Source organism: Actinoplanes sp. G11-F43 (assembly GCF_050589265.1).
In the GTDB taxonomy this organism is placed as follows: Bacteria; Actinomycetota; Actinomycetes; order Mycobacteriales; family Micromonosporaceae; genus Actinoplanes.
The window spans coordinates 100,321-155,234 of the sequence record NZ_JBNZCE010000028.1 but is presented as its reverse complement, the minus strand read 5'-3'; the positions used below and the strand labels follow the sequence as shown (position 1 = coordinate 155,234).

Sequence of the window (54,914 nt, the reverse complement as noted above, 5' to 3'; positions counted from 1 at the left end):
GTCCAGATTGGTGACCACGCTCCCGTCCGTGAACCCCAACCCGATCCGCAGGAATTCCGGCCCCGGCGGCTCGTCGAACCGCTGGAACCCGTACTCGAACACCCGCCCTCGCCGATCCTCCTCCCGAAGCACGACGACGATCGTGAATTCGAACCCGTTCGGAAACGCCGCCACCCCGGTCAACCCCAGGGCGGCACTGCCGCTGCGGGCGACCAGGAGTTGAGTGGCCACCGCCCCGCCGATGCGGTCCTCGGGCCGCATCCAGCCGGGCCGCACCGGAACGCCGGGATCGGGCGCCGGATCAAACGACGGCACCCCATCGAAGAATCCCACCCGGTCAGCCTGCCATCTGATGCCGTTCCCTCGCGCCCCCCGTTTCCCCGGCTCTCAGCCGAACGTCCAACTCTGGTTCCTGCCCCCAGCACAGAGCGTGACCACAACGGCGTTGGCGGGACGGCTCCCCGAGTTCGGGTCGGTAAGGCACTGCCCGTTGGCCGTGTTGATCAGCACACCGTTGTCGAACAGTTGCCACCGTGTGGCGAAGCGCCCGTCACAGCTGGTCAGTTCAACGGACCCGTCGCGTGCCTGGGCGGCGCACATGTCCAGCACCTCCAGGGTCCGATCGGAGTTGAGCCGCCACCGCTGTGGGCTGGTGCCGTTGCAGTCGTCGACGTGCACGTCCCGGCCGTCCGAGGCCCGCCCTCCCCGCAGGTCCAGACACAACCCACTGCCGTTGATCAACAGTCCTTGCCCGGTGGGGATCGCACTCGGCAGCAGATCGATCGGCGGAGCCGGGGCCGCCGACGTGGGTCCACCACCGGTTGACGGCGAGGCTCCCGCGGACCGGCTGGCCGAACCGGAACCCCCAGGCGCCGGCGTACGTGTACCGCCCCGCGTCACGGTCCCACCACCCGGGTCGCCACCACTTTCAACAGTGCTGCCGTCACCGGTGAGCCCGTCGATGGTGCTCTTTTCCTCACCCGCGCTAGGTGTGAGGCTGGGCCCGATCACCGCGGGATGCGACAGACCCGGCTGGGAGGAGACCCACTCGGCTTCGGGGGCGGGCCGCATCAGCGCGTAGCCGGCCACCCCGGCCACCGCAGTGACCGCAGCCCCGATCAGGATCAGCGATCGTCGAGAGCTGGACGTCCCCGGCTCGGCCGGCTCAGCCGGCGCGGCCGGCGCAGCGGGCAACAGCTGTGTGGGTACTTCCCCGGCCCCCGCCTGGGCCGGCCAGGTGGACGTGGACGGCGCCGGCGCCTGCCGATCCCCGTCCGGCAGAACGAACGGCCGCACCAACAGCGGATCCCGCTCGTCGCCCAGTTGTTCACCCACTTGACGTACCCACCCCCAGCTCTGACATCGGTGCCTCAACTTACCGGCCCCCGCCCACCGATGTGGTGCCGCGGGCCACCGATAACTGTCACTTCACCACCCGGTAACCACCTTCTGCCCAGCCGCTCAGACCCACAGCTCCACCTCAATCACCCAACACTCCAAAGAACACCGCGAACGCTCTCCAAGAGGGCGTTCGACCCGAGAGAACCCCAGCCACGAATCCGCTCCCCACAACCCGCAAACCCGGCCCGTCGCCCGCCCCGCAAATCGGACCCGCCAGCCCGGCCCGCATCTGGCCGCAGGCCCGGCCCGCATCCGGCCGCAGACCCGACCCGTCGGGCAGGCCCGCATCCGGCCGCAATCCCGGCCTATAGGCAGGCCCGCGATCCGGCCCGCATCCGGCCGCAGACCCGGCCTGTCCGGTAGGCAGGCGATCCGGCCAGTCAGACAGGCGCCCACATTCGGGCCACAGCCCCCGGCCCCGAGTCCGGACTGTCAGCCCGGCCCGAAACCCCGGTGCCCGCAACCTCGGCGGGGCGCCCGGCGACTACGTGGCCCGTGGTGCGGGCCGGGGCCGCCGGATGTGCTGAGGCCGTCAGGCCCAGCAGCACTCATCCGGCGAGACCCGGGCGCGTGTGAATTTGTCAGGACTTCCAGAAGGGCCGCTTCTTGGCCGGCCTGGCAGCAGCGAACTCCTCCAGGACCCGGATCGCCGTTGCCCACCGGTCGTCGAGACCGGTGTCTCCACGAAGGATGCCGACCAGCTCGCGAACGGGATCGGCGGCACTGTCGGTGACCGGCTCCAGCAGTACAGCCAAACGGCTGGCGAGGTCGTCGAGCAGATCGCGGCGGTCCATCGCGGGCTGGTTCGTGGCCTCCCGCAGCCGGCTCACCTCAACAGCCGCCAGCTCCCGCAGCTCGTCGGTGACCTGCCCGCCGCCGTTCGGCGCGGAACCACGGGAACGACGCCCGCCCAGACCCCCCGCCGGCCGTCCCGCAATCCCTCGCAAAGCGGACATTGGTCCACTGCCCGCAGCCTCCGGCGCCGTCGGCCCACCGGGAACTCCGCTCGGCGCGGCCGAGCCGCCAGAACCTCCCGCGGGTGCCGCCGGGCTACCAGCGGTAACGCCTGGTGCCGCCGGGCTGACGGGCGCTCCAGCCGGTGCTCCGGGGGGACCTCCGGCCGGTGTAGCGCCCACCGAGTCGGGGGTGGTCGCCGGGCTGCTGTCCGCCACGCCCGAGTAGGACGGCGCCGGGGGAGCGGCTGAAGGGCCGGACTTCGCGGCGAACGAGGCGCCGGTGCGCGGGCCCGCGAAGCGTGGGCGTGCCGGGCCGGGCGCGCCCGGCGTCGGCGGCTGCGGCGGCAAGGCCATCGGAGCCCCCATCGGGGCGGATGGGCCGCCGGCGAACGGGGACGCTGCCGCGACCATGTGGAAGGCCGGTGCGGGCGGTGGCGGCATCTCCCAACCGGACGGCAGTTCCACCGGCTGGGTGACCCGGCGGGTCTGGCCGCCCTCGTTCACCACCCGCTCGTCCACCGCCACGAAAGCGGTGAACCGGCACAGCACACCGAACCGCAGCGACGTACCGACGATCTCCGTCTCCAGAGAATGATCGCCGGACGCGTACGCGTCCTCGAGGTCGCGCAGCCGGGCCCGCGCCCACAGTGAGGGGACCGCCGGCTCGGAGTGTCGCTGAACCACCACCTGGGTGCGGAACTCCTGGTCGTCACGGGTCCGCCCGGTCACGGTCAGGGAGCCGTCGACGGCGCCGGAATACCGTCCGGTGATCACGAGTGGCACGCCGGGGTAGAGGCCTGGCAGGCGGGCCGGGCTGCGGGTGCCGTCGATCGGGGTGAACCCGGCGCCGGTCACGGTGAGCCCGGTGACCACCGGTGCGCCGATCCGCCGGTGGATCTGGTCCATCGCCTCGTCCAGGCGGTCCTCGCTCTCGACCAGCTCGGCCCGGCCGGCGCCGATTGCGGCGAGGCGGCCGAGGAAGCCGGCGTTGACCGCCCGGTCGATGCCGACGGTGTGCACCCGGATCCCGCCGATCAGGGAACTGACCTGTTTGACGATCTGGTCCTCGTTGCCCACCTGCCCGTCGGTGACCAGGACCAGCACGCGGTCACGGCCGGGGCTGTCGGACAACATGCCGAGGGCGGTGGTGAGAGGGCTGAGCAGTTCGGTCCCGCCCCGGGCGTCGGCGCGTGCCAGATGCTCCACAGCTCGGTACCGGTTGCGGTCGGTGGCGTCGACGAGTCCGCTTCCGAGCCGCTCCGGCCACTCGACCTCGTGGTCGAAGGTGAGCACCGCGAACCGGTCGGCCGCGGTCAGGGTGTCGATGACCCGGGCGGCGGCCCGGCGTGCGGCCACCATCTTCCAGCCGCCCATGCTTCCCGACCGGTCCAGGAGCAGGATCACGTCTTTCGGGCGTGGTGCGGCGGTCGCCGCCGGCGGCAGCACCACGAGTTGGTACGTGCCCTGCTCGCCGTCCTCGTCGGGGACGGCCACCGCGGACTCGGATCCCGGCGCGAACTCCAGGCGGAGCACGAAGTCGCGGTCGGCGCGCTCACCGGGGGCGATGCGCAGGCTCCCGTCGTGCTCGGTGACCGTGTGCAGGCTGGAGCGGACGTCGCCGAGCTCCAGCCCGGCCGGGTCGATGTCGACGTTGATGGAGAGCCGCAGCGGGTTGGGGAACCCGGGCAGCAACACCGGTGGCGAGATGCGTGAGGCGTCCGGCACGGCGTCGGTGTCGGGCTGCTGGCCGTCTCCGGCCTGTGGGCCGCCGAGGGGCTCGCCGGGCACGTAACGTGGCGCGACGACCAGCGGGAAGCGGAAGGTGGCGGCGCCGTCCTCATACGCCAACGGGCCCACGAGCTGCAGGCGGACCACCACACGCTCGCCGGGCAGGATGTTGCCGACCCGCATGGTGAACACGTCGGGCCGCTCCTCTTCGGCGATGGAGGCCCGCTGACCGGCCGCGACCGCCTGGTCGTACTGCTCGCGGGCGGCGCCCCGCTCGCGCAGCTCCGCGGTGACCACCCGGTCGGCCGCGGTCATCGTCATGCCGGTGACGGCGGCCCGGTCGGGCAGCGGGAAGACGTAAGTGGCCTCCAGCGCGGTGTCGTGGCCGTTGACGAACTCGGTGGTCAACTCGGTCCGCACGAGCAGGCCGCTGATGGCGGCGCGGACGTCGAGACGGTCGAGGGGCAGGTTGCCGCGCTCGGTCAGCAGAGTGCCGAGCCCGGCGTCACTGACGGTCCGGTGGCGCTCCAGCTCGGCCGGCCCCATCGGGTTCACAGAAATGATCATGCGTCTCTCCCATCGGTGAGCCCGCGGGACGCGAGCAGGTCTAGCAGGGGCCGGGCTGCCGCGACGATGTCGTCGCGATCGATGTCGGGGACGTGCCATGGCAGCAGCAGGATCACACCGCTGCCGAGCGGAACGCCGGTGATCAGGCCGGGAACCGGTGTGGATGCGGGGCTCAGGTCGTCGAGCGCCGCCTCCAGTGCCCGCCGGGTGGCGCCGGGTGGGTGATGGTCGTCATCCGGCGCGGGTGGGGGAGTGCGGCCCGGTGCGGCGGGCGCGGTCTTCCAGAACTGCGGCCGGACGGTGTCGTCCGCCGGTGTGGTGTCACCGCCGAGCAGATCCGGCGGCACCCGGGCGACCTCTGCCAGCGTCTCCTCCGAAACGCCGGACAGCTCGCCCTGGATCTCGGCCAGGGTGAGCCCGGCCGCCTGCCGTCGCTTGATCGCGACGAGTTGCAGCAGGTGGCGTGGCCCGTAGAAGACCGTGCGCCCCCGCGTGCCGAGGGGCCGGTCGACCAGGCCGATCGTCGTATACCACCGGATCGACCTGCGGTCGGGGACCTCCCGGACGCGGCCGTTGGGGGCGCCCGGATACTCCGCGGCCAGTGCCGCGCTGACCCGCTCGACCAACTGCTCCATCGTCCACATGCCCCGAGAATGACACTGTCATCATGACAGTGTCAATGGCAGAATGGCGGCACGCGATCGACCGGCCGGGTTCGGCGGGCGTCCGCGTGCCTGGATCACGACGAACGGGGGCTGCCATGAACGGCGACGAGATGTTGAGGCGAGTGAGGCTGGTCAGCCTGTCGCACGTGAACGACCCAGCGCGGGTGAGCGTGTTCCCGGGCGATCCGCCACCACGCCTGGAGACCGTCGCGACACTCGACCGCGAGGGCTTCTATCTGCAGACGGTGTTCGCCGGCGAGCACACCGGCACGCACTGGGGAGCACCCGGCCACTTCACCCCGGGTGGCCTGCTGGCCGACGAGATGACCCCGGAGGACCTGTTCCGCCCGGCGGTCTGCGTCGACGTGCGGGCGGAGTGCGCGGCGGATTCCGGTCATGCGGTGACCGTTGCCGACCTGCGGCGATGGGAGGCCGAGCACGGCCGGATCCCCGACGAGTCGGTGGTGGTGATCCGGACCGGGTGGGAGGAGCGGTTCGGCACCGCCGGGTTCCTCCCGCATCCCGGGTTCGCGCCGGAGACCGTCCGGTGGCTGGTCGACAGCGGCCGGCTGGGGGAGCGCGGCGGCACCGGCACCGACGCGTTCAGCCCCGACGTCAGCGGCGACACCTGTTTCACCGTGTCCCGGCTCGTCTACCGGCAGCGGCGGATCAGCCTGGAGTGCCTGGCCAACCTGGCGGAGCTGCCCGCCACCGGGGCGTGGGTGCTCTGCGGCGGGCAGATCAACAAGGCCGGCTCCGGTTCGACCGCCCTGATCTACGGAGTGCTGCCACCAGGCTGACCCGGTCATGTCGCGCGGTGGGTGCGGGCCCCGTCCCGGCCACCCGCGTGCGAGCGGCCGGGACGGACTGACGGTGCTGCGGTTGATCGAGTGGTGGAGGTGTTGCGGTGATGCGACTACGACTTCGGGGCGGCGGCCGGGTAGGGCTTGCCGTCGACCTTCAGCGTGTACGGGGCGGACTGTGTGACGGCGCCGGTGGGCTCGTCATAGGCGATGATCGCTACGACTTTGGGGTAATGGCGGACGTCGGCGTAGTCCTCGAGCGGGACCACCTTGGCCTTTCTCCGCGCCAGCCCGACCAATGTCACGTTCCAGTTGTCGACAGCGACCGGGCGGATCTGGGTGGGCGACTTCCAGCCGTCCAGGCTGCCGCCGCCGATCGAGGTGGCGCCGACCTTCACATCGGAGAGGTGCCAGCCGCCGATGCTCACGGCGCCGTCACTGACATAACGGAAACCGATGAGGACACGCTTCTTGGCGTACGCCTTGAGGTCGAAACTCAGGGTGACGTCCGCTGCCTTACCGGTGATCGCCGGGCCGAGCGGGCCGTCGACGGTGCGATCACCCTTGAGGACCTGATAGGTCTTGCCACCGTCGCTGGAGACCGTCACGTATCCGTAGTCGAATTTCTCCTCCAGACCGTAGGTCGTCTTGAACCGCAGGACCGGGTCGGTGGCCGGCACGTCGACCTGGCGGACCACCGTCTCGTCGGTGCTCGGGGTGTTACCGGAGAAGAGCATCCCGGCGTCGATCGTCCAGGCCAGCGGCTTGGGCGGCAGGGTCCGCGCGCCGTCGAAACGGACGGTCCGCCAGTCGTCGGGCAGTTCGATGTAGTCGGCGCCGTTCGGGGTCACCCCCGCATTGCCGTACGAAGCGGGGTTGTCCAGGTTGACCGTGGTGTGCAGGCTGTCCGAGGTCACCCGCTTACGGGGTACGCCTTTGACGACGCCGCGCCGTTCGCCGACCACCTTGTCGACCAGGGTCATGATCTGGAAATCGTGCAGGACGTCGTGCAGCTTCTGGCCCTTGGGCAGAGCGGCGGCGACGGCGGCGAGGCCGTGGTTCTGCTTGTCCTGGTGCAGGGTGGTGAGGATCTTCGCGCCGAACCGGTCCCGCAGGTAGAGCATGAAGGCGTAGGCGATGCCGTAATCGGCGAGGATCTCGTCGGGTTCACCCTCGGACCAGATGTTGAGCGAGTTGGACGGGCCGCCGCAGTTGCGCGGGTTCGGGTTGTACGTGGTCTTCACACTGCCGAAGCCCTGGTAGCAGACGATGTGGTTGTCGAACCCGCGGTGGTAGACACCGAGCGACGCGTCCACATAGCCGGTGAGCGTCTGGGCGTAATCCGCCAGTCCCTCGCTGATCCACACCTCCTCGTCCGGGTCGGTGTAGTAGGCGAGCAGATGCTGCCATTCGTGGGCGAATGTCGACTCGTACATCCGCGGCCGGCTCGGCCGGCTCGCGCAGACGTCGTCGGCGGGCTCGTGCTGGGGATCGGCGCCGGTGCGGTGCACCCAGTCGAAAGCGTCGATCGTGATCACGTTGCGGTCGAAGAGCTCGTTGAGCTGTTCGGAGAAGAAGCCGGAGATGTATGTCTGCCGCTTCGGGAACTCGAAATAGTTCTCGTCGCGGATGTTGTCGACCAGGGTGACGGTCCGGTTGCCCGCCCCGGTGAAGTCCCCGGGCAGGCCGGCGTTCGCGCCACTGCGGTCCGGTGGCGTACTGAAAGCCGTGGTCTCCTTGGGGTAGATGTTCTCGTCGAACTCGCGGATCAAGGCGCTGACCTGGGTGTCGGTGACCTCGGTGGCGGCCTTGCCGCGGCAGTCGCCGTCCGGGAAGGCGATGTCCTTGGCGACCCACACCTCGATGTGCTCGCCGACTCCGCGCAGCGTGTAGTCCTTGCGGTAGACGTCGCCGTCGATCTCGTTGAGGCCGGCCCAACTGCGGACCGTGCCGATCTCCGGGGTCGGCGCCGCCTTCCGCCCGCTGGGCCTCGGAACATAACTGGCGAACGGGAGCGGCTCACCGTCGAGGGTGAGCCGGTCCAGGTTCGGTTCACGGGTGTCACTGATGTTCGGCGGCCATCCTCCGTCGAAGGACGCTCCGGGAGGCGTCGGGTTCGGGCGGGGGACGGTCGGTGGCGCGGCCGGCGCCGGGCCAGCGAACAATGGGATGGAAGCGGTGATTGCCGCGAAGCTGGCAAATAGGGTACGCGTCACGTCTCGGGACGCTACCTCTGATCGCCGGATCGTGACGCCAACACCGGCCGTTGTGGATCAGGAAACCTCCCGGCGGAGCACACGGACGGTGCCCACGAGCAGCGGAAGCACCACCCAGACCCCGACCGAGACCCCCAGCCGGGCCCACTCACCCGACGTCATGTCCGGCTGGCCCAGCGCCTGCGAGGTGACGTTCAGATCCAGCCAGGCGGCCACGTCCCGCAGGCCGGTGATGGTCTCACCGAGAATCGTCCAGACCGTGGGGAGCGCGAAGAAGATGACGATCGCCAACGGTGTGTTCAGCAGCAGGGCACCGAACGCGACACCCATCAGCACGAAGATCAGCTGGCTCAGCACGCTCTGCCAGACCAGCGACGAGTCCATGCTCCAGGTGCCGTCGGCGCCCAGCCCGATGGCCAGCAGGTTGGCCGCGGCGGCCCAGAGCGCTGTGGCGGCCGTGGCGGCGATCGCGATCAGCGTGGCCGCGGCGATCTTCGCCACCATCACCCGCCCACGAGCCGGCACCAGGGTGAAGGTTCCCAGAGCGGTCCGTTGCGACCACTCACTGGTCACCGACAGGATGCCGAGCACCGGCAGGAGGATGGCCGACGGGAGGAGGCCGAAACCGTACATGGCGCCGAAGGTCTGTTCGGACTCGGAGGCCCAGCCCAGCAGGATCGCCGAGGTCGCCGCGGTGGCCACACCGATCACGATCAGCAGCCACATGCCGGCCCGGGTGTCGGCGAGTTTGCGCAGCTCGACGACGGTCAGTCGGGTCAGCGGGACCGGATCGCGGACGACGGCGGGCAACTCGGCCGGACGGGCGGACACGGGTGCGGTCGTGGTCATCGGGAAACCCCCTGGAGGTCGGAGCCGGCGGTCAAACGCAGGAACATCTCTTCGAGCCCGCCGGAACCGGCCGGCCGCAACTCCAGCAGCACCACTCCGGCCGCGGCAGCCGCCTGGCCGATGGTCTGCGGATCGGCCGGCACCAGGACGCTGCCGTCGGTCGAGGGCGTCCCGGTGAGCCCCATGCGCCGCAACAACGCGTCCAGCGCCGCCGGATCGGTGGTCCGGACCATCGTGCCGGCCGCGCCCAGCAGCGTCTCCTTGTCACCCTGGGTCAGGATGCGCCCGCCACCGATCACCACCAGCCGGTCGGCGATCACCTCGACCTCCCGCAGCAGGTGGGAGGAGAGCAGGACCGTGCCACCCCGGTCGGCGAAATCGCGCAGCAGCCCGCGCATCCAGTGGATGCCCTCCGGGTCCAGCCCGTTCGCCGGTTCGTCCAGGACCAGAACGGCAGGATCACCGATCATTGCGTACGCGAGACCGAGGCGCTGCCGCATGCCCAGCGAGTACGCCCGCACCCGCCGTTTGGGCGCGGCGCCGGTCAGCCCCACCCGGGCCAGCCGGTCGGCGACCCGCCCGGTGTCCAGCCCCATCGTCATCGCGGCCAGGGCCAGCACCTCGCGCCCGGTCCGCCCGGCGTGCTGGGCCGACGCGTCGAGCAGCACACCGACGTGCCGGCCCGGGTTGCCGAGCCGCTGGTACGGCACGCCGCTCACCGTCGCCCGGCCGGACGTCGGCGGGGTGAGGCCGCAGATCATCCGCATCGTCGTGGACTTGCCGGCCCCGTTGGGGCCGAGGAAACCCGTGACCGTGCCCGGCTCACAGGTGAACGACACATCGTCGACAGCGCGCTGCGCACCGTACGTCTTGGTGAGGTTCTCGACCGTAATCATGCGATCCAGCGTGCGGGCCGGGAAAGGGCGCCCGCGTCGGCCATCGGTCGATGCCGGTAAACCTTCGTCTAGGGCGAGACCTCGACTTTGGTCGGTATCGGGCCGTGTGCCGCCGCCCGTAGAGTCACGACATGGGGACGTCGTTGCCGGAATACCGCTGGTTGTGGCCGTCCGCGCTGGCCGCGGACCCGGCCGGCCCGCTGCCCGCGCGACGCTCCACCCGGGACTGGGCCGTCGACACCGTCTGCTTCGGGCTGGCGATCATCTTCGCCGTCTGGATCACCAGGGACCTGCTGCACGGAGACCCACCGTCGATGGCGACGCAGTGGTCGGCCGGCCCGGACTGGCTGATCGTCGTCGACGGGATCGCCAGCGTGATCGCGTCGATCGGGCTGTGGTGGCGCCGGCGGTTCCTCACACCCCTCGCGCTGTACCTGGGGGTGCTGGCGTATTTCTCACTGGCCAGTGGGATGGCACTGCTGATCGTGGTGTTCACCGTCGCCGTGCACCGGCGGTTCGTGGTGCTTGCCGGTTACGTGGTCTTCGTCGCGGCCGGAAGCCTCGTCTTCGCCCTGCTGCGGCCGGAGTCGAACGCCACGATCTGGGAGACCTTCTGGTGGGGCACCGTCTCGGTGGTGATCTGCGCCCTGTGGGGGATGCTGGTGCGGTCCCGGCGGCAGCTCATCGTCTCCTGGCGCGATCGGGCCGAGCGCGCCGAGGCCGAGCAGCGCCTGCGCATCGCCCAGGCCCGGGTCCTGGAGCGCACCCGGATCGCCCGCGAGATGCACGACGTTCTCGCACACCGGATCTCCCTGCTCAGCCTGCACGCGGGCGCGCTGGAGTTCCGTCCCGGGGCGCCACCGGAGGAGATCGCCGGAGCGGCCTCCGTGGTCCGGGCCAGCGCACACCAGGCACTCCAGGACCTGCGTGCGGTGATCGGCGTGCTGCGTGCCGGCCAGCCGGAGGACGGCGACACCCCGGAGCGGCCACAACCGACGCTGAGTGCTCTGCCCGCGCTGGCCGACGAGTCGCGGCTGGCCGGGATGAAGGTGCGGCTGGAGATGGGTGCCGAGTTCGATGCCGTGCCGACGGCGGCCGGCCGGGCCGCGTACCGAATCGTGCAAGAGGGTTTGACCAATGCCCGCAAGCATGCGCCGGGCGCGGTGGTGCGAGTGGCCGTCGGTGGTGCGGCCGGGAGCGGGCTGACCATCGAGATCCGCAATCCGATGCCGGTGACCGTGCCCGCCGCGACGATTCCCGGCACCGGGCTGGGGCTGATCGGCCTGGCCGAGCGGGCGCTGCTGGCCGGCGGCTGGCTCAACCACGGGCGCGACGACGACGACTTCGTGCTCAGCGCGTGGCTGCCATGGCGGTCATGACACGGTGCCGGTGACGCTGGTGGGTGTCCGACGTGGGCGTCCGGCTGACGAGCGGCGGGTAGGGGAGGGCAGTTGGCGGCACGCGTGACCTGGCTTTGACAGGACGGCGAGTAGGGCGGAGCACGTGGCGGCACGCGTGGCCGGGCCAGGACGGGACGCTGATGGGGGAGAGCGCATGTCGGTGGGGAGGCGGACTGTGACGGGACGGCTGGTGGGGGCTAGTGCATGACGGCGTGGATTGCCGAAGTGTGGGAGTGGGGAGCGGCGTGAGTGCGGTTCGGGTACTGATCGTCGACGACGATCCGCTGGTTCGGGCCGGGCTGTCGATGATCCTGTCCGGTGACGACGAGGTCAGTGTGGTCGGGCAGGCCGCTGACGGGGCCGAGGTTCCGGACGCGGTGGCCCGGTGCGAGCCGGACGTCGTGCTGATGGACATCCGGATGCCCGGCGTCGACGGGCTCGCCGCCACCGAGACGCTGCGGCGACGGCCGGGGGCGCCCGAGGTGCTGGTGCTGACCACGTTCGACGCCGACGAGTTCGTGTTGCGGGCGCTTCGGGCCGGGGCCAGCGGATTCCTGCTCAAGGACACCCCACCGGGGCAGATCCGGGCCGCGGTGCTCAAAGTCGCCAAGGGCGAGGCGATGCTGTCACCCAGCGTCACCCGGCAGTTGATCGCTCACGTCGCGGGTGGGATGCCACCGGAGCGAGGGCGGTCGTCGGAACTGTTGGGGCTGCTCAGCACCCGCGAGCGGGAGGTGGCGCTGGCCGTCGCGCGGGGACGGTCCAACGCGGAGATCTCCACCGAACTACACATGTCGGTCGCGACGGTGAAAGCGCACGTGTCCCGGGTGCTCACCAAACTCGATCTGAACAACCGGGTCCAGGTGGCGTTACTGGTCCACGACGCGGGCCTGGCCTGAGAGGGGAGTCATTCGAAGAGGGAGTGGTCGCGGTCACCGGTGGTCCGCTTCCGTGCCCGGCGGCGGATCTGGATCACCACGATGTCGATCACGGCTGCCAACGCCCATGCCGCCAGGAGCCAGCCGGGGACGGTCCAGCCCGCGCGGAACAACAACACCGACAGGACGGTGCACACCACGAAGCCGAAGGCGGCCAGGACCAGCCGCAGATTGAGAGGACTGTACGGCTCCTCGATCGTGCCGCGGCGGCCTTGGGGCTGGGGTCCGAGTGGCATCCCGGAAAACTACCCCACCCCTGACCGGGTGAAACGTCGGGATTCGGCACCCGAGCGGCGCCGGGCCGTGGCGGGCCATTTGCGGGAAGGGCCGCGCAGGGCCGTGGTGTGCCGGGTGGGATCGGTCCGGGCCGCGCAGGGCCGTGGTGTGCCGGGCGGGATCGGTCCGGGCAGGAGCGGTCTGGGCGGGGCCGTGGTGTGCCGGGCGGGAGCGGTCCGGGGAGGGCCGTGGTGAGCCGGGCGGGGTTGGAGCGGACGCGGCTGCGGTGAGCCGGGTGGTGAGGGCCAGGCTGAGGGCTTGGTGAGCTGGGCGGAGGCGGGGCGGCAGCGTGAAGATCCGGATGCGGCGGGAATCAGCCCGAGCGAGGCCTCCGAGCGAGGCCCCGAGTGAAACGGCCGAGCGAGACGGCTCGAGGGTGGAAAGGAGCGGTTCGAGATGGCTGGACTAGGACTGATGATGATCGTTTGATGGAGGTATCGATGATCGAATTTGCGGATGGCCGGGAATGATGATCTCGGTTGGTGCGGTGCGGAGACTTAACGTTTAAGCAAGATCGGCGTTTCTCTATGTCGATCATTCGGTTCAAAGGTCATTATGGAGTCGGTCATCGATTCAGTTGTGATCTGACACTGGAGGCGCCATGTCCCAGCCGGAGCGGAAGCTCGGCACGTGGCCGATCTTCGTCATCGCGGTCTCAGCCATGACACCACTCACCGTTGTGGCCGGGGCTCTCCCGCTGGGGTATGGGCAGGTGGGTGAAAAGGGCATTCCGGTGGCGTACATGCTGGTCGCCGGGATTCTCGGGATCTTCGCGGTGGGGCTCGCCGCCATGGCCCGGCACGTGCCGAACAGTGGCGCCTTCTACTCGTACGCCTCAATCGGTCTGTCCCGTCCGCTCGGTGTGGGGACCGCTTTCGTCGCCCTGCTCGCCTACAACGCCATGCAGATCGGGCTCTACGGAGCTTTCGGGGTGGCCGCGCACAACGCATTCGCGATCTTCGGCCTCGAGGTCTCGTGGATCGTGTGGGCGCTGCTCGGATGGGCGGTGATCGCCGTTCTCGGGCAGCTCGACATCGATCTCAACGCGCGAATCCTGACCGCTCTGGTCGCCGCGGAACTGCTCATCGTGTTGATCTACGACGCCGTCATGATCGGTAATCCGGCCGGTGGAACCGTCACCTTCGACACCCTCGATCCCGGCCTGATCGCCAGCGCGGGAGGGGTGTCACTGCTGGTCGCCGCGATCGCCGGGATGGTCGGATTCGAGGCGCCACTGGTGTACGCCGCGGAGGCTCGCGATCCACGCCGGACCATCGCCCGGGCCATCGGATTCACCCTGCTCGTCGCCGCTGTGCTGTACGGCGGCAGCGCGTGGGCCATGTCGGTGGTCGCCGGCCCGGACGCTATCGTCGCCGTCGCCGGGGACCACCTCGACGACCTCTTCTTCTTCCTGCCCGAACCGTACCTGGCCACGGTCCTCCTCGACCTGGGCCGGATCTTCTTCGCCACCAGCCTGTTCGCGGCGATGCTGGCCTTCCACCACACCGTCGCCCGGTACGGACTGACCGTCGCCCGCGAGGGTGTGCTCCCGCCGGCACTCGCGCTCACCCATCGGGGCGTGCCGGTCGCCGCCTCGCTCGCCCAGTCCGCGCTGGCCGTGGTGGTGCTGGTGATCTTCGCGATCGGGGTGTGGAACCCGACCACCGACCTGTTCTTCTTCGGCACCGTCTCCGGCGGCCTGGGCGTCCTGATCCTGATGTCCATCGCGTCGGTCGCGGTGGTCCGGTTCTTCCGCCGTACGCGCAGCACCGAGATCCGCTGGCGGCGCTCGATCGCCCCGTGGATCTCGGCCGTCTTCCTCTGGCTGGTGCTGCTGCTGACCATCGCGTTCTTCGGCGACCTGATGGGCAGCGACAACCCGGCCAAGGTGTGGTCGCCGACGCTGTCCTTCCTGCTGGTTCTGATCATCGGCATCGTCTGGGGCAAAAAACTCAAAACAACCAAACCTGGTGTGTACGCCGTGATCGGCACCGGCAGGCCCCCACTCGAACCCGGCGAGTCAGCCCCACCCGTGGTCTTCGACACCGCCCCGTCGGCCACTGCCCCGGCCAGCGCCGCTCCGGCGACCGAATCGGCAGCGACCGGATCGGAAGCGACCGGATCGGCGGTCACCGGCATCCCGCCGGTCGCCGAACCGAAGGTGGACGGGTCGCCGGTGCCGCATGCCGGTTCGACCCGGCCCGTGACTGACCCGGAGGCGAAGGCGGACATCGCCACCGGCTCGACTACCGGCGCCGCTGACACCGAGTCGACGGCCGGTGACGCTGACCCGGCGGCTGCGAAGTCACCGGCTGCCGCAAAGCCGCCGGCCGCCCAGGATGCGAACCGAGGGGGAACCTCGGTCGTTGCGGAACCCGCTACTGAGAAGCCAGTCACGGAGACACCAGGCGCCGCGAAGACGGGTGCCGAGGAGCCGCCGACCGTTGGGGGAGCGGGCGTCGGGGACACAGCCGTCGGGGAGACAGCCGTTGGTGAGCCGGTCGCTGGGGAACCATCGGCCGCCGGGGATCCTGCTATCGGGGAGCCGGTCACTGAGGCGGCCGGCGATGAGCCGGTTACCGGAGCAGCGGCTGACGAGGAGTCTCTTGCCGGGAGGCCGGCCACCGAGGGGACTGCGGTCGTCGGTGGCGGTTCGCGGGATGCGAGCCGGGAAGTGACGTCTTCGGTGGTCGACAACCGGATCGAGAATCCGGGTGTCGAGGAAGTCGGGACGGTCCCCGAGGCACGGACTCCGCGGCCTCGGGCTTCGAGGGCGGGAACCGGCCCGGCGAAGACGACGGCCGGGACGGGGGCGTCCGGAACCGCTCGCCGAACGCCGTCGCCCAGGAAACGGCCCGCGCCGAAGCCGGCCGAGCGATCGGGGACGGCGTCAGAGAACGGCACACCGCGAGTACCCCGGTCGAGGCCCTCGATGGAGGACGGCAGCCCCTCGGGTACCGGCTCACCAGAAGCGGGCACAGGCGCAGAAACGGGAACAGGAACCGGTGCGGGAACAGGAACGGGAGCAGGCGCGGGGGCTGGCGCGGCAGGAGGAACGGGGACGGGCACACGTGGTGGCTCGCGCCGGACGCCTCGTCCGAGGTCACCGCGGGCGCCCGAGCAGGCCCCGGCCGCGGAGACCGAACACCCTGACGACTCCCGCTGACACTCGCGAAGGGCCAGACCGCGTGGTGATCAGTGGTGCGCTGCGGACCGCAAAGGGCCACGCGTTTGCGGGGTGGGCTGCGATTACGTCGAAAACGCAAGGCGCTGGATGCCGGGAAAGGCAGGCCGCCGGGAAGGCCGGGACTGCGGGGAAGGACCGGCGTCGACGGAAGGCGGGCTGTCGGGAAGGCCAGGCGTCTACGGAAGGCGAGCCGGGAAGGACAGGCGTCGCGGGGAAGGCGGGCCGGGCCCGCCGGGAAGGGCAGGCGTCGCGGGGAAGGCAAGCCGTCAGGATGGGCCAGGCCGCCGGGAAGGGCAAGGCCGGCGTCGGCGGACGGCGGGCGGTCAGGAAGGGCCGGGGCCGCCGGGAGGGGCAGGGCGGGCGTCGGCGGACGGCGGGCCGCTGGGAAAGGCAGGGGCCGCCGAGGGGCGGCCCCTGCTCGGGCTAGTTGCTGGCGTGTTCGTCCTTGGCGGCCCGGAGGCTGCCCGGGTGGGCCTTCGCGGACGGGTCGCGGCTGGATTTGATCAGGCTGGCGACCGTGGTGATGACCAGGATGCCGATGATGACGGCGAGGGAGACCGGTGTGGCCACCTCGGGCACCGACTCACTGATGTCCTTGTGGGCCCAGTGCAGAATCAGCTTCACGCCGATGAAGGCCAGGATGATCGACAGGCCGGTGGACAGGTAGACCAGGCGGTCCAGTAGACCCTTGACCAGGAAGAACAGGGCTCGCAGGCCGAGTAGGGCGAAGGCGTTGGCGACGAAGACGATATACGCCTCGGAGGTCACGCCGAACACCGCCGGAATGGAGTCCAGGGCGAACAGCAGGTCGGTGCCGCCGATGGCCAGCAGCACCAGGAACAGTGGTGTGACCATGCGCTTGCCGTCGACCCGCGTGATCATCTTGCCCTCGACGTAGTCGTCGGTGACGGGCAGGAACCGGCGGCCGGCCTTGACCAGCATGTTCTCTTCGACGCTGGGGTCCTCGTCGCGATGCCGGAACAGCTGCACCGCGGTGTAGAGCAGGATCAGGCCGAACACCAGGAACATGAACGAGAAGGCGTTGAGGAGGGCGGCACCGACAACAATGAAGATCACCCGCAGGATCAGCGCGATGATGATGCCGAAGGTGAGTACTTCCTGCTGGTATCGCTCGGGCACGGCGAAGGTCGTCATGATGATGACGAACACGAAGAGGTTGTCGACGGACAGACTCTTCTCGACGATGTACCCGGCGAAGTACTCGGTGCCGTAGTCCCAACCGGAGATGCTCGCGAAGACGACGCCGAAGATGATCGCTACGGCGATGTAGAAGATGGACCAGCCGGCGGCTTCACGGAAGCCGACGACGTGTGGACGGAGCACCCCGAGAGTCAAATCGAGGGCGAGCAGGGCGACGATGACCCCGATGGTCACGATCCACCCGAGCGCGGAGACCTCTAGCATGATTCACAGGATCCCCAAAGATTCTGCAAACATGCTGGGAAACGCGAATCATGCCGCGATGAATGATCTCTTCGCGAGTCCCATCCAAAAGCCGTCGATGGGCTGTTCGGGGGCGTTTGCCGGGTTCTCCGAGGCGCCCAGGGTGAGGAACATCGGGGCGAAGTGCTCGATGGTGGGGTGCGCGTAGGGCATGCCGGGCGCCCGGTCGCGGAAGTCGGCCAGCTCGTCGACGGCGCCGCGGGCGAGGGTCTCGGCGGCCCACGCGTCGAATTCCTTGGACCAGCCGGGTGCTTTCGCGTTGGGGCTCCAGTCGCGCAGGAACGGCAGCCCGTGGGTGGTGAAACCGGACCCGATGATCAGCACACCCTCGTCGCGCAGCGGGGCGAGCCGGCGGCCGAGGTCGAGCAGCTCGTCGGGTTCGAGGGTGGGCAGCGACATCTGCAGGACGGGGATGTCGGCGTCCGGGTACATGACCGTCAGCGGGACGTACGCCCCGTGGTCGAGCCCGCGGTCGGTCCGCGCCACGGTCTGGTGGTCGGGCATCAGCGCGGCGACCTGCTCGGCGAGAACCGGGGCACCGGGGGCGGCATACTGCACTTCGTAATACTTCTGGGCAAAACCACCAAAGTCATACACCAGAGGTACGGGGGACGTGGCCCCGAGCATCAGCGGCGCGGACTCCCAGTGCGCTGAGGCGACCAGGATCGCTTTCGGTCGCGGCAGGTCGGCGGCGAGGGTGCGGAGCTGGGCGGTCCAGGTCGGGTCGTCGGCCAGGGGCGGGGCGCCGTGGCTGAGGAAGAGGGCGGGCATCCGCATGATGGCCTCCGTTGAAGCTTCAACTATTTGACGTCGACAGTACGCCGGTTTAGTTGCGAGCGCAACTAAACCCGGTATTGACGGCGGTGCCAGCCGCGTAATTACCTTGAAACAGGCTGTTACCTCTGGGTGACGACGAAGGGACGCGGGTCCATGACCGACGCGCGGGTCAACCCTCTGGTGCCCCGGGGCAGTTCCGCCGAGCGACCGTTCGACGTCAACGTCACCCCGGAGAGCGCCGGCTGGGAGCACACCGGTCTGCGGGTGGTCCAGCTCCCGGTCGGCGGGCGGGTCCGGTTCCGCACCGGCGGCGACGAGATCGTGGTGCTGCCGCTGATCGGCGGCTGCGACGTGGCCTGCGACGACGAGCGGCTGACCCTGACCGGCCGCCGCTCGGTCTTCTCCCGGGTGACCGACTTCGCCTACCTGCCCCGGGGCAGCGCGGTCACCCTGCGCGCCCCGAACGGCGGCCGGTTCGCGCTGCCCGCCGCCCGGGCCCGCCGGGACCTGCCGTTCCGGTACGGCCCGGCCGAGGACGTGCCGGTCGAGCTGTGCGGCGCCGGCCCGGCCAGCCGCCAGGTCAACAACTTCTGTACGCCGGACTCCTTCGAGACCGACCGCCTGATCGCCTGTGAGGTGCTCACCCCGGGCGGCAACTGGTCGTGCTACCCGCCGCACAAGCACGACGAGCAGAGCGGCGAGGAGACCAGCCTGGAGGAGATCTGCTACTACGAGCTGGCCGACCTGCGCGGGCGCGGGTACCAGCGGGTCTACGGCCACCCGGACCGCCCGATCGACGTGTGCGCCGAGGTGCGCACCGGGGACGTGGTGCTCATCCCGTACGGCTGGCACGGCCCGTCGATGGCCGCGCCCGGCTACGACCTCTACCACCTGAACGTGCTGGCCGGCCCGGGGGAACGGCGCTGGCTGGCGCGCGACGACCCGGCACACGGCTGGGTGCGGGGCCGGTGGGCGGGTGAGGTCCTCGACCCGAGACTCCCGATGACATCGGCGCGCGAGAGACGGCGTCGGTGAGAGAGCAGACGCCGAGGAGACGATCGATGGCGTCGGCGCGAGAGAGAAGGCTGCTGTGAAGCAACGGCTCACCGTCGGCCAGGCCGTGGTGCGATTCCTGGCGAACCAGTGGACCGAGCGCGACGGTGTCCAGCAGCGGACGGTGGCCGGGTTCGTCGGCATCTTCGGCCACGGCAACGTGGCCGGAATCGGTCAGGCGCTGCTGCAGGCGCAGCGCACCGGAGCGCCCGACATGCCCTACCGGCTGGCCCGTAACGAGCAGGCGATGGTGCACACCGCCGTCGGCTACACCCGGATGCGCAACCGGCTGTCCGCGATGGCGTGCACCGCCTCGATCGGCCCCGGGTCCACCAACATGCTCACCGGCGCCGCGCTGGCCAGTGTCAACCGGCTGCCGGTGCTGCTGCTCCCGTCGGACGTGTTCGCCGGGCGGGTGGCCTCACCCGTACTCCAGGAATTGGAGGATCCGCGGGCCGGTGACGTGTCGGTCAACGACGCGTTCCGCCCTCTGTCGCGGTTCTTCGACCGGATCTGGCGGCCCGAGCAGTTGCCGCAGGCGCTGCTCGGCGCGATGCGGGTGCTGACCGATCCGGCGGAGACCGGCGCGGTCACCGTCTGCCTGCCGCAGGACGTGCAGGCCGAGGCGTACGAGTACCCGGACGAGTTGTTCGCCAAGCGGGTGTGGCATGTGCCCCGGCACGCTCCGGACCAGTTCGCGATCGAGCGGGCGGCGGGGGTGATCCGGGGCGCCCAGCGGCCGTTGATCATCGCGGGCGGGGGAGTGATCTACTCGGAGGCGAGTGCCGCGCTGGACCGGTTCGCCCGGGAGACCGGCATCCCGGTGGCCGACACCCAGGCCGGCAAGGGCGCGCTGAGCTGGGATCATCCGAACGCGGTCGGCGGTGTGGGCGCGACCGGCAGCCCGGTGGCGAACCGGCTGGCCCGCAACGCCGACGTGGTGATCGGTGTCGGCACCCGGTACAGCGACTTCACCACCGCCTCGCGCAGTGCCTTCCAGCGGCCGGACGTCCGGTTCGTCAACCTGAACGTGACCGGGTTCGACGCCGGGAAGCTGTCCGCGCTGCCGCTGGTCGGCGATGCCCGGACCGGGCTGAACGCGCTGCTGCCCGCCCTGCACGGGCGCCGTTTCGCCGGGGACTTCCGGGCCGAGGTGACGGCCTGGAACGCGACCGTGGATCACGCGTACCGCGGAAAGGGTGTGCTCGGGGTCAATGATCCGCCCACCCAGGCGGAGGTGATCGGGGTGGTCAACGAGGCCTGTGGCACCCGGGACGTGGTGGTGCAGGCGGCCGGCAGCCTGCCCGGTGACCTGCAGCGACTGTGGCGGGCGCGGGACCCCAAGCAATACCACGTGGAGTACGGCTACTCCTGCATGGGATTCGAGATCGCCGGCGCCCTGGGGATCAAGCTGGCGGAACCGGGCCGGGAGGTGTTCGCGCTGGTCGGCGACGGCTCCTACCTGATGATGGCGCAGGAGATCGCGACCGCGGTGGCGGAGGACGTCAAACTGATCGTGATCATCGTGCAGAACCACGGTTTCGCCTCCATCGGCGCGCTGTCCGAGCAGGTCGGATCGCAGCGGTTCGGCACCGGGTACCGGTTCCGTAATCCGCGCAGCGGCGACTACGACGGGGCCCGCCTGCCGATCGACCTGGCCGCCAACGCGGAGAGCCTGGGCGCCTCGGTGATCCGCTGCCGGACCATCGCCGACCTGGTCGAGGGGCTGAAGAACGCGCGCGAGGCGGACCGGCTGACCGTCCTGCACATCGAGACCGACCCGCAGCCGTCGGCGCCGTCGTCGGAGTCCTGGTGGGACGTGCCGGTGGCCGAGGTCGCCACGTTGCAGAGCACCCGGGACGCGCGCGCGGAGTATCTGGCCGGCAAACGCGACCAGCGCCACCACCTACGACCAGGAGGTACGGGATGAGGGTTCTCGCCGTCGGAGTCACGGCTCTGCTGCTGCTCGGCGCGTGTAGTGAGGGCGGGCGGCAGGAGAGTGCGGAGAGTGCCGCGTACACCATCGCGTTCGTCACGCACGAGACGCCCGGTGACACGTTCTGGAACATCGTGCGGGCCGGCGCCGACCAGGCCGCGAAGGACGTCGGTGTGGAGGTCCGGCACTCCAACGACCCGGACGCCGGCAAGCAGGCGACGCTGATCCAGCAGGCCGTCGACGCCGAGGTGCAGGGCATCGCGACCACGCTGGTCACCCCGGACGCGCTGGCCGGCTCGGTGAAGGCGGCCACCACCGCGGGCATCCCGGTGGTCGGGCTGAACGCCGGCATCGACAGGTACCGGGAGCTGGGCGCGCTGATGTACTTCGGCTCGGACGAGACGGTGGCCGGTACCAGCCTGGGCGAACGGATCAAGGCGGCCGGTGCGAAACACCCGCTGTGTGTGATCCACCAGACCGGCTCGGTGGCCCTGGAAGCCCGCTGCGCCGGGCTCAAGTCGGCGGTGCCCGGAACCGAGAACATCCAGGTCAACGGGGCCGACGACGTGGCCGTCACGTCGACGCTCCAGGCCAAGCTGGCGCAGGATCCGACGATCGACTACGTGGTGGCGCTCACCGCCCCGGTCGCTCTGGACGCGATCAAAGCGGGTGGTACGGCGAAGATCGTCACGTTCGACCTCAACCGGGAGACCGCGAAGGCCGTCCAGGACGGGACCGTCGAGTTCGCCGTCGACCAGCAGCCGTACCTCCAGGGCTATCTGGCCGTGTCGTCGCTCTACCTCTACCTGAAGAACGGCAACGACATCGGCGGCGGCAAACCGGTGCTGACCGGGCCGTCGTTCGTGGACAAGACCAACATCGACACCATCCTGCCGTTCACCGAGAAGAACACCCGTTGACCCGGCGGCCGGAGTTCGGCGCCCTGGTCGCGGCCGGCGTGATCTTCGTGTTCTTCCTGGTGGTGGCCCCGTCGTTCCGCTCCGCCGAGTCGTTGCTGACCGTTCTCTACCAGGCGTCGACCATCGGGATCGTCGCGGTCGGCGTCGGAATGCTGATGATCGGCGGCGAGTTCGACCTCTCCGCCGGGGTGCTGGTCACCACGGCGGGGCTGGTCAACTCGATGTTCTCCTGGTGGTTCGGGGTCGACCTGTGGGTGGGTGCGATCCTGTCGCTGCTGTTCTGCCTCGGCGTCGGGTTCCTCAACGGCTGGCTGGTGACCCGCACCGGGATCCCCAGCTTCCTGATCACACTGGGCGCGTTCTTCGTACTCCAAGGGGTCAATCTCGGCGTGACGAAGCTGGTCACCGGGGCGGTGGCCAGCCCGAGCGTGAGCGGGATCGACGGGTTCGACCCGCTCGGGCTGATCTTCGCGTCGAGTTTCGAGGTGGGGGCGGTGACCGTCTGGGGGACCGTACTCTGGTGGATCCTCTTCGTCCTGATCTCTGCCTGGGTCCTGCAGAGGACCCGCGCCGGAAACTGGATCCACGCGGTGGGTGGCGCGGCCCAGAGCGCGCGGGCCGCCGGAGTTCCGGTGGTACGCGTGAAGATAGCGCTGTTCATGACCGTGTCGGCGCTGGCGTGGTTCGCCGGGATGCACAACCTCTACCGGTTCAACACGCTGCAGGCAGGTGCCGGGGTGGGCAACGAGTTCCTCTACATCATCGCCGCGGTGGTCGGCGGCACGCTGCTGACCGGCGGTTTCGGCAACGCGGCGGGGGTGGCGATCGGGGCGTTCCTGTTCGGCATGACCAGCCTCGGCATCGTCTACGCCGGCTGGGACCCGAACTGGTTCCGTGCCTTCCTCGGCGTGATGTTGCTGCTCGCGGTCATGGTCAACCTGTACGTGCGGAGGGTGTTCCGATGATCGAACTGGTCGGGGTGGGCAAGAGCTACGGGCCGGTCCGGGCGCTGCGTGACATCGACCTGACGGTGAACGCCGGCGAGGTGACCTGTGTGCTCGGTGACAACGGGGCCGGCAAGTCCACCCTCATCAAGATCATGTCGGGCCTGCATCCGCAGGACACCGGGATCATCCGGGTGGACGGCCGCCCGGTGCTGCTCGGCTCGCCCCGGCAGGCCCTGGAGCTGGGCATCGCCACCGTCTACCAGGATCTGGCGGTGGTCCCGCTGATGCCGGTGTGGCGCAACTTCTTCCTCGGCTCGGAGCCGACCACCGGGCGGTTCCCGCTGCGCCGCCTGCGGATCCGGGAGATGCGCCGGATCGCCGACGAGTCGCTGCGGGCCATGGGCATCACGGTGGCCGACATCGACCAGCCGATCGGCACCCTCTCCGGCGGGCAGCGGCAGAGCGTGGCCATCGCCCGCGCGGTGCATCTCGGGGCGCGGGCGCTCATTCTCGACGAGCCGACCGCCGCGCTGGGAGTGCGGCAGTCGGCCGTCGTGCTGCGTTATGTCGCGGCTGCCCGGGAGCGGGGACTGGGTGTCGTATTCATCACCCATAATCCCCATCATGCGCATCTTGTGGGTGACCGTTTCGTCGTTCTGAAACTCGGCGAAACAGTTCTCGACCGGCGCCGGGGTGACGTCACCCTGGATGATCTGACGACACAGATGGCCGGCGGTGCGGAATTGGATCAGCTGGCCCGGGAAATCAGGAAGGATTAGTTGTCGGGAAGCACTATCACCTGTCCCGGGAAGATGATGTCGGGATTCGGGATGAAATCACGGTTCACATTCCAGATGTCGCGCCAGCGGTTCTCACTGCCGAGTCTCTCCCGGGCGATCTTCGACAGCGAGTCGCCGGCCCTGACCGTGTGGAGGCGCGGGATCGGGCCGGCCGGCTGCTTCGGCGGCAGGAACAGCACCTGGCCGGGGAAGATCCGGTTCGGGTCCGGGACGGTGGCCCGGTTCAGCACGAAGATCTGCGGCCAGCGGTTCTCCGCACCCAGCTGCTCCCGGGCGATCCGGGCGAGGCTGTCGCCCTGCCGGACCGTGTAGGTGATCGGCTCCTGCCGCCCCGGCAGCACGTCGGCCAGGCGCAACAGGTCGGCCAGCTGGAACAGGCCGGGCTTCTCGGTCGGCAGGGTCGGCTTCCAGCCGGGCTGCTTGAGCACCGAGTCGGTGCTGCGGCGGACCAGCCCGATCAGCACCTCGGCGACGATCGTGCTGCCCACCGGGCCCAGGTGCGCGCCCTCGTGCATCGCCTCGGCCTCGGCCAGGACGTAGTACCAGAGAGGCGTACGGGTGAGGAACTCGCTCTGGTCGAGAACCGTGCGCTGCTCGTCGTTGCCGGCCGCCCGGCGGATCTGGTCCTTGCTCAGCACCGGCACCTTGAGCAGCTCGGCGACCGCCTGACCGGTGGGCAGCCGCAGCCGGTAGCCGCGCAGCAGGTTGCGCACGGCCAGCCGGGCGGCGAACGGCTCCGGCTTCTCGACCTCACCCTCGTCGTTCTTCAGGGTGAACAGCGCGCCGCCGCCGGTCGACGCCAGGTTGGTGTCGATCTTGCGGGCCCTCATCACGTCGCCCGGCCCGGCGATGTTCTGCCACTCGATGATCCAGTTTTCCGGCAGGGTGGGGAAATCGCCCAGCTCCCCGCTCAGCGCGGTGAACACGAACAGCAGATCCAGCGAGCCCGGGCCGGGCCGGCCGTCCGCCCGGAAGTTCGAGTTGAAGTCGTACATGCCGCGCACCATCGAGTGCCCGAACCGGTAGGCCGCGACGGCGAACTCCAGAGGCATGAAGAACGGCTCCGCCTGCGGGTTGTACCACCGGTTGCCATGCGTCAGGACATCGTCGACGATCGCCGGGTCGGCCACCCTCTTCAGGAAGTCCTGGACCACCATGTGCTGGTAGTGCTGGCGCAGCACCCGCCGGGCCTCCCGGAACGACAGGCCCTTGTCGACCAGCGCGTTGTGCGCCTTCAGGAACGCCACGTGCAGCTGGGAGATGATGGTGTTCTCGTCATTGCGGGGGTCGCCGATCCGGGCCGCCCGGTCGGTGCCGTGATCGTCGCTCGGGCCCAGGCGCGGCAGGTCGTTGTCGTCGCCCTTGCCCTTCGGCCGGACGAACGGGGGCTGGGCCCGGTCGAGTCTCGTGACCGTGCCGACCACGAGCCGGTCCCCGTCGACCGGGGCCGGGCTGCCGTAGACGCTGTCCAGATCGAGGGTCGCGGTGCGCTGATTGCGCACCACCCGGCGGATCTCGGCCAGGCTCAGCGGCGCCATCCTGTCGTCGACCAGCACGTCCGGCCCGCCGGAACCCAGGCCCGCCTTCTTGTTCTGGATCTCCAGCGTGATGTCGTGGTCGATGAACTGACCGAGATAGGTGTACGCCGCGGGGATCGGCCCGTCCTTGGTGGGATCGTCACCCCGGTCGTCGTCGGTCATCGCCGAGCCGAGCTTCTTCAGCTTGACCGTGGTGTCCGGTAACCGGGGCAGCAGATTCGCCTCGTCGTCCTGCAGGGTGGGGAAGAGCAGGTCGAACGGCTGGGTGCCGACCGGTGGCGCCAGGGCGAACGCCAGCGGGTTCTCGGCCGTGTAAGCGGCCAGATCCTCTTTCGCCCGATTGAGGTCCTCGTCGGTGATGGGACGTCCATGACCGAGTCTAGGCATGGTGATTCCCTTCTGCTTTTCATCGCCTTATCTCGCGGCCACCGTAGGCTTCTGCTCCCGCCGGCGAAGACAAGTTGATGACAGCGTGCGGCGCTGTTGTTGGCAGATGGTGCCAATTACTGATCAGTGCGAACGCAAACCGTCGAATGCCAGTGCGGTCACCGTGTCGGCAATGGAATCGGGTGCGCCTTTATCCGGGCGATACCACTCGATCAGCGAATTGACCATTCCGAAGATCAGGCGGGCCGCCGTCGCCGGATCCACGTCGGCGCGCACCCCACCCTCGGCCTGCGCCTGCCGGACCAGGTCGGTGACGATCCGGTCGAAGGCCCGGCGGCGGGCCACGGCGTGCTGCTCGGCCACGGTGTTGCCGTGCACCCGCAGCAACAGGGTGACGAACTCCAGGCGGTCGGCCAGGACCAGGACACTGGCACGGATCAGATTCCGCAGACGTACGACGGCGGGGGCCTCGCTTCCGATCGCCTCCCGCGCGGCCTCCTCCAGCGCGCCCAGCGCCCGGTCCACCGCCATCGTCAGCAACTGCTCCTTGCCGCTGACGTGGTGGTAGAGCGTCGACTTGGTGATGCCGAGCGACTCGGCGATGTCGAACATGCTCGTCGCGTCGTAGCCGTGGGTGTTGAACAGGCGGACCGCGGCGGTCAGCACCGCACCCTGATCATGCCCGGGGCGGCCGCGGCGCCTGGAGTTCTCCACAGGGCGAACTTAGCGCTTGATTTACCGACCGATCGGGCGGTTAATGGAGGGCATGACGAGTCCCGCTGAGCTCTACCAAGCCCACCGCGAGCTGCTGGACCGCGCCATCTCCGCGGCCGCGGCCCGCGACTACTGGTCGGCCTTCCCCGAGTCGCCCAGCAAGAAGGTGTATGGCGAGGAGGCCGCCCCCGCCGGTGACCGTGCCTTCACCGCCCTGCTGGGGCAGACCTTCCCGGTCGACGTGCCCGGTGCGGTGGGCACCGTCGCCACCGAGCGCTCGCCCTACGGTGTGGAGCTTGGTGTCAGCTACCCCAAGGCCGACCCGCACGCGCTGGTCGCCGCCGCCCGCGCAGCCACCCCCGGCTGGCGCGACATCGGCCCCGAGGGGCGTGCCGGAGTGGCCGCCGAGATCCTCACCCGGCTGCACGCCCGGGTCTTCGAGCTGGCCCACGCCGTCCAGCACACCACCGGCCAGGCCTTCGTGATGGCGTTCCAGGCCGGCGGCACCCACGCGCTCGACCGTGGGCTCGAAGCGGTCGCCTACGCGCTGTCCGCCACCACCCGGCTGCCCGCCCGCGCCGCCTGGAGCAAGGGCCCGCTGACCCTGGAGAAGACGGCGACGGTCGTCGGCCGCGGCGTCGGCCTGGTCATCGGCTGCACCACCTTCCCCACGTGGAACGGTTTTCCCGGCCTCTTCGCCAGCCTGGTCACCGGCAACCCGGTGATCGTCAAACCACACCCCGGCGCGGTCCTGCCGCTGGCCATCACCGTGCAGACCTGCCGTGCGGTGCTGACCGAGGCCGGGCTCAACCCCGACGTCGTCACGCTCGCCGCCGAGGAGCCCGGCGACGGCATCGCGGCCACCCTCGCCACCCACCCCGACGTGCGGATCGTCGACTTCACCGGGTCCAGCGAGTTCGGCGACTGGCTGGAGGCCAACGCCCGCCAGGCCGTGGTCTACACCGAGAAGTCCGGGCTCAACACGGTGGTCGTCGACTCCACCGGCGACTACCAGGGGCTGCTCGGCAACCTGGCGTTCTCGCTCTCGCTCTACAGCGGCCAGATGTGCACCACTCCACAGAACATCCTGGTTCCCCGGGCCGGCATCACCACCGAGAGCGGGTCCCGCAGCGCCGCCGAGTTCGGCGCTGACCTGGCCGCCGCCCTCGACCGGCTGCTCGGCGACCCGAAGCGGGCGGCCGGCACCCTGGGCGCGATCGTCAACGACGGGGTGTTCGGGCGGCTCACCGAGGCGGGCACCGCGCCGGGCGTCGTCCACCCGTCGGCGGAGGTGACCGACGAGCAGTTCCCCGGCGCCACCATCCGCACCCCGCTGGTGGTCCAGCTGGACGCCGCCGACGAGAAGACCTACACCCGGGAGTGGTTCGGCCCGGTGTCGTTCCTGATCACCACCGACTCCACCGAGCACAGTCTGCGCGTCTTCACCGAGACGGTCCGCGCACACGGGGCGCTGTCGGCACTGGTGCACTCCACGTCGCCCGAGGTGCTCGACGCGGCCCGGTCGGCGGCCCTCGACGCCGGGGTGCACCTCTCGGAGAACCTGACCGGCGGTGTCTTCGTGAACCAGACGGCCGCGTTCAGTGACCTGCACGGCACCGGCGCCAACCCGGCGGCCACCGCCTCACTGACCGACGACTGGTTCGTGGCCGGGCGGTTCTTCACCCTCCAGTCCCGCCGGCACGTGGAGCCGTCATGACCGCTCCCGGCTCCGCCGCTTCCGACTTCGCCGTCTTCGACGAGACCATCGCCCGCGACCAGCGGATCGAGCCGGCCGACGAGATGCCGGAGGGCTACCGCAAGACGATGGTCCGGCAGATCGCCCAGCACGCCCACTCGGAGATCATCGGCATGCAGCCGGAGGGCGACTGGATCACCCGGGCGCCCAGCCTGCGGCGCAAGGCGATCCTGCTCGCCAAAGTGCAGGACGAGGCCGGCCACGGGCTCTACCTGTATTCCGCGGCCGAGACCCTGGGCGCCGACCGGGGCGACCTCACCCGGCGGCTGATCGAGGGCCGGCAGAAGTATTCGTCGATCTTCAACTATCCGACGCTGTCGTTCGCCGACGTCGGGGTGATCGGCTGGCTCGTCGACGGTGCGGCCATCTGCAACCAGGTGCCGCTCTGCCGCAGCTCCTACGGGCCGTATGCCCGCGCCATGATCCGGATCTGCAAGGAGGAGTCGTTCCACCAGCGGCAGGGCTACGAGCTGCTGATGACCATGATGCGCGGCACCCCACAGCAGCAGGGCATGGTGCAGGACGCGGTGGACCGCTGGTGGTGGCCGTCGCTGATGATGTTCGGGCCGCCCGACGCCGCCTCACCCAACACCGCCCAGTCGATGGCCTGGAAGATCAAGCGGCACACCAACGACGAGCTGCGGCAGCGGTTCGTCGACATGAGCGTGCCGCAGGCCGCCGCCCTCGGCGTCACCCTGCCCGACCCGCAGCTTCGATGGAACGAGGAGCGCGGCCACCACGACTTCGGGCAGCCCGACTGGGACGAGCTGACACGCGTCATCTCCGGCGGCGGCCCGATGAACGAGGAACGCATCCGCCGCCGCCGCGAAGCCGACGAGTCCGGTGCGTGGGTGCGCGAGGCCGCCGCCGCCCACGCCGCCAAGGAGGCAGCCCGATGACCTCACACGAGTGGCCGCTGTTCGAGGTGTTCGTGCGGGCCAAGCGCGGGCTCAACCATGTGCACGTGGGCTCGCTGCGGGCCGCCGACCACGAGATGGCGCTGCACCACGCCCGTGACCTCTACACCCGGCGCAACGAGGGGGTCAGCATCTGGGTGGTGCGGTCGGACGCGGTCGTCGCCAGTGATCCGGCGGCCAAGGAGTCGTTCTTCGAACCCAGCGGCGACAAGGTCTACCGGCATCCGACGCACTACACCATTCCCGGTTCGGTTCCGCACATCTGAAGGGGGGACCGCCGTGGCTTTCGACGACGCGTACGACGCGCTCACCGACCACGAGGACGACGCCCGCTGGGCGTACGGCACCGGCTTCGAGGACCCGCTCGCCGGCGTCCCGGACGACCTGCCGGCCGGGGTGGACCCCGCCGACCTGGCCGGATACTGCCTGATGCTCGGTGACGACGCGCTGATCATGTCGCACCGGCTCCAGCAGTGGGTGACCCGCGCGCCCGAGCTGGAGGACGAGCTGGCCCTGGCCAACATCGCCCTCGACCTGCTCGGGCAGGCCCGGCTGCTGCTCACCCGGGCCGGCGCCGCCGAAGGCCGCGGCCGCGACGAGGACGACCTGGCCATGCGCCGGGGCCCCGCCGAATTCCGCAACGTCCTGCTCGCCGAGCGGGCCGACGACGACTTCGCGCACCTGGTGGCGCGGCTGTGCGTCTTCTCGGTGTGGCGGCTGGCCCTGCTCGACCGGCTCACCGCCTCCCGCGATCCGATGCTGGCGGCGATCGCCGGCAAGGGGGTGAAGGAGGTGACCTATCACCGGGACTACGCGGCGCAGTGGGTGGTGCGGCTCGGCGACGGGACCGCGTTGTCACACCAGCGGATGAGTGACGGTGTGCTGGCGGTGACGCCGTTGATCGGCCCGCTGTTTCAGGCACACCCCATCGAGGAACGGCTGGCGGCGGCCGGTGTCGCCGTCGACCCGGCAAGCCTGCGCGACGATTTCCAGCAGGTGTGGGAGTTCGTGTTGACCACGAGCGGTCTTTCCGGTCCGCCCGTGCCGCCTCCCGGGTCGCCTCCCGCGTCGCTGTCGCCTCCCGCGCCTCCCGCGTCGCTGTCGCCTCCCGCTGGGCGGTCTGGGGAGCACACGCCGGCGCTCGCGGCGATCCTTGACGAGATGCAGGAGACGGCGCGGACGGTTCCCGGGGGTGTGTGGTGAACGCGGCCGACGTCGTCGGGGCCGTCACCGACCCGGAACTGCCCATGATCACTCTGACCGAGCTGGGCATCGTCCGCGAGGTCCGGCAGGACGGCGCCGGAGTGGTCGTGACGATCACCCCGACCTTCTCCGGCTGCCCCGCGATGGAGTCGATCCGCACCGACATCCGGCGGGCGCTCGGGCGGGCCGGGTTCGAGGCGGTCGAGGTGCGGACCGTGCTGGCGCCCGCCTGGACCACCGACTGGATCAGCGAATCCGGCAGGCGCAAACTCGCCGCGGCGGGCATTTCCCCACCTGGACCGGCCCCTCAGCGCGGCACCGGGCCGATCCCGCTCACCCTCGGCGTCCGCCCGGCGCGCGTCGCCCGTCCGGCAGAGGTCGCCCGTCCGGCAGACGCCGGTCGATCGGCAGGTGGCGCTCGCCCGGCAGAGGTCGCTTGGCAGGCAGGCAGCGCCCGTCCGGCAGACGTCGCTTGGTCGGCAGACGTCGCTTGGTCGGCAGGCCTTGTCGGGCCGGTGGATGTCGCCTGTCCCCGCTGCGGCGCCCCCGAGACCGAGCAGCTTGCCGCGTTCGGTGCCACTGCCTGCCGGGAGTTGCGCCGATGCCTTGCCTGCCGGGAACCGTTCGAGCACATGCGGGAGATCTGAGATGGGCTTTCATCCGCTCCGGGTCGCCGCCGTCGACAGGTTGTGCGCCGACGCCGTCGCGGTGACCTTCGACGTGCCGGCCGAGCTGGCCGACCGCTTCCGGTTCCGGCCCGGGCAGTCGCTCACCGTGCACCGTGCCGGGGAACGGCGCACCTACTCGATCTGCGCCCCGGCCGGCGCCCCACCACGCATCGGCGTCCGGGAGGTGCCCGGCGGCGCCGTCTCGTCCTGGATCGTGCGCGACCTGCGGGCCGGTGACCTGGTCGAGGTGGCGCCACCCGCCGGGAGGTTCACCCCCGGCCCCGCCGCCGAGGGCCGGCACGTGCTGATCGCCGCCGGCTCCGGGATCACTCCGGTGCTGTCCATCGCCGCGACCCTGCTGAGGCGGCCGGATACCGAGGTCACCCTGCTGTACGGCAACCGCCGTGCGGACACGGTGATGTTCGCCGAGGAACTGTCCGACCTGAAGGACACCCATCCCGGCCGGCTCGAACTCGTGCACGTGCTGTCCCGCGAACCGCGCGAGGCCGAACTGTTCAGCGGCCGTCTCGACGCCGGGCGGCTGCGTCAGATCCTGCGGTCACTGATCGACGTTCCGGCGGTGCGGCACTGGTGGCTGTGCGGGCCGTACGGGATGGTCGTCGACGCGACCACCGTCCTCACCGAGCACGGGGTGCCCGGCTCACGGGTGCACCGGGAACTGTTCTGGGTCGACGAAGCCCCACCACCGCCGGTCCGGCCAGCCGTGGCCGGCGGGCCGTCCTGTGAGGTGACGGTGGTGCTCGACGGGCGCAAGACCAGCGTCGCCGTCCCGGACGGGGTCACCCTGCTCGACGGGGCCCAGCGGGTCCGGCCCGACCTGCCGTTCGCCTGCAAGGGCGGGGTGTGCGGGACATGCCGGGCCCGGGTCACCGACGGCACCGTGACCATGCGGCGCAACTTCGCGCTGGAGGACGGCGAGGTCGCGGCCGGGTTCGTCCTCACCTGCCAGAGCCTGCCGACGTCACCCAAGGTGGTGGTCGACTTCGACCAGTGAAAACTCGGTGTCGCGTGGCATGAGGCGCGGGGCAGAATCGCGCGGGTGCGGATCAGAGCGGCTCGTGGCGACGAACTCGAAGTCTTCCAAGCCGTCGAACGGGCCGCGGGGGAAGCCTTCCGTGGCATCGGGATGCCGGAGATCGCCGATGACGAGCCGTTGGCTGTCGGCGTACTCGCGGAGTATGTGCGCGGTGGACGGGCGTGGGCCGCTGACGACGGGGGAGGGGCGGTCGGATACCTGATCGTCGATCTTGTCGATGACGGTGTCCACATCGAGCAGGTGTCGGTGCATCCGCGGTGTGCGCGGCGGGGTGTGGGGCGGCTGCTCATCGAGGAGGCCGCCGGGTATGCGGCTCGGATCGGGGCGTCCCGGGTCACCCTGACCACGTTTGCTGAGGTGCCGTGGAATGCGCCCTATTACCGGCGGTGTGGGTTCACGGTTCTGCCGGACGAGGCGATCGGGGTGGGGTTGCGGGCTGTTCGGGAGCATGAGAGGGCTGTCGGATTGGATCGGTGGGTGCGGGTTTGCATGGAGCGGCACGTTTCAGGACAGAACCACAAAGACTGAAATTTGGTACTTTTAGGCTTTTCCGGGGCAGGATGAGTGCTTTGGGCATCCGGTGACGGGAGAACGCGATGAGGTCTCGGCCATTCCACGCCATCAGCTCGGGGATCGCCGTGGCGGTGCTGAGCGCTTCCCCGGCGGTGGCCTCGGCGCGGGACCTGCCGTTTCGGCTGGCGGTGCCCGGGGTCGGCGTCACCGGCGTTTACGAGATCTCCCGAAGCACCTCGGTGATCCGGCGAGGAGTGAAAGGGAAGAGCGATCCCGGGCTGGTGGTGAATCTCAAGGTCACCGGGAGTACCCGTTGCGGGGTGCTGCAGATGACCACCAACGGGCCGGCTGATGGGATCGAGTGGTACACGTTCGCGGTCCTCTGCAAGCCCGGCACGGCCACCATCCGGACCGAGGCGACCCGGCTGCCGTGGAGCCTGGGCACGTTGCCGTCGGTGCGGGTGTGCAACGGACTGAGCCCGGCCCTGGCCGAAGGCGACGAGTGCGACACGTTCGAGCCACCGCGCGGTTCCTGACCGCCCGTCTCACGTCACGGCGTCCGACCTCCGTTCGTGTGCCGACTTGCGGCTCGAATCGAGCCGCAAGTCGGCACACGCGCTGACCTCGGCCATGGAAGCATCTAGATGCCTAGCTTCTCGCAGAGGTCCCAGTACTCTTCCAGGGCTTCGGGGGTTCTGCGATGGTCGGCCAGACCGACCGTGTCGAACTCGTCTCTGCCCCGGGTGCGTTGGACGCCGAGTGCTCGGAGGGCGCTGTTGACGTCGCGTACCTCCGGGTGGCGGTGGCCGTCGCTCCAAGCGGTGGCCCACTGGCTGCCGGTGCCGCCGAAATAGTCGGTCATGATCAGGGCGAACGCCGGTGGCCTGCGGGCTGTCAGCGCGGCGGCCAAGTCGGCGATCACACCCTCCCTCGGGAACACGGGTGGGAAGTCTTCGGGGGCTTCCAACGCCGTACCGGCGCGTCGTTGATGTTGCTGGTAGGTCGTGTAGGCGGCATTCAGATGGACCAACCGGATGCCGTGGCCGAGCGGCTCGCCGGTGACGCCCCACTCGCGGGCCACGGCCTCGTCGAACGGCTCCGCCACGATCAACGCGGTGATGTTGTGTCCCATGCGCACATCCTCCACGTCCGCGCCGCTGGTGGAAGTGGATGAGCGCCGTGGAAGGCCCGGAGCGGCGGGGGAGTGGGTCGGCGCGCCGCGGAAGGCCGGGGGTGGTGGGGGAGGGAGTGGGTCGGCGCGCCGCGGGAGGCCGGGGGCGGCGGAGCGCCCTGGGAGACGCTCCGCCGCCTGGAATCAGGGCTGGGCCAGGGCGAAGATCTGGCTCTCCGGTGGGCCGCCGGCCGGTGTGAAAGTGACCGTATCGATGGTGAGCACGGTGAAGCCATGGTTTTTCAGGACCTCGGCCAGGCCCGCCTCCGGATAGCCGGAGACGGTGACCGGTACGCCCATGAACTCGGCCGGCGCACCGTCGGCGTCGAAGTCGACCATGCCGATGGCCAGGTAGCCGCCCGGCTTCAGCCAGCCCCTGATCCTGTCGAGGGTCTGTTCGATGCCGGCCCGGCTGAGCATCAGCAGGGAGAAGAAGGCGGTGACCGCCTCGAAACTGCCGTAGTCGGCGGGCAGCTCGGCGAAATCGGCGTGCACGAACGTGGCGGCGGGCACCTGGGCGCGGGCCAGCGCCAGCATGCGCTCGGAGATGTCCACACCGACCACCTGGTGATCGGATTCGGTCAGTCGCTGGGCGGTGGGTACGCCGGAACCACAGCCCAGGTCGAGCACCGTACTCCCGGCCGGGAGCAGGCCGGCGACCCGGTCGACGAGAGCGTTCTGGAACGGGTTCTGGCTGTGTTCGCCCTGGTAGAAATCGGCTAGTTGATCGAAAACCTCCATCGCCGGACCGTACACTGTGGAGGCTCTCGGTCAGAGGAGGCGGGTGACCCGTTCCGCCGTGATCAGTTCGTCCAGCCCGGACCGGTCCAGGTTCGCGCCGACCACGATCGACGCGCCGGCCGTCAACGGGGCCATCAGCCAGATCATCGGCTCCTCACAGGCCGTGGCGTCGACAAGCACCCGGTCACCGGCGGTGATGCCGCGAGCCGAGGCCACCGTCGCGGCCGCCACGCCGTACTCACCGAAAGTCGTGCCGTCGACCGTCGCCGCCTCGCCCACCGCAACCCCGTCGCGAGGCGGCGCGGCACCGAGATGCGCGCGGGCCGCGGCCGGAAAATCCCGATAACCATGAGGTACGTCCGGAGAAGCGCCACCACCCGGCGCCAGCCCCAGCACGAACTGGAACCGCGCCGACGGCACATCCTCCAGCCAGCTGCCGACCCGCCGCCGCTCCACGAACGTCACATCCAGCTCGGCGTCCGGCTGGGCGGCGAACCCGCTGGACAGCCCGGCGGTGCTCCACGCCTGGAACGAGACCTCGATCCCGGCCGCCCACGCCCCCAGCAGCACCACCGCCGTCTGCCAGTGCGGCGGCAACAGCACACCGGCCCGGCTGCCGCGCCGCAATCCGCACTCGCCGGACAGTAGCGAAGCCGTCGCCGCGACCCAGACTCCCAGGTCAGTGGAGGTGAGAACGGTCCGCTCGCCGGTGGCGCCGTCGATGTAGGTGATCAACTGCTCGCTCATCGCGCACTCACTCTAACGGTGTCGCCACCGCCCGCGGAATCACTCCTTCGAGGGTGTTCAGGCGGCCCGGAGCAGGTGCCGTTCGCGAGCCTCCGAGGCGTATCGGGCCAGCAGGTGCACCGTGCGCGGCCCCGCCTCGCCGTCCACCGGCAGACCGGTCCGAGCCTGGAAGTAGCGGACCGCCCCGGCGAGTTCCGTGTCGTCCGGCCCGACCCGCACCCCGAGGTCGGCGAACAGGTCACGCAACTCGCCCGGGTCGGCCGGCGGAACCTGCGCCGGCCACCCGATCAGTCCACCGACCGCGTCCCCGACCAGGCTGAGCATTCCTCGTGCGGACATCCTGACCTCCCGTTCTGCTCTGGTTCACCCAGCATCGCGGCGGGAGCTGTGCCGGACATCTGCCCATCGTCTCCAAACCCTGTGCATCGCTGCGACTTTCGGCCGACCCCCGCCTGCGCCTCCCCCGCCTGCGCCTCCCCCGCCTGCGCCTCCCCGGACCGCCCGTGCCGGTTCCGTCCGTGCCGCTTTTTGGTGCTTGGCGGGCCGGAACGCGGCACGCGGGCTGGTCGGCTGCCGGTCAGGTCACTGGGCGCAGAGGTTCGAGCGGGCCAGCTTGATCAGGTCGCGGGCCTCGGAATCGGCCAGACCGTATTCGCCCAGCTCCTCGACGACCTCACGGCGCGGATTCCCGGCGGCGAGGGATGCGCACGCCTGACCGCCCATCTCGGTGATCTCCTCGTTGCGCAGGTCCATCGCGAACTCCGGCATCCCACCCCGAACCGAATCCAGGAACGAGACATCCGTCGGTCCGGTCTCCTGCGGCTCGTCCGGTTCATCCGTTCCGTCGGAATCGAGTGGTGTCACGAAGCCGGCGTCCGGTTCGGCAGCGAGCGGTGTCTCCCCCTCGCTGGTCACGGATGGTGCAGGCGATGCGGTCACGGTGGGCGACGGACCGGGTTCCCGCCATTGCGGTACGGGGTCCGGGCCCCCACACCCCGCCAGCACCGACACAGCCATCGTCCCGGTCAACGCCACGAGTCCAAGCCTGTTCAACGACCCCTCCTGAGGTACGGCGTCCCGCCTGTCCGGCGCGACCACCGGTTCACTGGTGATCGACGGGAGCGTGTTCGCGTCCCGGCGTTTCGGTGGGGGTGTGCCGAACGGCGTAGCCGTCGTGTCGTCATACAGTCGCCCGCGCCCGCTGCCCGCGCCCGCAGCCCTCGCTGGCAGTGCGCGTCCGAGGTTCGGTTTCGCGTGCGCCTTCGAGGTCCGCATCCGAGGTTCGGGCCGGCAGCGGGTATCCGCTGTCCGAGGCCGTAGTTCGCGTCCGCAGCGGGCGGTTCGAGGGGATTGTCCGGCGGCTGCTTGCGGGGTTGTCAGGGGCGGAACGTCGGCATGGGTCCGGCGATCGTCGGTCCGAAGGGAAGGCGTTCCACCGTCGGCCGAGGTCTGCCGATCCGGGACAGCGCCACGCTTGCGGGAGCCGTCGTCCGGGGAGCCGCACCCTCCGGGGTCGCGTTTCCAGGGGCCGCGCTCGGGAGTGCCGCGTTTGTGGCGGGCGCACCTTCGGGAACGGCGTCTTCGAGGGCCGTCCTCCTAGTCCTGGAAGCCGTGTTCCTGCTGGTCGCACCCGCTGGGGGCGCACTCGTGCGGGGCGTTGCCGCGGGAAGGGCGCTGTTCCGGGGAGTGCGGGCGGAGGTGCGCAGTGACGGGAACATGATCTGAAACCCGGCTGGGAGGCGGCTGGGAGGTTGGTCCGGGAAGGCTGTGCGAAAACGGCGTTCGGAAGCGTTGGAGCGGCTTGCGGTGGGGAGAAAGAACGTTCGTTCTACGGATGGGGGACCGGCCGACGGTGCTCGGTTGAGGGTGGCCCGAGCGTCGGGAACCGCGGTCGGGGCCGTATCGAGGGCGGAGTCGGGAACAACGGTGGGAGCTGTGTTCAGGGCAGAGTGCGGAACTGCGTGGGGGACAGCTTGGGGACCTGTCCTGAGCGCAGCGTGCGGGACCGGTGTGGGGAGAGCGTGGGGGAGCTCGGGGGGAAGCACCCGGACGACCTTAGACATCGTGGGCGCGGATGGGGGGTGCCGCGCCGGAGGTACCCGGACGGGGTACCTCGGGGCACAGGCAAGTCACAGACGGCTCACCGCGTTCCAACAACGTCGGGGAGCACTGTCGTTGGCATGACGGACCTGATGACGCGCCCCGGTGTGAACGAGCATGACGACGAGCAGGGCTACGGCCGCTTCGGGGCTGGGCCGTACCAGCGGGGGGAACGGGTCACCTTCGACCTGCCGCCCACCTACGGGCCTCCCGCCGTGGTGACCGCCCCTCGTGATCCGCGGTGGGCCAAACGGATCGCCGGAGGTGCGGCCGTGCTGGCGCTGATCGTCGGCGGTGGGGGCACCGGGGCGGTTCTCGTCGAGAACCATCTCAGCGGGCAGCCCGCTCAGGCCGCCGTCGCCGGGGCCACGATCAGTGAGGGCGGCGATCTGGCGCCGATCGTGGCGAAGGTGCAGCCCAGCGTGGTGACCGTGCTCGTCGACGGCAACCGGGCGTCGTCGCTCGGGTCGGGGGTCGTGTTGAGTTCCGACGGGCTGGTCCTCACCAACAACCATGTCATCGCATCGGACGGCAGCGTCAGCGTCCGGCTGTCCAGCGGGCAGACCGCGCCCGCCTCGGTCGTCGCCACCGATCCCACCCATGATCTGGCGCTGGTTCAGGCGACCGGACTGTCGGGGCTGACACCGGTCACGTTCGCCACCGACGACTCGGTGGCGGTCGGTGACACCGTGCTGGCCTTCGGCGCCCCGCTCGGGCTGGAGGGTACGGTCACCTCCGGCATCGTCTCGGCCCTCAACCGAAGCCTGGACACCGGTGACGAGAAACTGACCGGCCTCCTGCAGACCGACGCCGCCATCAACCAGGGCAACTCCGGTGGCGCCCTGGTCGACATGTCCGGCCGGGTGGTCGGCATCAACGTGGCCATCGCGACGACCGGCCAGAGCAGCGGCAGCGTCGGCCTCGGGTTCGCCATCCCCGCCGACACCGCGGTCGGTGTCATCCGCCAGCTCCAGTCCCAGCTCTGACCGGCCGGGGGCGGACAGCAGCGACGCGGGTGAGGCCAGGCGCCGAGACCACCGCCCGGCAGTGGCGCGACCGCGACGTCCCCGACCTCAGCATCATGCGCGTGACGCTGGACCAGGGGGGCTGACAAGAATACGGAGCGTCAGAGTACGGCGCGGAACTCCGGCCAGTGGCCCCAGAACCGCTCGACCTCTTCGATCACGTTCTGCAGCCGGTCGGCGACCTCGCGCGGGACCGGGGTGCCGTCGTCCCAGCGCGGGGCGCTCGGCAGGTAGTAGAGGCCGCCGCGGACGCCCGGCTCCACGCCGAGGGTCAGCACGTGGCCGTCCACCTCGAACTGTGTCGCGAACCGGCGGCTGCGCAGGATCGCGCCGGAGTGGTGGCGGGCTTCCCGGGGCTGGAGCGCCTGGACCGTCATGACCGTCTCCTCAGAAATGAGCCTGGTGACAGTGAGTACGCTTCCGGCGAGTGGGACGTTCAGTATCTCGCGGGGTTTTTCGGTGACGGAACGCTCAAGCCCGGCACGGGCGCCGCGGTCGTGGGGGATCGCAGCGGCGGCAGGTTAGTCAGGGGACTCGCCCGGCTCGTACCGGAAAAGGTGTTTGTTGGGGGAACGGGCCGCGAGGGTGAAGGCCGGCGTCTCCACCACCTCGATTCCGGCCGCGACGAGCAGGGCCACGCCCTCGCAGGTGACGAAGAGGTCCGGTTCGTGCCAGGCGATCACCACGCGGGGGACGCCGGCCGCGATGATCAGACCGGTGCAGGTGGCGTGCGGACGGCTGGCGCGTTTCGAACAGGGCTCCAGTGTGCTGTAGACGGTCGCGGTACGCAGCGCGGCCCGGTCGGTGACCCTGCTCAGCGCGGACTCCTCGGCGTGCACATGCGGATCTATGTCGCGGGACCAGCCGTCGGCCAGCAGGGTGCCGTGACCGTCGACGATCACCGCGCCGACCGAGAACGCGGATTCCGACGGCGGGCAGCGGCCGGCCAGCTCGACCGCGCGACTCATCCACCGGTGATCGTCCATCGTGCTCCCCGTGCGAGACGTGCGAGACGTGCGAGACGTGCGCCAGAACCCTACCGGGCCAGGCGGGCCATCGAGCGCAGGTACCGGCCGGTCGCCAGCTCCTGGGCGAGTGACGTCAGCGGGCCGCCGAGCCGGGCGATCGTGGACGCCGGGCGGGAGAACGCGGTGATCCGGAACCGGACCGCGCCACCGCTGGTCAGGTGCAGCACGAACGCCTCCTCACCGGACTCCGGATGGCCGGGCAGGGTGCCGTAGGCGAAACCCCGCCGGTCCGGCTGGTCGATCCGGTACACCACACGGCACGGCGCGGTGACCGCGAACCGGCCGAACCCGATCCGGATCACCACCGGCAGCCCGGGGACGGCCGGCCGCTCGGCGACCACCCCCAGACCGGCACCCCGGTGCATCCGCCAGCCGAACAGCGCGGTGGACGCCCGGTCGAACGTCTCCGGCCCCTCGCCGATCCGGACGTCACGGAGCACGTGCCGATAGCCGGGCGGCAGTGGAGCGTCCCGGGTGGCGCCGGTCTCGGCGTACGTGAAAGGGGCGTTGAGCAGCATCGACCTCAGAGTAGACGAGATCTTCCAGGGTGCTTGCGCATTGATCGACTTCATCAGGTCATTGCGGCGGCGGGTGCCGCCCGAGAACAATGGCGGGACGGTGAACCGGAGAGAGATCGAGATGGTTATGACAGTCGGTGACGCAAAGCACGACTGACGCGAGGGGCGCGGGGATGGAACCGCTCGGCAGGGAATACCTGTTGCACGAGGAGATCGGTCGCGGTGCGATGGCGATGGTCCGGCGGGCCACCAGCCGGCACGGCGGCCCGCCACTGGCCGCGAAACTGCTGCGGCCCGAGCTGGCCGGCGACCGCCGGGTCCGCGAGCTGTTCCTGCGCGAGGAGGCCGCGCTGCGGGCCCTCGACCATCCGGCCGTGGTCCGGCTGCGTGATCTGATCGTCGAAGGCGGCACGCTCGCCCTGGTGATGGAGTTCGTGGACGGGCCCAACCTGCGCCGTTACCTGACCATGCGCGGCGGCCGGCTCACCCCCGGCGAGGTCGTCACCATCGCCGCGCAGACCGCCGCCGCCCTGGCCGCCGCCCACGAGCGCGGTATCGTCCACCTCGACCTCAAGCCGGAGAACATCCTGGTCCGGCAGGGCTCCACACCGCCCGACATCCGGGTCTCCGACTTCGGCGTGGCGGTGCTGCTCAACGACACCGATCATATTGCGTACGGGGGAACGCCCGGCTACACCGCACCGGAGATCTTCCAGGGCGGGCAACCCACCCCGGCCGCGGACGTGTGGTCGCTCGGGGTGCTGCTGCTGGAGATGACCACCGGGCACCCGGCCGGGGACCCGTCGACGCTTCCCGGACCGCTCGGCCCGGTGGCCCGCGACTGCCTCGCCGCCGATCCCCGGCACCGCCCGCCGGCCCGCCGGGTCGCCGCCTATCTGCAGCAGTTCGCCTCGGCGGTCCGGCCGTCCAGCGCGCCGCCGGCGGCCGTGCCCGATCCGACCCCGTTCGGCGGTGACGTCGAGCCGACGACCCTCGCCCTCGGGTTCCCGCCGCCGGAGCTGCCGCAGCCGACGTTCCCGCCACCGGCCCCGCCTCAGCCGCCCCGGCCCGCGTTCGGCGCTCACTATCAGCCGCCGGCCCGCCGTTCGGGCCCCCGTTCCGTGCCGCCGAGCCCCGCCCGGCGGGACACGATCGGCAGCTGGGCCGGGCAGATGCCGGACAGCGGTGCGCACCAGCCCCCGCCGGCCCGGCCCCGGCGTAAAGCCCGGTGGCGGACCGGGCCACTGGTCACCCTCGGGCTGGGCGCGCTGGCCGCCGCCGTGGTCGCCGGGGTCACCGTGTCCGCTGCCGCCGGGGAACGCGCCGGCAACCTGGTCACCCAGGTGAGCATGCCGCCGCCGGTGTCCCCGGTGGAGGCCGATCCGTCGGTGTCCGGTTCGCCGCGGGCGCCGGCCACCCTGCCGCCGACCAGCGACGTCGCCCTGCCGCCGCTGAACACGCCGAGCGCCGAACGGCTGCGGGTCACCATGGCCGGCAAGGTCGACGACGCCGGCACCCTGGCGATCTCGATCCGGGACGGGGCGGCCATCGCGTACGTGTGCGACGGCGACCGCCTCGAATCCTGGCTGAAGGGCACCGCCAAGAACGGCCTGCTCAATCTGACCGGTAAGAACAACACCAGGATCACCGGCCTGTTCGACGCCACCCGTGCCGCTGGGGAGATCACCGTCGAGGGGAGGACGCACCGCTTCGAGATCGGTGTGGTCCGCAAACCGTCCGGCCTCTACCGGCTGGCCAGCCGGGTCGGCACCGCCAAGGTCAACGGTTCGTGGATCGTCCTGCCGGACGGCCGCCAGGTCGGGGTGCTGCTCCGCGACGAGCAGCCCGGCCCGGCACCCACCCTGGACCTCACCAACCGCAGCGCCGTCGTCGACGGTCAGGTGCTGACCGGTGCGACCACCATCGACGTGGACACCGGGGAGGGATTCTGATCCGGCCCCGAGTCTGGCTGCCCGCGGTCGCCGGGATCGGCGTGGTGGTCGCCCTGGGCGTCTACGGGCGCCTGCACGAGCCGGTCGTCACCGCCGACGTCGGCGGATTCCTGCGGATCCAGACCCTGAAGGTGTGGCTGGCCACCGCGGTCGCCGGCCTGCTCGCGGTCCAGCTCCTCACCGCCCTCGCGGTGTACGGGGTACTGCCCAGCGGTTCCTGGGTCTCCGGGGTGCACCGCTGGACCGGACGGCTCGCCCTGCTGCTGTCGGTGCCGGTCGCGGTGCACTGCCTCTACACGTTCGGGTTGCGGTCGGACACCCCGCGGGTGCTGGCGCATTCGGTGTTCGGCTGCCTGCTGTACGGCGTGTTCGTCACCAAGATGCTGCTGCTCAGCCGCCCGGGGGAGAGCCGCGGTTGGGGCATCCCGCTGGCCGGTGGGGTGGTGCTGGTGGCGGTGGCCGGGCTGTGGGCGACCTCAGCCCTCTGGTTCTTCACCACCATCGGCACCACCTGGTAGACCGTTCAGAGGTTCTTGAGCATGTCCTCGAAGTTCGCGGTGAGCGCGAACGGGTCGGTGACCACGGCCGGCTCCCGGCGTTCCACCTCGCGGGCCAGCTCGGCGGCGGCCCGGTCGATGCGGCCGCGCAGCGGGCCCTCGACCGAGTTGGCGCCCCAGTCGTCGCTGGCCGCGAAGACCGAGGTCGGGATGATCGCCGCCCGCAGGTAGGAGAAGAGCGGGCGCAGCGCGTGCTCCAGCACCAGCGAGTGGCGGGCGGTGCCGGCGGTGGCGGCCAGCAGGACCGGCTTGTCGATCAGGGCGTCCTTGTCGAGGACGTCGAAGAACGACTTGAACAGTCCGCTGTAGCTGGCCGAGAACACCGGGCTGACCGTGATCAGCGCGTCGGCGGCGGTGACCGCCTCCTGGGCCTGCTTCAGCTCCGGCTTGGCGAACCCGGTCAGCATGTTGTCGGTGATGTCGTGGGCCAGGTCGCGCAACTCCACGACCTGGACGTCGAGGCTGACACCGAGCTGGCCGGCGGCCCGCACCGCCGCCGCCGACAGCTGGTCGGCGAGCAGGCGGGTGGACGACGGCTGGCTCAGGCCCGCGCTGATCACGACGAGCTTGCGCTGTTTCATGCCGTCACTTCTTCCTTGGCGTCACGCGCCGCGAGCAGGGAGGCGTGGGTGGGGGCGTCCGGCACGTGGGCCGGCTTGAGCGCGGCGAACTCCTTGCGCAGCACCGGGACGACCTCGCCGCCGAGCAGGTCGAGCTGTTCGAGGACGGTCTTGACCGGCAGGCCGGCGTGGTCCATCAGGAACAGCTGGCGCTGGTAGTCGCCGACGTACTCCCGGAAGCCGAGGGTCTTGTCGATGACCTGCTGCGGGCTGCCCACGGTCAGCGGCGTCTGGCTGGTGAAGTCCTCCAGCGACGGGCCGTGGCCGTAGACCGGGGCGTTGTCGAAGTAGGGCCGGAACTCCTTGACCGCGTCCTGGCTGTTCTTGCGCATGAACACCTGGCCGCCGAGACCGACGATGGCCTGGTCGGCGGAGCCGTGGCCGTAGTGCTCGAAGCGCTGCCGGTAGAGGCCCACCATCTGCTGGGTGTGCGACGCCGGCCAGAAGATGTGGTTGGCGAAGAAACCATCCCCGTAGTACGCGGCCTGCTCGGCGATCTCCGGCGAACGGATCGAGCCGTGCCAGACGAACGGCGGGATCTCGTCGAGCGGGCGCGGGGTGGAGGTGAAGCTCTGCAGCGGGGTGCGGAACTTGCCCTTCCAGTCGACGGTGTGCTCACGCCACAGCTTGTGCAGCAGCGAGTAGTTCTCGATGGCCAGCGGGATGCCGGCGCGGATGTCCTTGCCGAACCACGGGTAGACCGGGCCGGTGTTGCCGCGGCCCAGCGTCAGGTCGACGCGGCCGTCGGCGAGGTGCTGGAGCATCGCGAAGTCCTCGGCGATCTTCACCGGGTCGTTCGTGGTGATCAGCGTGGTCGCGGTGCTGAGCTGCAGGGTCGTGGTCTGCGCCGCGATGTACGCCAGGGTGGTGGTCGGCGAGGACGAGAAGAACGGCTCGTTGTGGTGCTCACCGAGCGCGAAGACGTCGAGGCCGACCTCCTCCGCGTGCTTGGCGATGGTGACGATGTCCTTGATGCGCTGCGCCTCGGTGGGGGTCCGGCCGTTGGTCGGGTCCGTCGTGATGTCGCTGACGCTGAAGATTCCGAACTGCATGACCGGCTCCTGCACTCTCCGCCGGGGTTCTTGCTTCCCGGACGCCCCGTACAACCTCTTTGACGGCGCAACTATTTCAGATTCAAAGAACCTTCGCTGCGGCGGGGGTCACAACCGCCCGGCGATCAGCAACATCGGCACGAGGACGACGGCCAGCCCCGCGCCTACCACAGCCACAAGGTGTCGACGAGGGCGAGAACGACCATGCCGGCCAGGGTGACGGCTGCCGGGAACGGGACCCGGGCCCGCCTCAACGCGATGCTCGAAAAGATCACGCGGGTCAGCGCCGCCGGCATCCACCACGCCACGTCATTCACCGGGGGACGCTTTTGATGTTCGGGCGGTGGATCTTGACGCGCTCAATTCGTTGACCAGGTATCCGTCGATTCCGAGTTATCAAGCGCCCGATCCGCGCACCGGTGGTCTCAGCGGTCTCGGTGACCTCGCTGACCTCGCTGACCTCGCTGACCTCGCTGACCTCGCTGACCTCGCTGACCTCGCTGGTCGCGGTGGCCGTGGTGGCTTCGGCGGTTGCGGTGGTTGCGGTGGCCGTGGTGGCTTCGACGGTTGCGGTGGTTGCGGTGGTTGCGGTGGTTGCGGTGGTTGCGGTGGTTTCGGTGGGTAGAACGTTCTGTTCACCGGGACCGTCGACGGCAGTGAGAAGGTCGACGGCAGCAACGCCCGGATCATCGTGCTTCCCGACGCCTCCTACCTGCTCGGCTCCCGCGAGGAACTGCTCTGCGCCCAGGGTGACCTGATCGGCAACCCGGCCCTCGGCATCGTCGCCCCACCTGCGTGTTGACCTGGTCTAGCGGCTGACCTGGCCGGTGCAGCGGATCCCGGCGTGGCGGGAGTGCGGCGGCCAGGGCCGGCTGACCGAGGAGCGGTTGCGGGCGACCGGCCTGGAACTGGCCCCGCGACTGTTCACGTGAACCCCACCGAACTGCCCCGGGATGTCGACGGCATGCACGCGTTCCTCGGGGAGTGCCTGCTGTAGACCCTGGTGGCGCTGGACGACCGGACCCTGGTCGCGCTGGACGACAGCGGTCAGGGTGCTACCGAGGGCATCGTGCTGCGTGCCGGTGACCGCTCGGTGATCGGCAAGCTTCGATTCCAGGACTGCGAGCGGACCCGAAAGCGCAAATCCTCCTGACGCGCGACCGCTCACGTCACCGCTCCGGCTCCGCGTAGCTGGACAATCCGGACATGCTAATCATGCTGTTCACGGCGTTGCTGGCCGTCACCACGACGGAATCGGCGGTGCTGGCCGCCCCATCGACGGAACCAGTGCCGCTGGCCGTCCCCGCGACGGAATCAGTGCCGCTGGCCGCCTCAGAGGCGGAATCAGTGCCGCTGGCCGCCCCAGAGGGGGAATCAGTGCTGGTGGCCGCCTCAGGGGCGGAATCGGTATCGTCGGCCGTCCCCGCGGCGGAATCGGCGCTGTGGGCCGCTCCCACAGCCGAACCGCTGCTGCGGTTCGATGACACCCAGTACGACTCGCCGGGCAAGGACGATCGCTCGGCGGCCAGTCTCAACGCCGAGTGGATCAGGCTGATCAACACCGGGAAGGCGCCGGTGCGCCTGAAAGGCTGGTCGGTAGAGGAGTCGCAGGGCCGGGTGTACACCTTCGGCAACGTGGTCATCCCCGCCAACCGCAAGATCACCCTGCACACCGGCCCGGGCGCCGACACTGCCACCGACCTGTACTGGAACAGCGGCAACTACATCTGGAACAACACCGGTGACCAGGCCACCCTGCGCGACCCGGCCGGCCGTGTTCACGACCTGTGCGGCTGGGGCTACCTGAACGGCCGTACCCACGTCCCCTGCTAGCCTCCCGCGCACCTCGGCGGTGTGTGCGCTGGCACGGAGGCCCGCGGCCCGTCCCGAGACCACGATCCGGCAATCGTGCGGCCCCATCGGCGTCCGGGCACCCGCCAGCGCATGCATGTCGCGATCGTGCTCTCCGGACGGGCCGCGGGCGTCATCCGTGGACGGGGCCGGCTTCCCGCGAAGGCGACCTGGTGACCGACCCGCGCGAGAGCCGCACCGGGATGCCCGCGCGAACGATGCCCGCGCGAACGATGCCCGCGCGAACGATGGCCGCGTACGAACGGTGGGGGTGTGCGCCTGAGGGGTTCCGTGTGGTCTGGCCGGGGGTCAGGCCGGCGGGCCGGCTATCAGCAGGGCGGAGACGGCCAGCCAGGCTATGTGCCAGGCCTGGTCCAGTTCGAAGAGGCCGGTGCCGGGTCCGCTCGTCGTCGCGCCGGCGGGGCGGACCACGCCCACGTGATCCATGTAGCCGCCTCGGCCCAGCAGGCGGCCCAGGCGGATCAGCGGGGTGCGGAGGTCGGCGATGAAGTGGGTGACCGCGTTCAGAGCGATGCCGGCGATCAGCCACGCGGGCTCGAACGGCAGGCGTAGCCACCAACCGGCGGCCAGCAGGAAGAGGGTGGTGGTCAAGGTCCAGGACGCCACGTGTTTGGCGCAGTGCCACAGGGCCTTGCGCCGGTCGCAGTCGGCGGTGTCCAGGCCCTTGCCGTAGGCCTGGCCGCTCGTCTGCACCCAGTGGTCGCCGATGTAGTGGCCGGCCAGCATCACACCGAACGCCACCGCGGCGATGACCGCCCTGACCAGATCCTCGTCCTGCATGCGCGGTCCACCTTCTGCCCGAGAGTGCCGTCTCCGTACCCACTCCAGCACTCAGACGCCGCCGGCACCCGCAAACGTGGCCGCGCACACGGGGTCACGTCCGTCACGGTTTGGAATCGTGGCCGGATACCCGGTGGATGCGAGCGGTCTTCGGGTAGGCGGCCGGGTCGGGGGACGGGCCGCCGATCTCGAACAGGTCCAGCATCAGGATCAAGGGATAGCCGGGTGCCTGACCGAAACGGCCCACCTCGGTGCCCTCGCAGGTGATGACCGTGCCGGCCGGGCCCCAGGTGGCGCTCCAGGTGTGCGGTCGCGAGCCGTTCACCGGTACGGCCACCTCGGTCATGTCGGTCCGCAAGCGGTCGTCGTGGTGGGCTTTGACGCCGATCCGGGCCGTGGTGGTGGTGTCGCCGACGGCCGCCGCGTCGATCTCGAAGAGGCAGATCTCCCCGCTGTCCCGCGGATCCTGGTGTTCCACGCCGACCAGCCAGGCGGCCAGCATGCAGCCGGGGTCCCGGCTGGCGCTCACGGTCACCTCGACCCGGCCGGCGCTCGGGGTCCAGAGCAGCCGGGTGCCGGTGCGGGTGCGGATGTCCAGGCCGTCGGGGCGGTGCCGGTGGGTGCCGTCGTGGTTGCCGGTCTGGATGTTGGAGACGCGCAGTGGGGCGTCCTCGGGGCGCCAGTCCGGCTGGTCGGCGTCGATCCGTAGTCGCAGTCCGTGTTCGTCGAAGTCGTACCGGGCACGGGAGCGGTCCGGGGTGGTCCAGTGCGGAAGGTAATGGTCGATCCAGCGATCCGGGTCGAGAGCAGGGCCGGAGAACTCGTCTACGAAGGACATTCGGCACTTCCGTTACTCAGAGTAGTGTTTCAGTCGGATCATTAGATGCGTCACAAGCGGGTGGGACCGGGCGGGAACGTTACCCAGTGTGTCGTAGCCTTCCGGCCATGCGAGGAACCACCACCGCAGCGCTCGTCACCAGTACCCTGCTGGCGATCTCCGGCTGCGCCAACAACGGACAGACCGTCGAGTCGGCCGCCACCGCGGCCCCGGCGGTGACCATCAGTGGTCTGGACGAGGCGACCGCCACCGTCTGCGGGATCGCCAACCACGCCACCCTCGGCGAGGACGGGTACGACCTGGACCTCGACACCGCCAAGCAGGTCATCTCGATCGGCGCCGACTCGAAGAGCACCGTCATCACCTCCGCGGTCAATGTGCTGAAACTGACCGTGCGCAACGCGGAGAACGCCGCCGGTGGCACCGACGAGGCCGGTTTCAACTCCCAGATCCGCACCCAGCTGCTCAAGCTGCAGACCACGTGCCAGAACGTGGACGCGCTGGTCACCAGTATTCAGGAGAGCCAGCGTGCCCTCGACGAGAAGGTCGGCAAGGACTGAGTTGGCCGCCGATCACTCATCGGTTCGGCCCGGGGGTGATCGGCTGTCCGGCCCATGTGAGTTCATGCGCGCGGGCGGTAGGTTCACCAGCCACACGTCCACTGGGCCATGGGGGAGCCGTTCCACGTGAACGAGATAGTCCGGGACGCCTTACAGCAGGTGGAGAGTGCAGCCCGTCTGTACGGGGTCGGCGAGGAGGGCATCGCCGGGGTCCGCGAGTTCCTGTCCAGTCAGCACCCCAACGACCGGGGCACCTACGCCTGCGCGGTGCTGGACCGGGTGGTCACCGAGATCGCCTACAACCACCGGACCGAGTGCGACGGCCGGGACTGCCGCACCTGTGACGGCCTCACCGAGGCCCTGACCGTGGCGGTGGCCAGTGTCCGCGCCATGATCGCCGACGAGATGACGTGGCGGAACCGCGGCCGCCGCCGGAACCGTCGCTGGTTCTGGAACCGCTGAAGCCACCCCGCGTGGTCACTTCCGGCGCGGATCGCGCCGGAAGACGGCACGCGAATCAGGCGGGACCGGCCGCGAACCGGGAGTGGAGCGGGCGGGGTGGCCCCGGGTGGCGCATCCGCCCGGCGGTCGCCGGGCGGTCCGGTGTCCCGCCCGGCTCGCGGGGACTCTCGCTATCGTCCCGCCTGCTCCTGTGAGAGGTGTGGGGCGTACCGATGAGAAGTCAGTCCTGGTCTTGCATTTTGAAGTCGGCGAACTCGAAACCGGGCGAGACCACGCAGCTGACCAGGACCGGCTGATCGGTGGCGGGTTCGGCGGCCTGCCAGACGCCCGGCGGAACCAGCGCCTGCGGGTGGTCCGGGCCGAGCAGGACCTCGCCGGGGGTCTGGTCGCGCAGACGCAGGCGCAGCGGGCCGCCGGAGTGCCAGAACCACAGTTCGGCCGACTTCACCACGTGCCACGCCGACTTCTCGCCGGGATGCAGCAGGAACAGGATGGCCGTCGCCGAGTGGCGCGGGCCGTCGTAGCCGTCCGGTTCGAACATCACCGGGGAACGCCAGGTCTCCCGGTACCAGCCGCCCTCCGGGTGCGGGCTCAGGTCGTGGCGTTCGGCCAGTTCGGGGCGAGTCTCCATGGTGGAGATCATAGGAGGGGGATCTTCGCCAGCCGGTCCCGGTTGCGGCCGTGATAGCGGGCCGGGTCGAACGGGCCGGGCTCCAGGTAGTTGACGTAACGGCCGGATGACCAGGGCGCCATCGCGTGATGTCCGGAATCGATCCAGGTGTACCCGCCGGCCACCGTGTCCCCGTCGACCAGCCACTGCAGCATGCTGTGCGTGCCGTGCCACGGGAACGCGGTCGAGCCGGGCGCGGTCCGGCCCGGCAACCCGGTCATCCGCTTCAGCTTCGCCACGCCCGGCCGCTTCTCGGCGGCCCGGCGCCGCAGCACCGCCAGGAGCGTGTCCACCCCGGCGGGCGGCAGCGGACCGGCGAAGACGTCACTGCCCACCAGATGGGTGCCCCGCTCGGCGGACGGCCCGGCGGCGGCCCGGTCCATCGTGGCCGACACCGGATCCCGGCCGATCGCCGCGGACAGCGCGGCCACCTCGGCGTGCGCGTCACCGCCCAGGACCGTGCCGTTGACCCGGACCGACAATCCGCCGGTACGGTCGGCGGACAGCAGACAGGCCGACCACGCGTCGTCCGGCGCCACCGTGATCCGGGCCAGCCAGCCGGACAGCACCCGGGCCGCGTCCGCCCACCGGAACACCAGCGTGAACCGGCCCGCCGGGCGAGCCGGGCAGGTCCGCATCCGCCACGAGGTGACCACCCCGAACCGGCCGCCGCCACCGCCGCGCAGCGCCCAGAACAGCTCCGGCTCCCGCCCGGCGTCCACCGCCCGCGTCTTGCCGTCCGATGTCACCAGCTCGGCGGACACCACGTTGTCACTGGTCAGGCCGTATGCCGAGGACATCGGCCCGATGCCGCCGCCGCTGGTGATGCCGGAGATCCCGACCGTGTCGCACGTGCCGGACGGGACCGTGACCCGGTGCGGGGACAGGCCGGCCGCTATGTCGCGCAGGGTGGCGCCGCCGCCGATCGTGGCGGTCCGGGTGGCCGCGTCGAAGGTCACCGCACGGATCGGGCGGACGTCCAGGACCAGGCCGTACGCGGTGGTGGAGGCGCCGACGTAGGAGTGGCCACCACCCCGCGGCACGATCGGCAGCCCGAACCGCTTGGCGAACGCCATCGCCGCCACCACATCGGCCGGATCCGCGCAGTGCACCACGGCGGGCGGCCGCACCTGGTCGAAGCGGGGTGAGAACAGCGCCCGGCCCTTGTCGTAGCCGGCGTCACCGGGCCGGTCCACGCTGCCGGCGAGCCCGGCCGCGAACGCACGCCAGTCGGCGTCGATGGGATTCGGGCTCGGGCCGGCCAGGCCGAACAAACCGGCACTGATCAGGGCGCGACGGGACAAAGGCATGACAAAGACCATGCATCACCGGTATGCCGCTTGACGGTACGACCCACCAAAGTGATCGTCCACGTCCGGCGGGGCAGACGCCCGGCGGTGGGAAAGTCCATAATCCGCGCATGTCCCGACACGACTTCGCCTTCTGGCGACCGCTTCTGCTCACGGCGGCCCTCGACGCCGCCGCTCGTCGGCCGGTCACCGAGCCTCGGCCGGAGGTGCTGCGCCTCGGCTTCTGGGACGGCGAGCCGTTCAGCCTGATCCCGGTCAGCGCGTCCCCCGGCACTCGCGCCGGCGAGGGCGAGCGCTGAGCTCAGGCGGTGTGGCGGTCCGAGGCGGCGTAGGCGGCGGCCGCGGTCAGGGCCGACACCGTCAGCACCGACGGCCAGGAGCCGATCCTCTTGGCCAGCGGGTGGGACAGTGCGAACGCGCCCACGTAGGTGGCGACCAGGGCGCCGGTGGTGACCGGGCCGGCCGTCCGGTACCACTGGCGGCCGGCGGCGACCCCGCCCGCGAGCAGGACCGCGCGGGATCGCGTCGGGCACCAGCACCCATGGGGAGGTCATGCGAGCGGTATCGCGGCCATCGGGATCCATGTAACCTTATTCGGGATCCAATCGGGAGGCCGGGATGACCGTCAGCCGCATCATCGCACTCACCCTCGGCTGGGAGGACCTGCCGAAATCCGCCTCCGTGCACGGCGCCTCCCGCACCGAGCGAGTCCGTGAACCCGTCCCCGGACTGCTCCTGGAGACCGGCGACGGCTGGCTGCTGCTCGACACCGGGTTCAACACCGCGCTGCTGCGCGACCCGGCGCTGCGGCGACGGTTCTACCCCAGCCCCAACTACCAGCCCGAGCTGCCACCCGGCTCCGGCGAACCCCTGCTCGAAGCCCTCGACGCGGTCGGCGTCGCGGCCGCCGACGTCACCGCCGTCGCGCTCAGCCACCTGCACGTCGACCACGCCGGCGGGCTCAAACACTTCGCCGGGCGGGTGCCGGTGCACGTCCAGCGGGCCGAACTCGACTACGGCCTGGCCGACCATCCGGAGCCGGAGCGGTACTCGATGGCCCGCATCGACTACGACGACCCACGCATCGACTGGCGGCTCGCCGACGGCGACGTGGAGATCGCGCCCGGCGTGACCGCGCTGCTCACCGCCGGGCACACCCCCGGGCACCAGAGCTTCGTGATCGACCTGGCCGGCGGCGGCGGATACGTCTTCGCCTGCGACGCCGCCGACCTCACCGAGAACATCACCGCGGAACGCGCCATCGGATCGTTCCTGAACGTCACCCCCTCACAGACCGTCGACCAGATCCGGCGGCTCAAGGACATCGGAGCCCGGCGCGGCTACCCGGTGATCCCCGGCCACGACCCGGTCGCCTGGCCCGCCCTCACCGCCGAACTAGCCGATCGCTTCCGCCCCCACTGACTCAACCCTGGAGCGCGCGGACCAGCAGATATGTGCCCACGGTCAGGCCGAACGCCACGATCACCGCGCGCAGCACCGGCGCCGGCAGCCGGCGGGCCACCCGAGCGCCCAGAAAGCCGCCGACGATCGTGGCCGGGGCGATCACACCGACCGCCGCCCAGTTCACCGGCCCGAACGCGCTGTAGATCAGGATCGTCACCACACCGATCACCGCGGACAGCAGGTTCTTCAGAGCGTTCACCCGCGGCAGCCTCTCGTCCAGCACCAGAGCCAGCCCGGCCACCAGCAGCACACCCAGAGCCGCGTTGAAGTAGCCGCCGTACAGCGCGCACAGGAACACCGCCGTGTGCAGCATGACCGTGGCCCGCCGCGCCGACACCTCCCGCGGGTGCCCGACCAGCGCCCGCAACCGGCCCTGGAACGCCAGCGTCAGCGCCGCCCCGATCACCAGGAACGGCACCACGAAGTCGAACACGTCCCGCGGCGTGTTCAACAGCAGCGCACACCCGCACAGAGCCCCCAGCAAAGCCGTCGGCACCACCCGCAGGACCCGCCCGCGCTGCCCGGCCAGATCAGCCCGGCTGGCCACCACACTGGACGCGTAGCCGGGCGCCACCGACAGCGCGTTACTGACATTCGCGGCCACCGGCGGCATCCCGATCGCCAGCATGCTCGGAAACGTGATCAGCGAACCGCCACCCGCGATCGCGTTCACAAGCCCCGCACCCAGGCCGGCGACCAGCAGGATCACCGCTTCAACCCCATTCATCAAATCCACTTCCCGTCGGTACGTCCACCTCAGCCGACCGCGCCGAACACCGGCCGGCCGCCCACAATCGTCGCCGTCACCCGGATCTCCCGAAGCGCCTCCGGATCGTCGTGCAGCGGGTCACCGTCCAGAACCGTCAGATCCGCGGGACCACCCGGCCGCAGCCGCCCCGTCCCCCGACCACCCGTGATCCTCGCCGCGCCCACCGTGAACAGGGCCAGCGCCTCCACCGCCGACACCGCCTGAGCCGGGCCCAGCGGGGTGCTCCGGCCCCGTACCCGCCGGGTCCGGGCCTGCCACATCCCGTGCAACGGGGCCATCGGCGGACCCGGGCCGTCCGAACCCCCACCCACCTCGACACCCTCGTCCAGCCAGTCCCGCAACGGATTCGCGGCCGCCGCCCGAACCTCACCCAGCCGGTCGGCCAGACCCGCCCCGAAATCCCACTGCAACGCCGGATGCGCCGACACCCGCACCCCCAGAACCCGCGCCCGGCGCATCGCCGGCCGGCTCGGCCCCAGATAGGCGTGGATCAGATGAAAACCCAGACCCGCGATCGGAGTACGGGCATCCACCTCGGCCAGCACGTCCAGCACCAGATCGATCGCGGCGTCACCCACCGCGTGCACCCCGGCGCCCCGGCCCGCCAGCGCCGCGTCCCGGCAGTGCGCGAACAGAACGTCACGGCTCAGCGTCTGATTGCCGTGATAGCCGTCCCGGCCCGGCCACGGGGTGGAGAGCAGCGCGGTGCCCAGGGAACCGCCGCCGTCCAGGAAGAGTTTGGTGGGGCCGCGTACCAGCAGATCGGGATCCGCCGTCTCCAGACCGCACGCCGCGGCGGCCCGGTCCAGATCGGCGAAACCGGCCGACTCCGAACCGAGCGGCATCACCGTCAGCCGGATCCGCAGCTCGCCGGCACGGGCCGCGTCGGCGTAGGAGGCGAGTTCCGGCACGGGAACCGCCGGGTCCATGGCGGTGGTGATGCCGTGGGTGGCCAGTTCCTGCTGGCCCGTGGCTATCCACGCGCGGTGGTCGGTGCCCGACGGTGGTGGGATGGCCGCCCGGACCAGTGTCACGGCGGGGTGCTCGACGAGTAGGCCGGTGGGTTCGCCCGCGTCGTCCCGCTCGATCCGTCCGCCGGCCGGATCAGCTGTGACCGACGTTATACCGGCTAGCCGTAGCGCAGACAGGTTTGCGATGGCGTCATGGCCCCGGCGGTCCAGTAAGATTGCTCGGCCCGGAGCGGCGGCCTCCAGATCGGCGGCGGTGGGCAGACGGTTCTCGGCCAGATCCCAGGGGTCCAGGTCGTCATCCGCCTCGATCCAGCCGTCGCCCGGATGTGCCGCGGCGTGGTCCCGGATCCGGCGCTGCACCTCGGCGATCGAATCAGCGCCGGTCAGCGAGACGCGTGACGCCCTCCGGCCGGCCCACAGCAGATGCACGTGACTGTCGACGAACCCGGGGATCACCGTGCCGCCCGCGGGGACTTCGAACTCGGGGGTTCCGGCCGGCACCCCCGCGCGCACCTCGGCGACATCGCCGGTGGCCACCACCCGGCCGTCGAGGATCGCGACCGCCGCGACCCGGGGCCGGTCCGGATCCATCGTGATCACATCGCCGATGATCACCAGGTCGGGGGTGGTTCCCGGACGGTCGGCGGTCCCGTTGCGCATTCCGGTGCTCCCATCAGTGCCGAGATGTGGTCTGAGGCCTGGTCTGAGGGCTGGTCGAGGCCGAGAGGCGCGCTTCCTGACCGCGATATGACGAAATTTCGGGCATGTGGGGTGGTGATTGACCGCTTCCCGGCCCCGAAAAGTGGATCTTGGTCGATTTACCACCGGATTCGGTAATAAATCGACCAAGATCTACTTGGTGGGCGCTGGGGGAAGCGGCAGGCGCTTCGCGAGAGGTGGCAGGCGCGTTGTGGGAAACGGTGGGCGGAGGGCGTGCTGCGGGGAACGGCAGGCCGAGGGTGTTTTGCGTATGCGGCAGGTGGAGGGGGTGCTGCGGGGAACGGCAGGCCGAGGGTGTTTTGCGTATGCGGCAGGCGGAGGGCGTATTGCGGGAAACGGCAGGCCGAGGGGGATTGCCTAAGCGGCAGGCGGAGGGCGTGCTGCGGGGAACCGCAGGCGGAGGGCGTTTTGCGGGAGACGGTGGGCGCGGCGGTGGTCGAGGTTGGACCGTGTGG

Annotated in this window: 56 protein-coding genes and 1 pseudogene (1 of these 57 running past the window's edge); 27 read left to right on the top strand and 30 right to left on the bottom strand. The window is 70.4% G+C overall.

Going from position 1 to position 54,914, the window contains the following annotated elements; translation table 11 throughout:
* From ACQ0O7_RS31745 to ACQ0O7_RS31730, 4 genes are all read right to left on the bottom strand, one after another.
* Positions 1-276: the 5' portion of a hypothetical protein gene (locus ACQ0O7_RS31745; protein ID WP_430787485.1), read on the bottom strand. Its footprint begins 234 nt before the window's first position; 276 of the gene's 510 nt are visible here — the first part of the coding sequence; its start codon is at positions 274-276; its stop codon lies off the left edge, out of view.
* A 111-nt stretch (positions 277-387) separates the two neighbouring features.
* Entirely contained in the window at positions 388-1,335 is a 948-nt protein-coding gene (locus tag ACQ0O7_RS31740) for a ricin-type beta-trefoil lectin domain protein (RefSeq protein ID WP_430787483.1), read from the bottom strand.
* A gap of 647 nt (positions 1,336-1,982) precedes the next feature.
* The gene (locus ACQ0O7_RS31735; protein WP_430787481.1) at positions 1,983-4,652 is read right to left on the bottom strand and encodes a VIT domain-containing protein; all 2,670 of its coding nucleotides are present in this window, start codon (positions 4,650-4,652) and stop codon (positions 1,983-1,985) included.
* Positions 4,649-5,296, bottom strand: a complete 648-nt coding sequence (locus tag ACQ0O7_RS31730) for a MerR family transcriptional regulator (RefSeq protein WP_430787479.1) — start codon at positions 5,294-5,296, stop codon at positions 4,649-4,651. The genes ACQ0O7_RS31735 and ACQ0O7_RS31730 overlap by 4 nt, the downstream gene beginning before the upstream one ends.
* 23 nt (positions 5,297-5,319) lie before the next feature.
* Between ACQ0O7_RS31730 and ACQ0O7_RS31725 the strand changes: the two genes are divergently transcribed.
* Positions 5,320-6,117 carry a cyclase family protein gene (locus ACQ0O7_RS31725; RefSeq protein WP_430787477.1) on the top strand — a complete coding sequence of 266 codons (798 nt, stop codon included), beginning with the start codon at positions 5,320-5,322 and terminating at the stop codon, positions 6,115-6,117.
* A gap of 116 nt (positions 6,118-6,233) precedes the next feature.
* Here ACQ0O7_RS31725 and ACQ0O7_RS31720 read toward each other — a convergent pair whose 3' ends face one another.
* From ACQ0O7_RS31720 to ACQ0O7_RS31710, 3 genes are read right to left on the bottom strand one after another with little or no spacing between them, the layout of a single operon-like run.
* Positions 6,234-8,336, bottom strand: a complete 2,103-nt coding sequence (locus ACQ0O7_RS31720) for a peptidase M6 immune inhibitor A (protein WP_430787475.1) — start codon at positions 8,334-8,336, stop codon at positions 6,234-6,236.
* A 57-nt stretch (positions 8,337-8,393) separates the two neighbouring features.
* Positions 8,394-9,185, bottom strand: a complete 792-nt coding sequence (locus ACQ0O7_RS31715) for an ABC transporter permease (RefSeq protein ID WP_430787473.1) — start codon at positions 9,183-9,185, stop codon at positions 8,394-8,396.
* Complete coding sequence (locus tag ACQ0O7_RS31710) at positions 9,182-10,081, bottom strand: ABC transporter ATP-binding protein (RefSeq protein WP_430787471.1); 900 nt, start codon at positions 10,079-10,081, stop codon at positions 9,182-9,184. Before ACQ0O7_RS31710 ends, ACQ0O7_RS31715 begins: the two co-directional genes overlap by 4 nt.
* A gap of 131 nt (positions 10,082-10,212) precedes the next feature.
* On the opposite strand from ACQ0O7_RS31710, the gene ACQ0O7_RS31705 reads away from it, so the two are divergent.
* Both ACQ0O7_RS31705 and ACQ0O7_RS31700 read left to right on the top strand, forming a co-directional pair.
* Entirely contained in the window at positions 10,213-11,460 is a 1,248-nt protein-coding gene (locus tag ACQ0O7_RS31705) for a sensor histidine kinase (protein ID WP_430787469.1), read from the top strand.
* 221 nt (positions 11,461-11,681) lie between these two features.
* Positions 11,682-12,380: a response regulator transcription factor gene (locus tag ACQ0O7_RS31700; protein WP_430787467.1), complete on the top strand. Its 699-nt coding sequence runs from the start codon at positions 11,682-11,684 to the stop codon at positions 12,378-12,380.
* A gap of 8 nt (positions 12,381-12,388) precedes the next feature.
* On the opposite strand, the gene ACQ0O7_RS31695 is transcribed toward ACQ0O7_RS31700, so the two are convergent.
* Positions 12,389-12,655, bottom strand: a complete 267-nt coding sequence (locus ACQ0O7_RS31695; protein ID WP_430787465.1) for a hypothetical protein — start codon at positions 12,653-12,655, stop codon at positions 12,389-12,391.
* A 641-nt stretch (positions 12,656-13,296) separates the two neighbouring features.
* Here ACQ0O7_RS31695 and ACQ0O7_RS31690 point away from each other — a divergent pair.
* Positions 13,297-15,861: an APC family permease gene (locus ACQ0O7_RS31690; protein WP_430787463.1), complete on the top strand. Its 2,565-nt coding sequence runs from the start codon at positions 13,297-13,299 to the stop codon at positions 15,859-15,861.
* 444 nt (positions 15,862-16,305) lie between these two features.
* On the opposite strand, the gene ACQ0O7_RS31685 is transcribed toward ACQ0O7_RS31690, so the two are convergent.
* Positions 16,306-17,307: a TerC family protein gene (locus tag ACQ0O7_RS31685; RefSeq protein WP_430787461.1), complete on the bottom strand. Its 1,002-nt coding sequence runs from the start codon at positions 17,305-17,307 to the stop codon at positions 16,306-16,308.
* Positions 17,308-17,355: 48 nt separating this feature from the next.
* Positions 17,356-18,123 carry a dioxygenase family protein gene (locus tag ACQ0O7_RS31680; protein WP_430787459.1) on the bottom strand — a complete coding sequence of 256 codons (768 nt, stop codon included), beginning with the start codon at positions 18,121-18,123 and terminating at the stop codon, positions 17,356-17,358.
* Between the two features lie 153 nt (positions 18,124-18,276).
* Here ACQ0O7_RS31680 and iolB point away from each other — a divergent pair, with 153 nt between their 5' ends.
* Genes iolB through ACQ0O7_RS31655 form a run of 5 tightly spaced genes read left to right on the top strand, consistent with a single transcriptional unit; the run spans position 18,277 to position 23,758 of the window.
* Positions 18,277-19,158, top strand: a complete 882-nt coding sequence (gene iolB, locus ACQ0O7_RS31675; RefSeq protein ID WP_430787457.1) for a 5-deoxy-glucuronate isomerase — start codon at positions 18,277-18,279, stop codon at positions 19,156-19,158.
* Between the two features lie 55 nt (positions 19,159-19,213).
* A complete protein-coding gene (gene iolD / locus ACQ0O7_RS31670) occupies positions 19,214-21,106 on the top strand; it encodes a 3D-(3,5/4)-trihydroxycyclohexane-1,2-dione acylhydrolase (decyclizing) (RefSeq protein ID WP_430787455.1) in 1,893 nt (630 codons plus the stop codon).
* Positions 21,103-22,032 (top strand): sugar ABC transporter substrate-binding protein, encoded by a 930-nt coding sequence (locus ACQ0O7_RS31665; protein WP_430787453.1) that lies wholly within the window; start codon positions 21,103-21,105, stop codon positions 22,030-22,032. The genes iolD and ACQ0O7_RS31665 overlap by 4 nt, the downstream gene beginning before the upstream one ends.
* Entirely contained in the window at positions 22,029-22,997 is a 969-nt protein-coding gene (locus ACQ0O7_RS31660) for an ABC transporter permease (RefSeq protein ID WP_430787451.1), read from the top strand. Before ACQ0O7_RS31665 ends, ACQ0O7_RS31660 begins: the two co-directional genes overlap by 4 nt.
* Complete coding sequence (locus tag ACQ0O7_RS31655) at positions 22,994-23,758, top strand: ATP-binding cassette domain-containing protein (RefSeq protein WP_430787449.1); 765 nt, start codon at positions 22,994-22,996, stop codon at positions 23,756-23,758. Before ACQ0O7_RS31660 ends, ACQ0O7_RS31655 begins: the two co-directional genes overlap by 4 nt.
* Here ACQ0O7_RS31655 and ACQ0O7_RS31650 read toward each other — a convergent pair.
* Positions 23,755-25,704 carry a LysM peptidoglycan-binding domain-containing protein gene (locus ACQ0O7_RS31650; RefSeq protein WP_430787447.1) on the bottom strand — a complete coding sequence of 650 codons (1,950 nt, stop codon included), beginning with the start codon at positions 25,702-25,704 and terminating at the stop codon, positions 23,755-23,757. The genes ACQ0O7_RS31655 and ACQ0O7_RS31650 overlap by 4 nt on opposite strands.
* A 123-nt stretch (positions 25,705-25,827) precedes the next feature.
* On the bottom strand, positions 25,828-26,418 hold the full coding sequence (locus ACQ0O7_RS31645) for a TetR/AcrR family transcriptional regulator (protein WP_430787445.1): 591 nt from the start codon (positions 26,416-26,418) through the stop codon (positions 25,828-25,830).
* A gap of 52 nt (positions 26,419-26,470) precedes the next feature.
* Between ACQ0O7_RS31645 and paaN the strand changes: the two genes are divergently transcribed.
* The 9 genes and pseudogenes from paaN (at position 26,471) to ACQ0O7_RS31600 (ending at position 33,068) form a co-directional block, all read left to right on the top strand.
* A complete protein-coding gene (paaN, locus tag ACQ0O7_RS31640) occupies positions 26,471-28,135 on the top strand; it encodes a phenylacetic acid degradation protein PaaN (protein ID WP_430787443.1) in 1,665 nt (554 codons plus the stop codon).
* Positions 28,132-29,073, top strand: coding sequence for a 1,2-phenylacetyl-CoA epoxidase subunit PaaA (gene paaA, locus ACQ0O7_RS31635; protein ID WP_430787441.1), 942 nt, complete (start codon positions 28,132-28,134; stop codon positions 29,071-29,073). Before paaN ends, paaA begins: the two co-directional genes overlap by 4 nt.
* Positions 29,070-29,357: a 1,2-phenylacetyl-CoA epoxidase subunit PaaB gene (gene paaB / locus ACQ0O7_RS31630; RefSeq protein ID WP_430787439.1), complete on the top strand. Its 288-nt coding sequence runs from the start codon at positions 29,070-29,072 to the stop codon at positions 29,355-29,357. Before paaA ends, paaB begins: the two co-directional genes overlap by 4 nt.
* Positions 29,358-29,370: 13 nt before the next feature.
* Positions 29,371-30,294, top strand: a complete 924-nt coding sequence (gene paaC, locus ACQ0O7_RS31625; protein ID WP_430787437.1) for a 1,2-phenylacetyl-CoA epoxidase subunit PaaC — start codon at positions 29,371-29,373, stop codon at positions 30,292-30,294.
* Positions 30,291-30,644, top strand: a pseudogene (gene paaD / locus ACQ0O7_RS31620) (1,2-phenylacetyl-CoA epoxidase subunit PaaD); the annotation flags it as partial. The gene paaC and the pseudogene paaD, both read left to right, overlap by 4 nt.
* A 165-nt stretch (positions 30,645-30,809) precedes the next feature.
* Complete coding sequence (locus ACQ0O7_RS31615; protein WP_430787519.1) at positions 30,810-30,941, top strand: hypothetical protein; 132 nt, start codon at positions 30,810-30,812, stop codon at positions 30,939-30,941.
* A gap of 1 nt (position 30,942) precedes the next feature.
* Entirely contained in the window at positions 30,943-31,977 is a 1,035-nt protein-coding gene (gene paaE / locus ACQ0O7_RS31610; protein ID WP_430787435.1) for a 1,2-phenylacetyl-CoA epoxidase subunit PaaE, read from the top strand.
* Positions 31,978-32,022: 45 nt separating this feature from the next.
* On the top strand, positions 32,023-32,547 hold the full coding sequence (locus ACQ0O7_RS31605) for a GNAT family N-acetyltransferase (protein ID WP_430787433.1): 525 nt from the start codon (positions 32,023-32,025) through the stop codon (positions 32,545-32,547).
* A 68-nt stretch (positions 32,548-32,615) separates the two neighbouring features.
* Complete coding sequence (locus tag ACQ0O7_RS31600) at positions 32,616-33,068, top strand: hypothetical protein (RefSeq protein WP_430787431.1); 453 nt, start codon at positions 32,616-32,618, stop codon at positions 33,066-33,068.
* Between the two features lie 104 nt (positions 33,069-33,172).
* Here the strand turns inward: ACQ0O7_RS31600 and ACQ0O7_RS31595 are convergent, their stop codons facing one another.
* The 5 genes from ACQ0O7_RS31595 to ACQ0O7_RS31575 all read right to left on the bottom strand — a co-directional run bounded on the left by ACQ0O7_RS31595 (position 33,173) and on the right by ACQ0O7_RS31575 (position 36,106).
* A complete protein-coding gene (locus ACQ0O7_RS31595; RefSeq protein WP_430787429.1) occupies positions 33,173-33,664 on the bottom strand; it encodes a hypothetical protein in 492 nt (163 codons plus the stop codon).
* Between the two features lie 183 nt (positions 33,665-33,847).
* Positions 33,848-34,444: a class I SAM-dependent methyltransferase gene (locus ACQ0O7_RS31590; RefSeq protein ID WP_430787427.1), complete on the bottom strand. Its 597-nt coding sequence runs from the start codon at positions 34,442-34,444 to the stop codon at positions 33,848-33,850.
* A gap of 30 nt (positions 34,445-34,474) precedes the next feature.
* Positions 34,475-35,191 (bottom strand): TIGR03089 family protein, encoded by a 717-nt coding sequence (locus ACQ0O7_RS31585; RefSeq protein ID WP_430787425.1) that lies wholly within the window; start codon positions 35,189-35,191, stop codon positions 34,475-34,477.
* 57 nt (positions 35,192-35,248) lie between these two features.
* Positions 35,249-35,530 carry a peptidoglycan-binding protein gene (locus tag ACQ0O7_RS31580; protein WP_430787423.1) on the bottom strand — a complete coding sequence of 94 codons (282 nt, stop codon included), beginning with the start codon at positions 35,528-35,530 and terminating at the stop codon, positions 35,249-35,251.
* A gap of 243 nt (positions 35,531-35,773) precedes the next feature.
* On the bottom strand, positions 35,774-36,106 hold the full coding sequence (locus tag ACQ0O7_RS31575; RefSeq protein ID WP_430787421.1) for a DUF732 domain-containing protein: 333 nt from the start codon (positions 36,104-36,106) through the stop codon (positions 35,774-35,776).
* Between the two features lie 1,265 nt (positions 36,107-37,371).
* On the opposite strand from ACQ0O7_RS31575, the gene ACQ0O7_RS31570 reads away from it, so the two are divergent.
* Positions 37,372-38,277: a S1C family serine protease gene (locus ACQ0O7_RS31570; RefSeq protein ID WP_430787419.1), complete on the top strand. Its 906-nt coding sequence runs from the start codon at positions 37,372-37,374 to the stop codon at positions 38,275-38,277.
* A gap of 140 nt (positions 38,278-38,417) precedes the next feature.
* Here ACQ0O7_RS31570 and ACQ0O7_RS31565 read toward each other — a convergent pair whose 3' ends face one another.
* The 3 genes from ACQ0O7_RS31565 to ACQ0O7_RS31555 form a co-directional block, all read right to left on the bottom strand.
* Positions 38,418-38,693 carry a hypothetical protein gene (locus ACQ0O7_RS31565; RefSeq protein ID WP_430787417.1) on the bottom strand — a complete coding sequence of 92 codons (276 nt, stop codon included), beginning with the start codon at positions 38,691-38,693 and terminating at the stop codon, positions 38,418-38,420.
* A 144-nt stretch (positions 38,694-38,837) separates the two neighbouring features.
* Complete coding sequence (locus ACQ0O7_RS31560; RefSeq protein WP_430787415.1) at positions 38,838-39,302, bottom strand: deaminase; 465 nt, start codon at positions 39,300-39,302, stop codon at positions 38,838-38,840.
* A 50-nt stretch (positions 39,303-39,352) separates the two neighbouring features.
* The gene (locus tag ACQ0O7_RS31555; protein WP_430787413.1) at positions 39,353-39,862 is read right to left on the bottom strand and encodes a DUF1990 family protein; all 510 of its coding nucleotides are present in this window, start codon (positions 39,860-39,862) and stop codon (positions 39,353-39,355) included.
* A gap of 173 nt (positions 39,863-40,035) precedes the next feature.
* On the opposite strand from ACQ0O7_RS31555, the gene ACQ0O7_RS31550 reads away from it, so the two are divergent.
* A complete protein-coding gene (locus ACQ0O7_RS31550) occupies positions 40,036-41,814 on the top strand; it encodes a protein kinase domain-containing protein (protein WP_430787411.1) in 1,779 nt (592 codons plus the stop codon).
* A complete protein-coding gene (locus ACQ0O7_RS31545) occupies positions 41,808-42,332 on the top strand; it encodes a DUF6529 family protein (protein WP_430787517.1) in 525 nt (174 codons plus the stop codon). Before ACQ0O7_RS31550 ends, ACQ0O7_RS31545 begins: the two co-directional genes overlap by 7 nt.
* Before the next feature lie 5 nt (positions 42,333-42,337).
* Here the strand turns inward: ACQ0O7_RS31545 and ACQ0O7_RS31540 are convergent, their stop codons facing one another.
* The 3 genes from ACQ0O7_RS31540 to ACQ0O7_RS31530 form a co-directional block, all read right to left on the bottom strand.
* A complete protein-coding gene (locus tag ACQ0O7_RS31540) occupies positions 42,338-42,952 on the bottom strand; it encodes an FMN reductase (RefSeq protein ID WP_430787409.1) in 615 nt (204 codons plus the stop codon).
* Complete coding sequence (locus tag ACQ0O7_RS31535; RefSeq protein WP_430787407.1) at positions 42,949-44,043, bottom strand: LLM class flavin-dependent oxidoreductase; 1,095 nt, start codon at positions 44,041-44,043, stop codon at positions 42,949-42,951. The genes ACQ0O7_RS31540 and ACQ0O7_RS31535 overlap by 4 nt, the downstream gene beginning before the upstream one ends.
* 164 nt (positions 44,044-44,207) lie before the next feature.
* Positions 44,208-44,360 carry a hypothetical protein gene (locus ACQ0O7_RS31530; RefSeq protein ID WP_430787405.1) on the bottom strand — a complete coding sequence of 51 codons (153 nt, stop codon included), beginning with the start codon at positions 44,358-44,360 and terminating at the stop codon, positions 44,208-44,210.
* A gap of 686 nt (positions 44,361-45,046) precedes the next feature.
* Between ACQ0O7_RS31530 and ACQ0O7_RS31525 the strand changes: the two genes are divergently transcribed.
* Complete coding sequence (locus tag ACQ0O7_RS31525) at positions 45,047-45,196, top strand: hypothetical protein (protein WP_430787403.1); 150 nt, start codon at positions 45,047-45,049, stop codon at positions 45,194-45,196.
* A gap of 53 nt (positions 45,197-45,249) precedes the next feature.
* Positions 45,250-45,876 carry a lamin tail domain-containing protein gene (locus tag ACQ0O7_RS31520; protein WP_430787401.1) on the top strand — a complete coding sequence of 209 codons (627 nt, stop codon included), beginning with the start codon at positions 45,250-45,252 and terminating at the stop codon, positions 45,874-45,876.
* Between the two features lie 327 nt (positions 45,877-46,203).
* Here the strand turns inward: ACQ0O7_RS31520 and ACQ0O7_RS31515 are convergent, their stop codons facing one another.
* Together ACQ0O7_RS31515 and ACQ0O7_RS31510 are read right to left on the bottom strand one after the other, a co-directional pair.
* Complete coding sequence (locus ACQ0O7_RS31515) at positions 46,204-46,695, bottom strand: transcriptional regulator (protein WP_430787399.1); 492 nt, start codon at positions 46,693-46,695, stop codon at positions 46,204-46,206.
* A 103-nt stretch (positions 46,696-46,798) separates the two neighbouring features.
* Positions 46,799-47,533 (bottom strand): glycoside hydrolase family 16 protein, encoded by a 735-nt coding sequence (locus ACQ0O7_RS31510; RefSeq protein WP_430787397.1) that lies wholly within the window; start codon positions 47,531-47,533, stop codon positions 46,799-46,801.
* Between the two features lie 107 nt (positions 47,534-47,640).
* Between ACQ0O7_RS31510 and ACQ0O7_RS31505 the strand changes: the two genes are divergently transcribed.
* Together ACQ0O7_RS31505 and ACQ0O7_RS31500 are read left to right on the top strand one after the other, a co-directional pair.
* A complete protein-coding gene (locus ACQ0O7_RS31505; RefSeq protein ID WP_430787395.1) occupies positions 47,641-48,093 on the top strand; it encodes a hypothetical protein in 453 nt (150 codons plus the stop codon).
* Between the two features lie 126 nt (positions 48,094-48,219).
* Positions 48,220-48,555, top strand: coding sequence for a hypothetical protein (locus ACQ0O7_RS31500; RefSeq protein ID WP_430787393.1), 336 nt, complete (start codon positions 48,220-48,222; stop codon positions 48,553-48,555).
* Positions 48,556-48,775: 220 nt separating this feature from the next.
* Here ACQ0O7_RS31500 and ACQ0O7_RS31495 read toward each other — a convergent pair whose 3' ends face one another.
* Complete coding sequence (locus tag ACQ0O7_RS31495) at positions 48,776-49,186, bottom strand: cupin domain-containing protein (protein WP_430787391.1); 411 nt, start codon at positions 49,184-49,186, stop codon at positions 48,776-48,778.
* Positions 49,187-49,194: 8 nt separating this feature from the next.
* Positions 49,195-50,535, bottom strand: a complete 1,341-nt coding sequence (locus ACQ0O7_RS31490) for an FAD-binding oxidoreductase (RefSeq protein ID WP_430787389.1) — start codon at positions 50,533-50,535, stop codon at positions 49,195-49,197.
* A gap of 110 nt (positions 50,536-50,645) precedes the next feature.
* Here ACQ0O7_RS31490 and ACQ0O7_RS31485 point away from each other — a divergent pair, with 110 nt between their 5' ends.
* Complete coding sequence (locus tag ACQ0O7_RS31485) at positions 50,646-50,834, top strand: hypothetical protein (RefSeq protein ID WP_430787387.1); 189 nt, start codon at positions 50,646-50,648, stop codon at positions 50,832-50,834.
* A 2-nt stretch (positions 50,835-50,836) separates the two neighbouring features.
* Here the strand turns inward: ACQ0O7_RS31485 and ACQ0O7_RS31480 are convergent, their stop codons facing one another.
* Positions 50,837-50,959 carry a hypothetical protein gene (locus ACQ0O7_RS31480; protein ID WP_430787385.1) on the bottom strand — a complete coding sequence of 41 codons (123 nt, stop codon included), beginning with the start codon at positions 50,957-50,959 and terminating at the stop codon, positions 50,837-50,839.
* Positions 50,960-51,153: 194 nt separating this feature from the next.
* Between ACQ0O7_RS31480 and ACQ0O7_RS31475 the strand changes: the two genes are divergently transcribed.
* Positions 51,154-51,957, top strand: a complete 804-nt coding sequence (locus ACQ0O7_RS31475; protein WP_430787383.1) for an N-acyl homoserine lactonase family protein — start codon at positions 51,154-51,156, stop codon at positions 51,955-51,957.
* 1 nt (position 51,958) lies between these two features.
* Here ACQ0O7_RS31475 and ACQ0O7_RS31470 read toward each other — a convergent pair whose 3' ends face one another.
* Positions 51,959-52,726 carry a sulfite exporter TauE/SafE family protein gene (locus ACQ0O7_RS31470; protein ID WP_430787381.1) on the bottom strand — a complete coding sequence of 256 codons (768 nt, stop codon included), beginning with the start codon at positions 52,724-52,726 and terminating at the stop codon, positions 51,959-51,961.
* 29 nt (positions 52,727-52,755) lie between these two features.
* Positions 52,756-54,399 (bottom strand): amidohydrolase, encoded by a 1,644-nt coding sequence (locus ACQ0O7_RS31465; RefSeq protein ID WP_430787379.1) that lies wholly within the window; start codon positions 54,397-54,399, stop codon positions 52,756-52,758.
* Positions 54,400-54,914: the final 515 nt, after the last annotated feature.

Bases quoted from the DNA above. Each gene is read 5' to 3' on its own strand.
- ACQ0O7_RS31735 (WP_430787481.1), bottom strand. From the start codon at position 4,652: ATGATCATTTCTGTGAACCCGATGGGGCCGGCCGAGCTGGAGCGCCAC.
- ACQ0O7_RS31730 (WP_430787479.1), bottom strand. From the start codon at position 5,296: ATGTGGACGATGGAGCAGTTGGTCGAGCGGGTCAGCGCGGCACTGGCC.
- ACQ0O7_RS31725 (WP_430787477.1), top strand. From the start codon at position 5,320: ATGACAGTGTCAATGGCAGAATGGCGGCACGCGATCGACCGGCCGGGT.
- ACQ0O7_RS31715 (WP_430787473.1), bottom strand. From the start codon at position 9,185: ATGACCACGACCGCACCCGTGTCCGCCCGTCCGGCCGAGTTGCCCGCC.
- ACQ0O7_RS31710 (WP_430787471.1), bottom strand. From the start codon at position 10,081: ATGATTACGGTCGAGAACCTCACCAAGACGTACGGTGCGCAGCGCGCT.
- ACQ0O7_RS31705 (WP_430787469.1), top strand. From the start codon at position 10,213: ATGGGGACGTCGTTGCCGGAATACCGCTGGTTGTGGCCGTCCGCGCTG.
- ACQ0O7_RS31695 (WP_430787465.1), bottom strand. From the start codon at position 12,655: ATGCCACTCGGACCCCAGCCCCAAGGCCGCCGCGGCACGATCGAGGAG.
- ACQ0O7_RS31690 (WP_430787463.1), top strand. From the start codon at position 13,297: ATGTCCCAGCCGGAGCGGAAGCTCGGCACGTGGCCGATCTTCGTCATC.
- ACQ0O7_RS31685 (WP_430787461.1), bottom strand. From the start codon at position 17,307: ATGCTAGAGGTCTCCGCGCTCGGGTGGATCGTGACCATCGGGGTCATC.
- ACQ0O7_RS31680 (WP_430787459.1), bottom strand. From the start codon at position 18,123: ATGCGGATGCCCGCCCTCTTCCTCAGCCACGGCGCCCCGCCCCTGGCC.
- iolB (WP_430787457.1), top strand. From the start codon at position 18,277: ATGACCGACGCGCGGGTCAACCCTCTGGTGCCCCGGGGCAGTTCCGCC.
- ACQ0O7_RS31665 (WP_430787453.1), top strand. From the start codon at position 21,103: ATGAGGGTTCTCGCCGTCGGAGTCACGGCTCTGCTGCTGCTCGGCGCG.
- ACQ0O7_RS31655 (WP_430787449.1), top strand. From the start codon at position 22,994: ATGATCGAACTGGTCGGGGTGGGCAAGAGCTACGGGCCGGTCCGGGCG.
- ACQ0O7_RS31650 (WP_430787447.1), bottom strand. From the start codon at position 25,704: ATGCCTAGACTCGGTCATGGACGTCCCATCACCGACGAGGACCTCAAT.
- paaN (WP_430787443.1), top strand. From the start codon at position 26,471: ATGACGAGTCCCGCTGAGCTCTACCAAGCCCACCGCGAGCTGCTGGAC.
- paaA (WP_430787441.1), top strand. From the start codon at position 28,132: ATGACCGCTCCCGGCTCCGCCGCTTCCGACTTCGCCGTCTTCGACGAG.
- paaB (WP_430787439.1), top strand. From the start codon at position 29,070: ATGACCTCACACGAGTGGCCGCTGTTCGAGGTGTTCGTGCGGGCCAAG.
- paaE (WP_430787435.1), top strand. From the start codon at position 30,943: ATGGGCTTTCATCCGCTCCGGGTCGCCGCCGTCGACAGGTTGTGCGCC.
- ACQ0O7_RS31600 (WP_430787431.1), top strand. From the start codon at position 32,616: ATGAGGTCTCGGCCATTCCACGCCATCAGCTCGGGGATCGCCGTGGCG.
- ACQ0O7_RS31595 (WP_430787429.1), bottom strand. From the start codon at position 33,664: ATGGGACACAACATCACCGCGTTGATCGTGGCGGAGCCGTTCGACGAG.
- ACQ0O7_RS31590 (WP_430787427.1), bottom strand. From the start codon at position 34,444: ATGGAGGTTTTCGATCAACTAGCCGATTTCTACCAGGGCGAACACAGC.
- ACQ0O7_RS31585 (WP_430787425.1), bottom strand. From the start codon at position 35,191: ATGAGCGAGCAGTTGATCACCTACATCGACGGCGCCACCGGCGAGCGG.
- ACQ0O7_RS31580 (WP_430787423.1), bottom strand. From the start codon at position 35,530: ATGTCCGCACGAGGAATGCTCAGCCTGGTCGGGGACGCGGTCGGTGGA.
- ACQ0O7_RS31570 (WP_430787419.1), top strand. From the start codon at position 37,372: ATGACGGACCTGATGACGCGCCCCGGTGTGAACGAGCATGACGACGAG.
- ACQ0O7_RS31565 (WP_430787417.1), bottom strand. From the start codon at position 38,693: ATGACGGTCCAGGCGCTCCAGCCCCGGGAAGCCCGCCACCACTCCGGC.
- ACQ0O7_RS31560 (WP_430787415.1), bottom strand. From the start codon at position 39,302: ATGGACGATCACCGGTGGATGAGTCGCGCGGTCGAGCTGGCCGGCCGC.
- ACQ0O7_RS31555 (WP_430787413.1), bottom strand. From the start codon at position 39,862: ATGCTGCTCAACGCCCCTTTCACGTACGCCGAGACCGGCGCCACCCGG.
- ACQ0O7_RS31550 (WP_430787411.1), top strand. From the start codon at position 40,036: ATGGAACCGCTCGGCAGGGAATACCTGTTGCACGAGGAGATCGGTCGC.
- ACQ0O7_RS31540 (WP_430787409.1), bottom strand. From the start codon at position 42,952: ATGAAACAGCGCAAGCTCGTCGTGATCAGCGCGGGCCTGAGCCAGCCG.
- ACQ0O7_RS31535 (WP_430787407.1), bottom strand. From the start codon at position 44,043: ATGCAGTTCGGAATCTTCAGCGTCAGCGACATCACGACGGACCCGACC.
- ACQ0O7_RS31520 (WP_430787401.1), top strand. From the start codon at position 45,250: ATGCTAATCATGCTGTTCACGGCGTTGCTGGCCGTCACCACGACGGAA.
- ACQ0O7_RS31515 (WP_430787399.1), bottom strand. From the start codon at position 46,695: ATGCAGGACGAGGATCTGGTCAGGGCGGTCATCGCCGCGGTGGCGTTC.
- ACQ0O7_RS31510 (WP_430787397.1), bottom strand. From the start codon at position 47,533: ATGTCCTTCGTAGACGAGTTCTCCGGCCCTGCTCTCGACCCGGATCGC.
- ACQ0O7_RS31505 (WP_430787395.1), top strand. From the start codon at position 47,641: ATGCGAGGAACCACCACCGCAGCGCTCGTCACCAGTACCCTGCTGGCG.
- ACQ0O7_RS31495 (WP_430787391.1), bottom strand. From the start codon at position 49,186: ATGGAGACTCGCCCCGAACTGGCCGAACGCCACGACCTGAGCCCGCAC.
- ACQ0O7_RS31490 (WP_430787389.1), bottom strand. From the start codon at position 50,535: ATGCCTTTGTCCCGTCGCGCCCTGATCAGTGCCGGTTTGTTCGGCCTG.
- ACQ0O7_RS31485 (WP_430787387.1), top strand. From the start codon at position 50,646: ATGTCCCGACACGACTTCGCCTTCTGGCGACCGCTTCTGCTCACGGCG.
- ACQ0O7_RS31475 (WP_430787383.1), top strand. From the start codon at position 51,154: ATGACCGTCAGCCGCATCATCGCACTCACCCTCGGCTGGGAGGACCTG.
- ACQ0O7_RS31470 (WP_430787381.1), bottom strand. From the start codon at position 52,726: ATGAATGGGGTTGAAGCGGTGATCCTGCTGGTCGCCGGCCTGGGTGCG.
- ACQ0O7_RS31465 (WP_430787379.1), bottom strand. From the start codon at position 54,399: ATGCGCAACGGGACCGCCGACCGTCCGGGAACCACCCCCGACCTGGTG.